This is a genomic window from Mesorhizobium sp. M0106 (assembly GCF_040322715.1).
GTDB lineage: Bacteria > Pseudomonadota > Alphaproteobacteria > Rhizobiales > Rhizobiaceae > Mesorhizobium.
Map to the genome: position 1 here is coordinate 1 of NZ_JAMYUA010000007.1, position 57,671 is coordinate 57,671.

Here is a 57,671-nt window from a genome sequence, read left to right on the forward strand (position 1 = left end):
GTCCGCCCGTCTGTTTGGCTGTCTCCCTGAAACCCAATTGGGGGGGGGCCCTGTTCTTGGGGGGGGGGGGGGATTTTTTTGTTCTGTGGTTTTTGTTTTTGGCCCGCCCGCCCCCCGGGGGGGGCCGGGAGTTCTCAGTCAGGGGAGGTAAACCTAGTTCATCGGGCCCTTGTCTCCGGGCTTGCCGGGAAGCTCTTCGGGGAACAGCTCGTACTTGGCCTGCTTGTCGGCAGCGACAAAGACCCGCTCGCGGACGATCGAATCCTCGGCCCAGTTGAACATGAAGATCGGCGTGCCCTGCGGGATGTTGGAGAAGCGTTTGTTGATGATCAGCGCGCCGGGATATTCCGTCAGGCCGACATTGTAGACGTGCTCGGTCGAGATCTTCTGGAACTCTCTCATCAGGCTGGCGCGCTCGTCATTGTCCGCGGACGAGACAAATTTGTTGACGATGTCGACGAGGTCCTTCTCGAAAGGCATCATATCGACCTCGCCGTTTTCCGGCGCACGATGGTCCCAGCTGGTTCGTGGACCGACCGGGGCCAGTTGATCGGTATTCTGGACGACGGAAGTCAGCTCCTGATCGTTGCGCCGTACCAGCCAGTCGAAGCGGCCGGAGTATTGCGAGGCATCGCGCTGGGTGCCGTTGAGTCCGTTCAGCACGATCCGCAGCCCTAGCTTTTCCATCTGGGCGACTATACCTTCGGCAAGGCTCTTGTCGGTGGTGTAGTCGTTGTTGACGAGCATCACGATCTCGACATTTTTGCCGCCGGCGGTACCTGCAGGAAAATTGACGAAGCCGTCGCCGTCCGTGTCCTTCAGGCCTGCCTTGGCGAGTTCCGCCTTGGCGCCTTCGAGATCGAAGGGGTAGTAGACCGTCGACTTCCGGTCGTAGAAGCTCGTGCCCGAGGATAAGCCGCCCGGATAGATGGCAGTGAACGGACCCTTGACCAGCGAGTCGCCGAGCGCCTTGCGGTTGAGCGCCATGGTGACGCCCTTGCGGAAGTCCTCGTTGCGGTTCAGCTCGCGTATCGCCTGTCCGCGCTCGTCGGGGTTGCCCCAGCCATTGGCTGAGAAATTCATGCGCAGATTATAGCCGATCAGCCGCGCGCCGAACGCAAGCCGTGCCGGTGCGTCCTTTTGCGCCGCGCGCTTCAGCGAGGCGACGAAGTTCTCCGGCTGCTCCAGATTGGAGAAGTCGCCGGCTCCCGCGACGGCCTGAACGTCGCGGTCGGCCCAGGTCGACAATTTGTAGTGCAGTTCATTGAGATACGGCAGCTGGTTGCCCTTCTCGTCGACCTTCCAATAGTACGGATTGCGACGCATGACGATGATGTCGTCGGGGCGGTATGCCACCGGCACCCAGGCACCCATCACCGGCATGTTCATATATTCCGGCGGGAACGCGTTCTTGAACTGCTCGTAGGTGTTCTTCGAATATTTCGGATGCTGTGGCTTGAGGATGTGCGACGGGCCCGGACAGAAGGTGCCGTAAGCCATGGCGTAAAGATATTGTTTCGGAAAGGCGTCCTTGAACGTCCACTCGACGGTGTAGTCGTCGATTTTCTTCAACGTCGTGCCGACGCCGAAGGTCTCCTGCGTCGCGCCGTTCAGCGGCGACACATTGGGGTCGATCACCTCGTCGTCCCAGTAGAACATCACATCGTCGGCGTTGAACGGAACGCCGTCCGACCATTTCGCGCCCTCGACCAGATGCATCGCCAGCGCGTGGCCGTCCTTGGACCAGTCCCAGCTCCTGGCGAGGTTCGGCAGCGGCTCCGTGTCCTTGGCCTCGACCTGGAACAGCGGCGCCGTGCGCGTCAGGCATTCGGAAAGGCCGATGTCGATGCCGCCCCAGCCTTGCGTCTGGCCGGCGCCATAGTTCCAACCCTCCGGCCGGCCGCCGATGACATGACGCATCGTATCGCCGTAAACGCCGATGCCATCCGGCATATTGCCGGTCTTGAAGACCAGCGGCTCCTTAGGCAAACGGTCCTTGACCGGCGGCAGCTTGCCCGCCTTGACGTATTTCTCGGTGACCCAATCCGGTTCGTGATATTCCGGCAGTGCCTTGAATTCCAGGATGGAGTCGCGCGCGACGTATTTGATCTTTCCCTCGGCGGGGAATTGCGCGGGCACCGGCGGCACGGTCGGCTCGGATGCATACGCGTTCAGCGCCGAGGCCGAGACGCTAAGCGCCAGCCCGGCGAGAATGCCAATGTTTCGAAAATTCCTCATCGTCTCTCCTCCCTGTTGTTCAGGAGCGCGTTGACGCCGCTCCATTTCTCCTCGAACGAATGTACAGACGGGTGCGGAAAATCCTCCCGAAAGCTCGCCGCGATCCGTCCTGGCGAAATTCAGACGGCCTGCTTGAGAGCCGTTTTTTCCGCACGCAATTCCTCGATCGAACGGACGTCGCGCCTTGCCGCACCGGCCCATTCGCGGGTCTTGATCCTGGATTTCGAAAGCCGTTCCTTCGCGGCCGGCACCGCATCGGCATATTGCGGCAGCCAGCGAGCCTGGGCGACGACCATTTCGTCCACCATCTGCCAAACCTCTTCCGGCGTCGAAACCGCGCCGACCAGCGGGTCGTGCAGGACCGCGAGCTTCAGCAGGTCGATATCGCCGGAGATCGCCGCATGAACCGACATGCGCTGGACGTTGATGGAGGAAATGCAAGTGGCGGCGCAGGCCTCCGGCAGCGTGATGCCGGAGGCCATGTTGATACCGAAGCGGTCGACGAAGCCGGGCGACTCGACGATCGCGTCCTGCGGCAGGTTGGTGATGATGCCGTTGTTCTTGACGTTGAAATGGCCGCGATAAACGCGGTTCGTCTCCAGCGCCTCGAGAATGTGGCTGGCATGCTCGTTGGAGCGCTTGGCGGGGTCGATCGGCCTCGCGGCGGACTCCAGAAATTGCGGGAATTCTGTTTCGAACCAGTTGCGCGTTTCGGTCGAATAGCGAAGGTAGCCGCCGGTCTCGCCGTGGATCCAGTCGGACATGTCGATCCAGCGGGTGATTTCGTCCGGCCGCTTGCGATACCAGGGCAGGTATTCGGAAAGATGGCCGTTGCTTTCGGTCGAATAGACGCCGAAGCGCTTCAGGACATCGATGCGCAGCTTTTCCTGCTGCGAATAGACCGGATGCGCCTCGAAGGCGGCAACCAGCTCGTCCTTACCGATCTTGCGGCCGTTGAGACGCAGGTCGATGAACCAGGTCTGGTGATTGATGCCGGAGCAGACGTAGTCGAGCTCGGTGCGCGACTTGGCGCCGAGCACTTCGGCGATCTGGTCGGCGCCATGCTGGACGCCGTGGCAGAGGCCGACGGTATCGACCCTGCCATATTCGATCGCCGCCCAGGTGTTCATAGCCATCGGATTGGCGTAGTTCAGGAATTTCGCCCCAGGCTCGGCGACTTCGAGAATATCCTTGCAGAAATCGAGGATTACCGGAATGTTGCGCTGGCCATAGAGGATGCCGCCGGCGCAGATCGTGTCGCCGACGCACTGGTCGATGCCATACTTCAAGGGAATTCGGATGTCGTCCGCATAGGCTTCGAGACCGCCGACGCGAACGCAGCTGATGATGTAGCGGGCGCCCTCGAGGGCAGCACGGCGGTCTGTCGTTGCCGTAACCTTGGTCGGCAGCCTGTTGAATTCGACGACCCTGTCGAGGATCGACTTGATCATCTGGAGGTTGCGCTCGCTGAGATCGGTCAATGCGAATTCGACATCCCTGAATTCAGGAACGCACAAAATGTCGGTGAAGAGCTTCTTGGTGAACCCGACGCTTCCCGCACCGATGATAGCGATCTTGAAACTCATCAGCCTCACCTCGACCTGATCGAACGCTAGGGCAAAGGCGGCGAAAAGAGGCCTGGCCCGCCTGCCACGCTATGCAGGCTGGAATCCAGCACTTCCTCCCATCCGCTCTTTGACCGCGGTTTCTTTTGCTTTTCTCGAGGGATTATGCGCCTTATTCGGCACGCGACCAGAGAAGGATTATGCTTTTAGGGGTAATTTTGTGCTGCGGAACTTGATCGACATCGGGCCGGCGGGCAGGACGGTATCGCTGCCGCGCGGGCGCCAGCGCCTACACACCATGCCGACAAGCACCGGCTATGAAGTGCGCGAGAACGAGGTCTACGACTGGGATGGGCGCAAGCGCGGCCTGACGCCGTTTACCGTGCTCCAGCATACGATCAGCGGCACTGGCCGATTGCGCTACGAGAACCGGAACTACCGCCTGCAAAAGGGCGACACTTTGCTGGTTCTCGTGCCGCACAACCACCGTTACTGGCTGGCCAAGGGCGAACGCTGGGAGTTCTTCTGGATATCGATGAACGGCGAGGAGGCACTGCGCATCCACAAGTCGATCCTTGCCGCCGTCGGTCCGGTGCTGCGGCTGCAGCCCTCGACGATCGATCATCTGGCTGATTGCAGTGTGCGCCTGATCACGGGCGCGGTCTCGCCGGGAGCCGCCTCGGCCGTCGCCTATGAAGCAGCCATGGCGCTCTACGACGATGTCTTCGGCTCGCATGCCGTCACCGACGACAAGAGCGCCATGCAGCCGGTCATCGATCACATCAGGGCCAATCTCGACAGGCCGCTCCGCGTTGCCGATCTCGCTGAGATCAGCGGCCTGAGCCGCGCGCATTTCTCGCGCTGCTTCGCCGAGAGTGAAGGTCTTCCGCCCGCCGAATTCGTGCTGCAGCAGCGACTGCAGCGCGCGGCGAAGTTGCTGACGAAGGCCGATTTCCTGCCGGTCAAGGAAGTCGCCATCATGTGCGGCTTTGAGGATGCCAATTATTTTTCGAAGGTCTTCCGCCGCCTCTACGGCATCAACCCGACGCAGTTCCGCACCAACGGGATGTATGCCAGCCTTGGAACCGCCCGATAGCCCGATAGATTGCACCGCGCTTGGCATCGGGTGCGGGAACGCTTTTGCTTCCCCTCGGTTTAGGACAAGAGAGCCTGCTCGCCGCTCCCGCACCCCCGCTCCGGCGGAGATCAGGCCACAAATGTTAGGGGAGTGATCGATGAACAACCCCGATCCGAACAACCCGAATCCACTGCCGGACAATCCCAATCCGGAGCCGGCCCGGCCGCCTGCCCCGCCGGAGACTCCGCCGGGAGAACCTCCAGGCGTACCCCCGCCCTCGCCGGATCCAATTCCGACGCCGGACCAGGAGCCGATCGGAGTTCCTCCCGGCACGCCTTCCGAAATTCCTTCGGAACCGACCTTTCCCGGGCCGACCGCCTGAAGGCGGTCGGGTGGAGGATGGCAAGGGTGATTTCGGCGAAGCGCTCGAAACGGGTCTTGCCATGGAACGTTTTGCGCTGGCGCTCATTCACCCTTCCATCATGGAACCGGCGGCGGGCCCTGCAACCAAGGGAGGTTAAAATGAAAGTTGGCAACTGCATGACAAAGGACGTCGAGATCGCCAGTCCGCAGCAAACCCTGCGCGATGCGGCAGAAATGATGGGTCGCCTCGACGCCGGCGCAATGCCGGTGGGCGAGAACGATCGGCTTGTCGGCATGGTAACCGATCGCGACATCGCAATCCGCGGCGTCGCCCAAGGCAAGACACCTGACGCCAAGGTACGGGAAGTGATGAGCACCGAGGTCAGGTATTGCTTCGAAGACGAAGACGCGGAGGATGTTCTGCGCAACCTGGCTGACCTGAAAGTGCGCCGCTTGCCGGTGCTGAACCGCGACAAGCGCCTGGTCGGCATCGTTTCGCTGGGCGACCTCGCCACCAACAGCGAGACGGCGACAGCAGGTGAAGCGCTGAGCGGCATCTCGCAACCCGGCGGCGAGCATTCGCAAACGATACACTGACGGCGCACCACCGGCCGGCCTTTGCTACGACCGAACCGCCGGCTGGATAGACGCCGGCCTGCCGGCGAAACTGTTCAGAGCGAACTGGACTGCAACCCGACGAGGAGCAAGCCATGATTACGATGAAGGCCGTCCGTATCCACGATTTTGGTGGACCGGAGGTTCTTTCGCTGGACGCGGTTCCGTTGCCTCAGCCGCATGACGACGAGGTCACGCTCAAGGTCTACGCGGCAAGCGTCAATCCCGTCGACTACAAGGTTCGCGAGGGCTCTTCGGGCGCGGATCTGCCCGTCACGCTCGGCCGCGACGTATCCGGCGTGGTGGAACTGTGCGGCACGCGGGCCCATACGCTGAAGAAGGGCGATCCGCTATATGCCATGCTCGGCAACGACCGCGGCGGCAACGCCGAATATGTCGTCGTCAAGGCAACGGAGGCGGCGGCGAAGCCGCAACGCTTAAGCCACGCCGAAGCCGCCGCCGTGCCACTTGCGGGCCTTACCGCGTGGCAAGGCCTTTTCGATCACGGCGGCCTCAAATCCGGGCAGCGGGTCCTTATCCATGGCGGCGCCGGCGGCGTCGGTCATCTGGCGGTGCAGTTCGCAAAGGCCGCGGGCGCGTTTGTCGCGACGACCGTGTCCGCGCAGGATTTCGATTTCGTCCGCGCGCTTGGCGCCGACCAGGCGGTCGATTACAAGAACCAGCGCTTCGAGGAGCTTGTCGAGGACGTCGACCTCGTCTTCGACCTGGTAGCGGGTGAAACACAGGACCGCTCGTGGGACGTGCTCAAGCCCGGCGGGACGCTCGTCTCAACGCTTTCCGAACCGTCGGCGGAGAAGGCCCGCCTGCATCGGGCTCGCGGCGTTTCCTATTTGACCAAGCCGAACGCGGCGCAGCTTGCCGAGATCAGCCGCCTCATCGACGCCGGGAAGGTCAGGCCATTCGTGCAGGCAATCTATCCTCTTGAGGAAGTCGCCAGGGCCGAGGAACAGCTCGAGAAGCAGCACACGCGCGGCAAGATTGTGCTTCAGGTAGCTGCCTGAGCACCCGCCGAACAACAGGCCGCAGGGCAGTTTGCGGAGTGCTCGGACACAGGCCGTTTTCTGCTATCCAGAAGCCCGGCGGCCGAGAGATTGACACAGGACGGCCCGCCGGGCCTGGCCGGCCTAGACAGGTGCCGGCTGAAGCAGCATGCGCCGGGTTTGCCGGGATGCGCAAATCAAACAAATCAAGGAGATGCAACGGATTGTGAGGCACGTCGCGACGACACCGTCGCACCGCCGCCGTCAGTTAACTGCGAAGCGAAGGACACAGCGTTTACCGACAGGCGAGCCAGGTTCCTACCGGCCGCAAGCCGCAAAAACCGCTTCAAACTGTCGGAAACCGGCGATAGGTTCGAACCATGTCCCAACCCGCCAATCCGATCTCCATTGCCCGTCGCGATCAGATGTTTCCAGTGCTGGCTGAGGCGGACCTGGACCGCATGGGCCGTTTCGGCGAAGCCGTGTCCTATGCTGCAGGCGAACAGATCGTCAAAGCCGGCGAGCTGGCGCCCGGTCTGATCGTGGTCCTGTCCGGCAAGGTGGATATCATCCAGGGCGGCAGCTTCGGCCGGCGCGAAACAATCGTCACGCACGGTGCAGGCAATTTCGTCGGCGAGTTGGCGCAGCTTTCAGCCCGACCCTCACTGGTGGATGTGGAGGCGGTCGAGCCGGTCGAGGCGCTCGTCATCCCCTCGCAAAGGCTGAGGGACCTGATGGTGCAGGAAGCAAACCTCGGCGAGCGCATCATGCGGGCGCTGATCCTGCGCCGTGTCGGCCTGCTCGAGAGCGGCACAGCGGGCCCGATCATTGTCGGACCGGTCGACAGCGGCGACGTTTTGAGGCTGCAAGGTTTTCTGGCCCGCAGCGGTCAGCCGCACCGGGTTCTCGATTCTGCTACCGATCCCTGCGCCAGGACGCTGATCGAACGCTTCCATGTCGATATCCACCATTTGCCGATTGTGCTCTGTCCGAACGGCAAGCTGCTGCTCAATCCCGGAGAGAACGAGCTTGCCCGCTGCATCGGCCTGGTGAGGCCGATCGACTCCGGCAAGCTGTACGACGTGGCCATTGTCGGCGCCGGACCGGCCGGCCTCGCGGCGGCCGTCTATGCGGCTTCCGAAGGGTTGTCGACGATCGTGCTCGATTGCCGTGCCTTCGGCGGACAGGCGGGTGCCTCCTCGCGCATCGAGAACTACCTCGGTTTTCCGACCGGCATTTCGGGAATGGCGCTGATGGCGCGCGCTTACAACCAGGCGCAGAAATTCGGCGTCGAGATGGTGATACCGGACGAGGCGAAGCTGCTGGGCAGCGCAAGCGACGCGTCCGGTGCCCACTACACGCTCGCCGTCGGCGGCGGGGAGACCGTGCGGGCACGGTCGGTGGTGATCGCCAGCGGAGCGCGCTATCGCCGCCTCGACATGGCAAACCTGGCGCAATTCGAGGGAACCTCCGTGCATTACTGGGCTTCGCCGATCGAAGCGCGGCTTTGCGCCGGGCAAGAGGTAGCCCTGGTCGGCGCCGGCAATTCGGCTGGTCAGGCTGCCGTCTACCTGGCGGCGCATGTGAAGAAGGTATGGCTGCTGGCGCGCGGCAGCAGCCTCGATGCGAGCATGTCGCGCTATCTGGTGGAGCGCGTCAGGGCACAGCCGAACATCGAAGTGCTGGCTGAGACGCAGATTGCGGCACTGGAAGGCGACGACGGCAATCTTGGCAAAGTGCGCTGGCGCAACCGCGACACCGAGACAGCACGTCCGATCCGCCACCTCTTCCTGTTCATCGGCGCCGATCCGAACACCGACTGGCTGGCGCAATGCGGCGTGGCGTTGGACGCGAAGGGCTTCGTTCGCACCGGGCCTGACATTGGCCAGGAACGTGGTGCGCTGGAGACGAACCGCGGCGGGGTGTTCGCCATCGGCGACGTGCGCTCCGGCTCGATCAAGCGCGTCGCCGCTGCCGTCGGCGAAGGCGCCCAGGTGGTTGCAGCGCTGCATGCATATCTCGCGCGAAACGGCAGTCTCGCCGTGGCGCCACAACTGGTCAGGAGCGTATGATGGCAGACGAATGCAGGCACGCCGGGGACATTCGCGACGTGACACCGAGCGCGCTCGGCTGCGAGGAATGCCTGAAGAGCGGTTCGCAGTGGGTGCATCTGCGGCTCTGCCGCACATGCGGCCATGTCGGCTGCTGCGACGACTCGCCCAACCGACATGCCACCAAGCATTTTCGGGCAACCGGCCATCCTGTCATCGAAGGCTACGATCCGCCGGAAGGTTGGGGATGGTGCTACATCGACGAAATCTTCCTCGACCTCGGCGACCGCACCACGCCGCAAAACGGTCCGATACCGCGCTTCATTTGAGCTTTTTGCGAGCGGGCCGCTACAGCAATTCCAGGAAAAGTGTGAACGGTTTTCGTCCGGAATTGCGTCAAAACAAAAGATGGAGCTGTTCCGCGTTTCCGTGAAACGATGAACCGTTCTAAAGCATGTCGCGCAAAAGTGTGCAGCGATTTTGCGATAACGACATGTATAAAACAAGAATCTAAAGCGCGTCGCATGAGGCCGATCGAATGCGACGCGCTTTAGTCCAAGGCTGCTTCGGCTTGAGCGGGCGTATCGCGTCCCTCTGGTGGTGCCGATGACCGCTCGCGCATATGCCTGACGGTCTGGAGGACACGATCGGCAAGAGATGCAAGCGCGCCCTGTGCCGTGCGCGTCCCGATGACGGATTCCAGCGTAACCGCCTGCGTTGAGAATTTGTGTTTGAACGACTCTGCGCCACAGAGGAAATCGACCGTGCTCAAGCCGTGATCGATCGACCACTGCACGTAATCCATCAACAGGATCACACCCGGCGACGCCCGGCCGAAATCCGGATCGAACGTCGTCACGAAGGCCATCATCACGTCGTGCTGGACGAAGTTGATCGACACCGCGATCATCACGCCATTGCATTCGAGGACGAAGATATGCAGCACGCCGGCGCGCGCCAACGCATCGACGAGCGCGGCGAGTACCGGCACGCCCTCTTCGAAGAGGTCTGATTCACGCATGCGCTCGGTCAGCCATTTCCGCTTCAAGGCCGCGAGGCGCTCCAGTACCGGTTGCAGCGGCTCGTCGGGCGCAAGCAGGCGAAATCTCACCTCTCCGGTTTCTCCCAGCGCCTTGATGCCGCGCCGATAGTTCTGGCGCGTCTTTTTCGACTGGTCCGCCAACCATGCCGCTCCGCTTTCCCATTGTCCGGCAACGCGATAGCTGACTTCCGTTCGGTGAAAGTGACGAAGCCTGATGCCGCCGGAAGCTCCCGGCGTGAAAATTTTGCGGGCCGCCGCATCCGGCGAGAGACGACTGATCAAGGCAAGATCGAAGCCGCCTGCATCGCAGAGTTGGGTCCATAGCTCCTGCAACGCCGACAACGAGCATTCCGGAGCAACGAGAATATCCCCATAGTCGGTATAGCTGCCGGCCGCCCATTCGAGAAACCGCAGCCCCCTGCGCCTGCCGATCGCCAGCGGAACGACAGCAACGAGTCTCTCGCCCTTCCAGACCAGGCCGATCCGCAACGCGCGCTGGTCACGGCGTTGTACGGTACTCCACCATGCCGAAATCCAGGCATGGCTTTGAAAGATCAGCCCGTCGGTACGATGCCAAAGCTCCATCCAAGCGGCTTCGACCGCAGCCAGGCGATCCGCCGAACGGACGATTTCCAGGCGCTCCGCGCCTAGGACGTCGATGGAAACAGCGGTGTTCATGAAGGAGAACTGTCCTGTGGCTGCGCGACCACATTGGGCCGTCTGTGAAACAGTCGCATGACATGCCTTGCCATCTTCTTGAGCGGCAGGATGTAGAGCCCAAAGAGCGACTGGTAATCGCGCACATCGCGATCGACCAGGCCAAATTTCAGGTCTTCATCCGGCTCCGGGACAAATTGCGTTCCGAACAGACGATCCCAGAACGAAAAAAGCAGGCCGAAATTCTTATCGTAGTGACGCGGGTCGATGCTGTGATGCACCTGGTGCCAGTGCGGACACAGGATGATGTTGTTCAACGAGCCGAACGATATCTTGAGATGCGTATGGCGAACAAAGTCCATCATCAGGATGTTGCGGATGACGTAGACGTTGATGCCGAAGATAGCGACCTCTACCGGATCGAGTGCGATCAGGCTCCAGACACCGAAGCAGATGCCCGGGATGACGCCATCCCACATACGGTTGATCAGATCGTCCAGCGGATGAACCCGGTCCTTGGTGATCCCCACCATCACTTCGGCCGAATGATGTACCTTGTGCAATTCCCACAGGAACGGGAAACGGTGCTGGGCGACGTGGTAGAGGTAGTATGAAATATCATAGGCGACCAGCATGGTTGCGGTGAAGATGACGATCGTCACCGGTCCCGCCGGGCCGCCGAGAAGCGGCGCGTGGATGTTAAGGAGCCAGCCAATTGCCTCGCGTGTGCCATAGCCCACCGCGACGACGAAGGTGACGCCGGCAGGAATAAGCAGGAAAGGCATCATCGCCCGTTTCGTGATCCAGAACAGGGCGTCGGCTCGCGCCGACGGGTGCAGGATGACTTCCTGTGGGAAGGCGAAGTCGAAAAAGTCCCTGAGGGACTTATGTTCGGCAGTTCGCCAGTAGGCGATCACCGCGCTGCCCAGTGCGGTGAGGAGAAGCAGGCCGAGCGTGGTCAGATTGACGTTCGAAAGCTTTTCCACAATCGCTCTGGCAAATTCGGAAAACATTGATGCAGCGGCTCCTGGTCGTAAGAAGGCAGTCTGGGGTCGTAACAAGGCGATCTGGCGAATAGCAAAGCACAAAATTCCCGCCAAACTCGCTACGCCGCCTGCAACCAGTGGCTGTTGCGGGGCGCAGCGGGCAAAGCAGGCTGGATGGTGCGAGACTAGCAGATCAACGGTAACGAAACCGCTAAATGTCCAAACGTAATTAATGTCGAATACGGCTGGAACTCGCCCGGCAACTCTACGTTGGCACCGGTTTTTGCTGTTGCGGCGGGTGAATTGGGGCAAGATGGATATCGATCCCGGCTTCGCCCACTTCACCGTGCCAGGCGAGGCGTTCGGCTTGCTGCCTGGTGCCAAAACGCAGTGAAACCCAACCGCCTTGGCCCGGCATGTCACCGCCGGCGCCGATATCGAGCGCAGCATCAGGAAAGCGGATGGCCAACAGTACCTCGTCGCCGCGCAATACCGTGACCGTCTCTTCGTGCCGATCGGCATGGAGGCCGGCGGCCAGTTGGAAGACGATCTCGGACTGGCGCCTGCCGCCGAGCAGTTGGTCGGTGATGAGGATGCCATCGGCCTGGCGCGCCAAAGTGCGCTGATGCACGACGCCGAAGCGGCTTCTATAGCCGTCATGCCGGGCGCTCAGCCTCCAGTGCGGTCCCGGCTCGCTCTCCACCAGCGCTGCGACTGCCTTGTGCGACCAGTTGAAATTTCCAGCGATGGTGCTTTGGCTTTTACCCTCGATATTCAGCGTGTTGTGCGCCGCCGTGGAGCGGAACCAGTCGCGCCATGCGCCTCCCGAACCGTAGAGCCAGGTGCCTGGATCGACCAGCACCGGCTCACCGTCGATGCACAGGGTGAGCGACAGCGCGTCGGCATGGCCGTGCGCCGCTATCGAGAGATAGCCGAGCGGTCCATGGTCGAACGTCAGTTCGACATTGCGGCCATTCATTGCTCCGCGCCAGACGGAGAGCCCGCCTTGCGTGAATGTCTGCAAGCCATGCACCGCGGGCGCCGGGCCTGACGGCGCACCAAAGAAAAGCGAACGAAAATCGTCAGGCTCCGGCGCGTTGCCCGGCGTCCCCAGTAAGCCGTGGATGGCGGCCGCCACGGATAGGATATAGTTCGGCTCGTCGCCCAGCTTCAGCACATGGCCCTCATCGTCGTCGCCGAAGCGGGCGGCTTTCTGTGGCAGCCAGCCGACGAAATTGGCGAAGGCGCCCAGACGCGCTTCGACGGCCGAGGGAAACGGCGTTCCCGCCTGGCGTGCCGCGGCGGCGCACAGCAAGATGAGTTCGGCGCTGAAGGCTGCATAGGTCGGCGTTTGCTCAGCACCGGCGCCGTCGGCAAGAATCTGCTTGTGCGTCTCATGTAAGAGGGCGCTGCGGGCAATTTCGGATTCGGCCCCGAGCGCCAGGCCAACCAGATATTCGCCAGCCAACTCTGCGACGAGATGGTTGTTGGCGGAGGAATATCGCGACGGAAACCGCGGCAGCCAATAGGCGCTTGCCGCGAGTATCTCACCAGCTTTCCGCAGCGTCGCCGGGTCAAGCCGGTCACCGATGAGGTCCAGGGTGACGATCAGGCTGATGGCTCGCAGCGCTACTTCGATGCCGGAAGCCCAGCCAATGCCTCGGAACGGCGGATTGGCGGAATGCCAACTGCCGATTGCCGCCTCAATGGCACTCCGGGATCGATTGTCCTCGCTGAGGAGCAGGTGTGCAGCCAGTACTGGCAATTGCTGCAGCCGGTTGATCTCCCAGACATATTTTATATCGCCAAGATCGCCGCCATCGCGAAAATCGATATCGAAAGTATGAGCCTCGGCGCCAGGCCAAAGCCTGCCGGTTACCGGATCAAGACGCCAAAGCTCAGCAGGAAACAAAAGATCGGGCTCACGCTTTGGCCATGTCCGCCCGAGTGCCGAAAACCGGCCATGAAGCATCTCTTGCGCGGCCGCCGCTATGGCCTGCCGTTGAGCGTCGGTCGCTGCCAGCGCAGCATGGCGAAATCCGGGCAGCACTGGGTGCAACTGCGGCGATGGATAGCGCTCCCACCCATCATCGCGGCGGCGCGACGCGGTCCTTCGACGTTGCTCGCCCAGCCGGTGCAACACCTCGGCCGGTCCCATGCTGCGCAATCGGTTGATGTACCAGCCGATTCTCATGCACGCCCCGTCAACGTTTCGGTCCTTGTATACCATGCCGTCGAAAAGCTGCGGGCCGGCAATCTTCTTTCCCGTTCGTTGCGGCTAATATCTCCCGCGAGCATGCGGAGGGAGCGATGCGAAAAGCGTTGTATGTTGTTGCCTGGGTGCTCGCCTTGCTTGTGGCGGCCGACGCAGAGCCCATCCATCTCAAGCGCGGCGTTGGCGTCCATCAGTGGCTCAACTGGTCGCCGGTGGAGAAAGACGGAACCTACGTTTGGCCGCCCTATCGCAGCGAAAAGGAGTGGCTTGCGGAAAGCAGGCCGCTCACCGACTGGCCGGCCGGGGAGGTGTTTGCCCACATCCGATCGATGGGCTTCGACTTCGTCCGGTTGAGCGTCGATCCCGGCCCGCTGCTTGCCAGCGGGGACGCCAAGCGGCAGCAGGCGCTGGACATACTTGCCGCCGCCGTCGAGCGGATCACGGCGACCGGCCTCAAGGTGGTTTTCGACCTGCATGGCGTCACTCAGATTCCCGACTACAGCATGGAGATGATCTATGGCGGCGCCGACAGCGAGGGCGTTGCCCGCTATCGTCAAATGGTTGTGGCGGTCGCCGCCATGCTGGTCAAGATAGGCACCGACAAAGTCGCCCTCGAACCTTACAACGAGCCCGCATACTACCCTTGCGATGCGAGCGGCAGCGATCACTGGCAGCGGATCATGGCAGGGACCGTCCACGACATTCGAGCGGTCAGCAGCGAACTTACCATCGTTGCAACCGGCGCCTGCGGCGGCAGCATTGCCGGATTGGTCAACCTCAGCCCCAGCTTTGATGACCCAAACCTCTATTACAGCTTCCATATGTATGAGCCGCACAGCTTCACCCACCAGCGGCCCGATGACACGATCAGCTTTGCTTCGGGACTTCCCTGGCCGGCCGACAGCAGTACACCCGAAGTGGTGACCGAAACCCTTAGAGCGCGGATGGAAGCTGCCGGCTTGAGCAGGGTCGAGCAGGTCATGAACATGGCCACCGCGCGCCAAGCAATCGCGAACTATTTCGAGCAGAACTGGGGCCAGAGCCAACTGGAGGCGAGCTTTCGCCAGGCTGTCGACTGGGCTGAAGGCCATGGCATTCCCAGCCGGCGGCTCTTCATGGGCGAATTCGGCGCTATCCTCATGTCCGCGGACGGCCGCATGGGCGCCTTTGAGGCCGACCGTTCGCGCTATCTCAAGGCAGTGCGCCGAGAGGCCGAACGCTTCGCGATCCCATGGTCTGTCTGGGAGTTCTCCAATCCCTATGGGATGAGCCTCATCCCGCCCGATGGTCCCCCGGTTCCCGACCCGGAGATGCTGCAGGCATTGGGCCTGCCATAGGTGCCGTCACTCGCCCTCACCAGCGAACAACCGGTGGCAACCCCTGACCGCCAGGCTCGATCGAGGAACGGCCCGTGGCAGCTTTCTCCCGGTTGGGTTGTATTGGCACGAAGTGTTTAACACATTTGTTGTACTGAAGTGAGGAATGCGCGCGCCTAGGGGGAACAATGTGTGGAATTGCCGGATGGATCGGTCGAAGGGCCAAAAATCCACAAGAGCGGGCCGCCAGAATGTCAAACGCATTGCGGCATCGCGGTCCCGATGCCGAAGGCACCGAGATATTGGACCTGAATACCGGCGAGCAACAATTGGCATTGGTCCATCGCCGCCTGGCGATCATTGACTTGGCGCCTGAGTCAAATCAGCCGATGCAGATTGAGGACGGCCGTCTCAAAATAATTTTCAACGGAGAGATATATAACTACATCGAGTTGCGCCAGGAACTGATCGGCCTTGGCCATCATTTTCGAACGCGCTCCGACACCGAGGTGCTGCTCCGAGCCTACGATCAGTGGCGCTTGTCCATGTTCGACCGGCTGAGCGGCATGTTCGCCTTTGCACTCTGGGATGCTCAGAGGCAAGAATTGATCCTCGGCCGGGATCCCTTCGGGGAAAAGCCGCTTTACCTCATGCAAAGCGAAAGATTGCTGCTGTTTGCCTCGGAGATCAACGCATTGTTGTCGGCGCAGCAAGATGCGCAGCAACTCGATCTGGATGCCGTGCACGAGTATCTGAACTGGCGTTATGTGCCGGGACCGCGCACGCTCTTCAAACAGATCCGCAAACTCAATCCCGGAAGCTATGCTGTCTGGTCGCAAGGGGTAGTCAAGGAAACGCGCTACTATACGCCTCCGGACCAGGCGGCCGTAACCGAGCGGATCGACGGAAAAACCGCCAAGCGGCGATTTCTGGAATTGCTCGACCATTCCGTCGAGATCAGGATGCGCAGCGATGCACCTTTTGGGGCCTTTCTCTCCGGAGGACTCGACTCCTCGGCTATCGTCGCCCTGATGGCCAGGCACAGCGCCACGCCCATTCGCACGTTTTCCGTCGGGTTCGACGACGCAGCCTATAGCGAACTTGCATTCGCCCGGCGCGTTGCCGATCATTTCAAGACCGATCATTGCGAACTTGTCATCCAGCCAGGCGATCTGATGGATCACCTGCCCGCGATGGTTCGCCAACGCGGGGGACCTGTTTCGCAAAGCAGCGATATTCCAATTTACCTGATGTCGGAGCGCGCCTCGCAGGACGTCAAGATGGTGCTCACCGGAGAAGGAGCCGACGAGATTCTCGGCGGCTATCCCAAGCATCGCGCGGAATCACTGGCCGGGATCTACCAGTCGCTTGTTCCAGCCTCGCTGCACGATAACGTCCTTTCCCCTTTGGTACGCGCCATGCCGGGCGCGTCGGCCAAGGTCGATACGTTTGCCCGCACCGCGGGCGAAAGGGACTTTGCCGCCCGGATGGTCTCCTGGTTTGGAGCCGTTTCGGCACAGCAGCGCGCTTGCCTGATCGGCGCGTCCGCAAATCGCCGTTATGAGCGCAACGACTTTCCGTTCTCGTCAAGCGCTGCGGCCTCCCATCTTCGCCGCGTGCTGTTTTTCGATCAGACATCGTGGCTGCCTGACAATCTCCTGGAACGAGGCGACCACATGATGATGGCCGGTTCAATCGAAGGAAGAATGCCGTTCCTCGATCGCGACCTGGTTTCATTCGTCAGCAAATTGCCCGATCGCTACAGGCTGGGTTGGTTGCACAGCAAGCAGATCCTGCGCGACAGCATGGCCAATATCCTCCCGGAGGAAATTCTCAGCCGCCGCAAGGTCGGGTTCAAGGTACCTGTCGCCGAATGGTTTCGCGGATCGATGAGGAACTACGTGCATGACCATCTTTGCTCGCCTCACTCCGTCATCCGCAGCTATTTGAGCCCGAAACAGCTTGATCAAATCGTCTCGGAACACACCACGCGTGCCGCAGACCACGAAAAGCTGATATGGGCGCTGTTGAATTTGGAGATATTCCACCGCGAATTCAGGCTTGAAGCGCCGCCGTCATTATCGGCGTCAGCGCTTGACCGGTTGACGGCTTGACGCCGCCGACCGCCAGACATCGCAGATTGCGCCGACAAACGGGGCGAGCTCAAGCCGTTCCCGATGCACGGCCATGGCACCGGCACCAAGCTTTGCCCGCAGTGCCGGGTTCTCCACGAGGCGGCTCAGCGCCTCGGTCAACGCTGTAACATCGCCTGGCGGCACCAGCAGCCCGGATTGCCCGTCGGTGATTATGTCTTCGACGGCGCCAACCGGGGTCGCCACCACCGCCAAACCGGCTGCCATGCCTTCGATCACCGACATCGGCAGATTTTCGGCGAAGGATGGAAGAACTAGAATATCGGCCGAAAAAATCAGCGATGCGACATCGTCCGGTCCCACCCAACCCGGAAAGGCGATCCGGTCTGCAATCCGCAGCGCGGCTGACTTTGCCCGTGCCGCCTCGACTTCGCCATCGCCGGCAATCGTGGCGCGCCAATTCTTGACGGGGTTCATGCGGTGCAGTGCCTCGAGCAATTGCGGTACGCCCTTGCGGTCGCCGATGCGGCCCAGGAACAGGATATGCACATGGTCGCCGCCGCCGACATGCGCCAGCGACGGGACTTCGGTCGCATTGGGCACGATCACGATATTGCCGGCTGCGCCCGGCGCCCGGCTGGCGACGAAATCGCGCCAAAGCCTGCCCAAAACGATCACCCGATCGGCATGCTCGAACAGAGCTTTGATACGGCGGCTTATGAACCCGCGATCGGCTTTCCAGAATGTCTGATACTGCGCCCCGTGCAAATGCAGGACGTAGGGTATCGACAGCAGCCGTGCGCAGGCGGCGATCACCATCTTGCGGTAGGTGCTGCCGGAAACTGAGATGTTGATATGAATGACATCGGCGCGTCCAGCCAGACGCGCTTTAAGCATCCGTAAGCAAAAACCGAGCATATAGAAGATCGAAAGTCCGACATGCCCCGGGCCACGACTGGCAAGGAAGCACACATCGATGTCGGCGATTTCTTGCCGTTCGAACTCCTGCTTCAGCGCCCCCATGATGCGGTCGATGCCGCCCTGCCCCGAAACGCCCGAGGGCGTCGCGACCAGGACATGTATTTTTCGATCGGATATCAGGCGCTGCAACATGATGGTACTCTAAATAACACAGACCGGGTAACTGCAAAGCAAACGTTCCCGATAAGGTTTACGGCAAATCTTTTAGTTCAAACTGAATCTGTTCACCCTTCGGCGTCATCGGGCTGGATTTTCCGCCAGTCGGCGGCTAGTCGAAGGTGAGTTTTCCAGGGACACGCCCTTGCTGCTCCGTTCCACGCTCATTTATGCTCCGGCGATCCTGCTGACGCGAATTTCGGCGCTGCTCCTGCTGGTCGTCGTGACGCGTTTGATCGACCAGACCGAGTATGGCCTGCTCACCCTGGTGGTGACCGTCGGCGAAATGACCGACATTGCCGTCACCAACTGGCTGCGCATCGCCTTGCTCAGGCTTGGCGGCAAGGGCGAAGTCAGCCGCGGCAGCCTGATGCTGGCCGGGCAGGTGTTGCTTGCCACCACGGCACTGGCGCTGGTCATATCGGTCGGCGCGTCGGCGGTGATCGTGCCTGAACGCTGGGTCGAGTTCGCGATCGCAGTCTGCGGCTATCTGGTCGCCGGGTCCATCAGCCGCTTCGCCTTGACGGTGCTGCAGATGCAGCAGCGCCATTCGGTCTATTCGATGCTCGAAGCCCTGCGTGCCCTGCTGCAACTCGCGCTGCCGATCGGCGCCATCCTTATCTTCCAGGATAGCTTTCTGACGGTATCGCTCGGCTCGAGCTTCGGCGCCTTGATTGCCGGCATCGTGGCCGGCATCATGGCATCGCGACGGCTCGTTGCCGGTCCGCCGCGTTTCACCCACAGGGACTTCTTTGCGCTCGGTGTGCCGCTGATCATCATGGCGCTGGTTGGCTTCGGGCTCAACAGCGCGGAGCGTCTGTTCCTCAAGTTCTATTACGATGCCAGCGCCGTGGCGATCTTCGCGGCAGCCTATGCGCTGGCCCGCCAGCCGATCGATATGGTCGCCAACGCCATCAACATGGGCGCCTTTCCCGAGGTGGTTAGCCGGTTCGACGAGGATGGGCCCGCGGCATCGGGTCGGTTGCTGTCGCAGTTAATGTCCTTGATGATGCGGCTTTGCCTGCCGATTGCAGCGATGCTGGTCGCGCTCAGCAGCGATATCACCGAGCTCATGCTGCCCTCGCAATATCACGGCCGCTTCGGCCTGCTGTTTCCGATCATTGCCTTCAGCGTGCTGTGCGCCAACCTCACCAGCTTCGTCTATGGCGTCGTGGTGCACGCGCACAAGCGGCCGTGGCTGCTGATCATCGCCAATCTCTTCGGCTCGGTGGCAACAATCGCATTGTCCCTGCTGTTGATCCCCCCGATGGCGGAGATCGGCGCCGCTTTGGCGCTGGCGGGGGGCTCGGTGGTGGGCTCCATAACCTGCATCATCATCAGCGAGCGGCTCACACCGGTGCCGGTGCCGTGGCGCGACATCGGTGTTTCGGTAATCATCTCGCTCAGCACGGGGGTGGCCGCCAAGCTTGCCAGCATGGTGGCCGGCGACGTGCCGGCGATCTTCTCGCTTGTCGCCGGCTGCACCACCGGCGCCGCGGTTTTCTTCGGGCTGACCTCGTTGTTCCACCCCGTGGCAGCGACGCAATTCGTCGCCCAGCTGCGAGCGCGGCTACGGATCGCGTAAAGCGAAGTCCAGGGGCAACGCCTGTTTTGTGGGGGGAACGCGAAACTATAAACCGGCGTTTCGGCGCCAGCGACGCTCCCAGAACTCCCGGCACAGCAGTCCCGCATAGGCAGTGTTGGTGTCGTAGTAGCGGCGCCACAAGCGTCGCGGCTCCTGGACGACGCGGAACAGCCACTCCAGGCCGGCCGCTTGTATCAGCTTCGGCGCACGGGCAACCTTGCCCCCATAGACGTCGAAACTGCCGCCTACGCCCATCACGAAGCTTGAGGCGAGTTCATCGCGGTAGCGTTTGAGAAAGCGTTCCTTGCGCGGTGTCGGCATGGCCACCAGCAGGCAGTCGGCGCCCGAGGCGTTGATCGCCGCGACGATCCCGGCCTCGTCCTCCGGCTTGAAATAGCCGTTGCGCATTCCCGCTATGACGAGGCTCGGATGGTCCTTGGCAAGTCTCACTACAACCGCGTCGAGAACGTGCTGTTCGGCCCCCAGCAGATACGGCCTGAATCCACGCTTCGCGCAGAGGCTCAGCAGATTGATCATGATGTCGACGCCCGCCACCCGCTCGGGCAGCGCGACGCCGCACAGACGTGCACCCCAAAGCACGCCGATGCCGTCGACATTGACCACGTCCGCCCCGGCCACGTCCTCGCGCAGCTCGGCATTCTGGCGCATGGTCACCAGCTTGGCGACGTTCACGACCACATGATGCAGCGGCCGCCCCAGGGTCATCGCCTCGTCGGCGATGGCCAGTGTCTCGGCCATGGTCAGCGCATGGATCGGTGCACCAAGGAACTCCCGGCGCCGTGATGCCAACAGGGAATGCTGCGCCCATGCCGGGGCGTGCGCGTTCATGCGGCCTGCTCCCTTGCAAGCGTCACTTGTGCGACCTCTGGTTTCTTGCCTTCGATGCGGGCGTCGGGCTTGCGTGCCTTGCGCCACGTCCACAGACCCCTCGTATCGACGAGCTTCTTGTCCTTGAGCGCTTCGGGGTCGACCAGATTGAACTGCCGATGGTCGACCAGGAGGACGACGATATCGGACTTGTCGATGGCCGAAAGTGCGTCGGTGAACACGATGCCCCTGCCCTCGAGCTCATGCGGCAGCGCATTTGTGTTGGGTTCAGCCGCAATGATCTTCACATTGGGGTTATCGGACAGAAGCTTCACCACCTCGACGGCCGGGCTCTCGCGCAGATCGTCGATATTGGCTTTGAAGCTGAGGCCAAGACAGGCGATCGTTTGCTTGCGGGAGGGGTCGAGCAAGGCCTCGATATCCCTGACCACCGACATCGGCCGCTCGGAATTGATCCGGCGTGCCGAAGCCATCAGCCGCGTGCTGTTGGGTGCGGCGTCGATGATAAAATATGGATCGACCGCAATGCAGTGACCGCCGACGCCCGGGCTCGGCTGGAGGATGTTCACGCGAGGGTGCCGATTGGCGAGATCGATCACTTCCCATACATTGAGCGACAGATCCTGACACACGGCGGCAAGCTCGTTGGCAAAGGCGATGTTGACGTCGCGGAACGCGTTCTCCGTCAGTTTCACCAGCTCAGCACTTTCGGCCGTTGTCATGAACAGGTCGCCGGTGACGAAGGTCGAATAGAGTGCCGCGGTCCGCTCCGCCGATTTGCGGGACAATCCGCCGATCGAGCGATCGTTGTTGATCAGCTCGGTCAGCACCTTTCCCGGCAGCACACGCTCGGGCGAATAGGCGACCAGCACATCGGCGTCTTCGCCATGCTGGACAGGAAATTTGAGATCGGGCCGCAACTCGGCAAGCAGCCCGGTCATGATACGCGTGGTTCCAACCGGCGATGTCGATTCCAATACCACAAGGTCTCCCCGCTTCAGCACGGGGGCGATGCTTCGTGCCGCCGCGAGCACGTAGGTCACGTCCGGCTTATGATCGTGGGTCATCGGGGTCGGCACGGCGATGATATAGGCGTCCGCCGGCTGCGGCGTGCTGTAGGCCATGAGCTTGCCGTTCGCCACGACCTTCTGGATCAGACCGTCAAGGTCCGGCTCGACGATGTGGATTTCGCCGCGGTTGACCTTCTCGACCACCGCTCCGTTGACATCGACGCCAATGACGTTGAGCCCGCGGCTGGCGAAAATGGCGCAGGTCGGCAGGCCGATATAGCCCATGCCGATTACGGAAACGGTTTTGATTTCAGCCATGATGCAGCAGTTCCTCAACAATCCGGTTACTGGCCCGGCCATCGCCATATGGGTTGTGTCGTTCCGCCATGCCGCGATAGGCAGCCTGATCGTCGAGCAGGCGATTGGCGTTGAACAGGATTTTTTCGACATCGGTGCCGACAAGGCGGGCGGTGCCGGCCACGATCCCCTCGGGTCGCTCGGTATTCTCGCGCATCACCAGCACCGGCTTGCCGAGCGACGGCGCTTCTTCCTGAACGCCGCCGCTATCGGTAAGCACCAGATAGCTCTGCTTCTGCAGGTACAGAAACGGCAGATAGTCCTGCGGCTCGACCAGATGGATGTTCGGCACGCCTTCCAGCTCTGCGTTGACCACCGAGCGCACATTGGGGTTTGGATGGACAGGGTAGACGACCTGCACGTCTCCGCGCGCGGCCAATCCCTTCAACGCCGTACAGATGCGCTGGATGCCGCCGTCGAAATTCTCGCGGCGATGTCCGGTGACGAGGATCATCTTCTTGGAAGGATCGAGGAAGGGAAAGCTGGCAGCGAGCTTCGCGTTCATCAGCCTGTCGGCATCGATCGCGCTTGAAAAATGCAACAGCGTGTCGATCACCGTGTTGCCGGTCACGAAAATGGTGCTTTCGGCCTTTCCTTCGGCGATGAGATTGTCGCGCGCTTGAACGGTCGGCGCAAAATGCCAGGTGGCGATGTCGCCGGCAATCTTGCGGTTCAGTTCTTCAGGAAACGGCGAGTTGATGTTGTGGCTGCGCAATCCTGCTTCGACATGAGCGACGGGGATACGCTTGTAGAAGGCAGCAAGAGCCGCGGCCATTGCCGTGGTGGTGTCGCCCTGTACCATGACGATATCGGGCTTCGCCTTGTCCAACACCTCAGCCATGCCCAGGAGCACGCGCGAGGTCACATCGAACAGCGACTGGCCGGGTTGCATGATGTTGAGATCGTGGTGCACAGGCAAGCCGGTCAGCTCGACAACCTGGTCGACCATTTCACGATGCTGGGCGGTTATGCATATTTCGGTGATGAAGCCTGGATGAACGAGGGCGGCACGCGCCACTGGAAAGCATTTGAGTGCCTCCGGCCTAGTGCCGAACACGATCAGCAGTTTCTGCCTGGATGGCAGTTTTGGACGTGAAAGGACGTTCATCGCTGATCCTGGTCGCCTGCAGCCTTCGGGACATGCCGACTATTGCCCGCAAGAGTCATAATAGCGCCGGAAAGCGCCTTCGTGATCTCAATTCTTAATATATGATTAACAACCAAGGCCGCGTTCTCCCGGTTTAACTCTTGTGAAAGGTTGGGCTGACAAGTAGTCTATGGCAGTAGTCTTGAAAAAGAATATATTGGATTGACTAATATTTTAATCATCGGCCACGCCGACACATCCCGGCGCTGGGAAAATGAGCTTCTGGCGCGGTTGAGTGCGGCTGGACATGCGGTTTCGAGTTGCCGCGCGCCGACGCCTGAACCCAATGCGCGCACGATGGATAATGTGCTGGCGCTCGAGGGCCGGCGCTTCGGCCCCTCACTGGCAAGCCGTTCCCGGCCGTTGCCGTCCGGCGACACCGGCCCAGTCGATCTTATAGTCGATCTCACGGCTACCGCCGCACGACGCGGCACGCCTGTCCTGACGCTCGAATTTTGCGGCCAAAGCAGCTTTGCCGCAGGCATGACCGAGATGCTGGCGAGCGGGCGGCTGCCCGAACTCACCGCGCGCCTCGACGGCGTTGCCGTCGCCAGGGCGCGGCCGATGATCAGCGACCGGTTGTGGCTGTCCCGAACCAGCAACGACCTGCTCGCCGGCGCCATCTCCCTGATTGCCCAATGTGTCGCCCGCTTTTCCGCGGGCAAACTTGCGCCGATTGCCGAGAGCCCGGCGCCGCCCCTGCAGAAAGGCGGATTTATCGGGCACTATCTGCCCTTTTTCGGCAGGGGGTTAGTCGACCGCGCCGTGCAAAAACTGCGACGTGGTCGGCGTCCCTTCTATTGGCAGGTTGCTTATCGGCTGATCGACGGTCCAGGCGTCGCCGAAACCGGACTGCTGGATGGTAAGCCCTTCACCGTGCTTGCCGATGACGGGCAGCGCTTCTACGCCGATCCGTTCGTTCTCGAGCGCGACGGCCGTCATTTTCTGTTTGTCGAGGAGTTTCCCTACTCCACCGGCCGCGGGGTGATTTCCGTCGCTGAACTTGGCACCGACGGCACTTTCGGCGTACCGAAAGTGGTGCTGGACGAAGCGCATCATCTGTCATATCCGCAGGTGTTCGCTCACTCCGGCGAGATTTTCATGATCCCTGAAAGCGCTACGGCGCGCGAAGTGGTGCTCTACCGTGCCGTGCAGTTTCCGGATCGCTGGGTACGCGATACGGTGCTGATGACGGACAGGGATTTCAACGACGCCACGCTGCTCGAATCCGACGGCCGTTTCTGGCTGTTGGGGACGGAGCGGTTCGGTTACGGCAGCGCGTCCGACACGATGGCGGTCTATTCCGCCCCTGCGCTGCGTGGGCCTTGGGTCGCGCATGCGCTCAATCCCATCGCCGTCGATCACTCGGCCACTCGGCCGGGCGGCGCTTTCATCCGCCAGGGCGACGCTTTGCTGCTGCCGGTGCAAAACGGGTCTAGAGCCTATGGCGGCGGCCTGGGATTGATGCGGCTGGATCGGCTTGATGATTTCGACGTCCGTTTTGAACTGCCCCGCCCAATCGATCCCGGGCCGGCATGGGCTCGGTCCGGCATTCACACGCTCAATCGCGCGGGCGGTGTCGAGGTCGTGGACAGCGCCGGCTGACCGGACCCGAGGTCCGTGCTTAACGAGATCCAGCCGGGTTTGGGCTGGATGCAGCGGCCGAAGGCATGCTCTCGAGCGAGCCTCCATGGGGCTGCTTCCTGTAGGCAAGCAGCAACACCACGATGATCGTCATGTCCGGCGTTTTTGACGAAAGCGCGTTGTTTGACAGCGCGGCAAGCAAGAACGTTATGGTGCCGATCCATGCCGGCAGCGGCGCCCCGCGCAGCAGCCGGAAGACGAACCAGAATATCAGCGCTGTAAACAGCAGGGCTATGGGCAGGCCGAAGAGCAAGATAATTACCACCGGCGCGCTTTCGATGTAGGGCAGATGCAGCTTCTGCCGGACGATCGCCAGCAGGTCGTCAACGTTCATGCCGAACAGGATGTCGTTCCAGCTGACCAGTCCGAACACCTGATAAATGGTCACCCGGGCCATGAAGTTTTCGTCGAAGATGGTGTTGCTGAACCGATTCAGCAGACCGCCCGCAAACAGCATCGCAACAAGCACCGCGCCGCCTGTCACGGTGAACATCAGCACGACAAATTTGGCCTGCCGCTCATATTTGAGCGACAGGCCCGGCCAAGGCACGAACAGCAGCAGAATGAGGATTTCGCCGGTGGCGAGCATCAGCGCGGCGCGAGCGCCCGATGCAGCGCAACCGATGAACAACAGGAAGATCGCCATCACCCGCGCCCATATGCGCCAGTGCGTCAGCGGCACGAATCCGATGGTTGTGGCGCAGAGCGCGCCCAGTGCCAGCGGATGGGCCGACAGGCCAGTTGGCCTGAATTGCAGTTCGTTCAACCCATAGGGCAACAGCCGATGTTGAGTCACCGCCTCGATGGTGCCGATGACAGCGCTCAGGATCGCCATCCCGAGCACGACGTCCCCCAGCGCCCGCCGCACCTCTGCATTCAATGCCAGCATCAACAGGCCTGTGGCGCCGGCCACCAGATAGGTATCGATGATGAACCCGGAGGAGCCCGCACGGCCGGTAACGAACAGATAGGGCACCAGCGCGAACATCAGCACCGAATAGCGGATCAACGCCTTGAATATTCCAATTTCGTCGCCGTGCAGCAGAAACGGCCGGCTGAAAAGAACGATAGGAAGCAGCAGGATGATCGCATAGGTGCCGAAATGCAGCTTCTCGTAGAACGAGCCTCCCTGGGCCGTATAGTCGACGACCATGTTCATCACCTGCGGTGATACCGTAAAGCGAAGCAGGAGCGCGAACGCCGCGCATAGGAAAAACAGCAGCGACAGCGCGTTCTGACGGCGCGCTCGACTGGACGATAATCGTTCCGAAGCGGCAGCGGGATAGCTCATGGCCCATCCAAATGGCGATATTCGAACGGCATTCTGGGCAACGAAATCCCTTCAACGTCCGCCGGACGGACAGCGTGAGCGGTAAAATGGGCCAACTTGGAAAATAAGATGTTAACGATGTTTCTGTAGAGCAGGCCAAGCGTAATGATTTAACAAGGGTTGTCACCATGTCTGCCGGTTCCGGCACACCCCCTATCTCCGCGACGGCTTCCAATAACAGTGCATTCGAGCGTATCGCCAATGCACGGCGCAGGGCATTGCTGCAACAGCATGGCCCAGTCGCGGCGTTAAGCTCCGCGCCGGTGACGCCGCAACCTCCAGAGCCTGTCGCGACGGTGACCCTGGACAAGATCGGCGATTTCCTCGAGCTCGATTTTCGACGCCTGTTCGTCTGGCTGCGGGCCGGCCTCGCCCTGGCCTTCATGCTGGCGGTAATCGGCGGCATTGTCGGCGGCGCCTATGCATTGCTGAGCAAGCAGCGTTACACCGTCACGACCGAGGTCCTCATCAACCCATCCAATTTGCAGGTTGTGGAAAACGACCTCTACTCGCAACCGGGCCAGGTCGATAGCCAGTTGCTCAGCACGCGCAGCAAGCAGCGCATCCTGACCTCGGGCAATGTGCTTTCCCGTGTGGTGGACGAACTGAATCTGACTCACGATCCAGAATTCTTCGATCCGGACCGGAGCACATCCTCGTCCGGCGCTGTGGCGAAGCCCGACCCGAGGCTTATTGCCTTGAAGAACCTGGCGGACCGGGTAGACGCCATCGCGGACCCGACCTCGTTTGTCACAACCCTCTCGGTATCTGCGGAAACCACCGCCAAGGCGATCCTGATCTCGCAGGCCATAGTCAAAAACTTCCAGGAAGAACTGGCTAAGGCGGAAGCTGCCGGCGCCAGCCGTGCCGCGGCTGCCCTTGACAGCCGGCTTGGCCAACTCAAGAGCGACGTGCAGGCAGCCGAAGAGAAGGTCGAGAGCTACAGGCGCAGCCACAACCTGTCGTCCAGCAATGGCCAGCTCGTCAGTTCGCAGACGCTGACGCAGCTCAATGGCGAAATCGTCGATGCGCAATCGCGTGTCATCGCCGCGCAGGCAAGCTACGACGCCCTGGTTGCCTCCGGTATCAACGGGGCCAATCCCGACCCCACGGTTTCGGAAGCGCTCGCGGCGCTGCGCGACAGGTCAAACAGCCTGCGGCAGCAGATCGACTCACAGTCGATGACCTTCGGTCCGCGCCACCCGACGATTGTCAGGCTCAGGACGGAACTCGAGACCGTCAACTCGCAACTCCGGGCCGAGTTCTCCCGCACCATCGGCACGGCAAAGGCCAGCCTAGACAAGGCCAGGGCCTCGTTGGCTTCTCTCAACGCCAGGATGAACGATCTGAAGAGCAATGTATTCACCGACAGCGAATCCGAAGTCGCCCTGCGTGAACTTGAACGCGATGCCGCCTCGAAGAGAGCGGTCTATGAGAGCTTCCTGTCACGTGCGCGCCAAATCAGCGAGCGCGAGCAGATCGACACCACAAACGTACAGGTGATTTCGACCGCGGTGCCCCCGCCAGCGCGCTCATGGCCCCCGCGCACTGCCCTGGTGGCAGGCGCAGGAGCGTTCGCAGGCTTTGCCCTGGGCATGCTGCTGGCCATCGGCATGGGCATCATCCGCGACATGCGCCGGCCGCCGAACCGATCAGGCCTTGCCGCCAGCCGAGCCTGAAGCAAGGCATGGCGAAGCGCATCGTTTTCCACATCGCCAGCCTGAGGGGCGGCGGCGCCGAACGTGTTTTCGTCCTGATGGCAAATGAACTGGCGTCGCGTGGCCACGAGGTCACGCTTTTTACCTGGAACGCGGAAGGCCCTAACGCCGCGCTGCGTTCCGCTGCCGTGCATCTGGTCGACTTCGGCCTTCTCTTGCGCGGCGAGGGTTACGCCAAGTCGGCGACGCTGAAAGGCATCGTGCGAAGCGCAAATTTGTTCCGCCGCCTTGATCCTGATGCGGTCTATAGCGCCCCGGAATTCGCCAATCTGGTGATGGCGCTGTCACTCATGTTGGCCAGAAGCCGGGCAAAATTCTTTCCAAGCTTCCATGCCGCCGCATCGCTGCCTGCCAGCGGCCTCGGCGCGAGGCTGGCGATCTGGCTTTCCGCGCTGGTTGCAGCGCGCGCAACCAAAGCCATCGCCGTTTCAGCGGGTGTCGGCCGTGACATCATCGCCCGAGGCTTTCCCGAATCGAAGGTTGTCGTCATCAACAACCCGCTGCCGCCGGCTGAAGCACCGCAGGGGAATTCCTATGCCTGGCAGGCAGCGTTGGCGGCGATGGGCGATGGCCCGGTCATCGCCACCGCCGGACGCCTGGTGCCGGTCAAGGACCACCGGACTTTGCTGCGGGCCTTCGCTGCCCTGCGCGCCGGCCGCCCTGCCCGGCTTGTCATCTTCGGCGAAGGTCCGCTGGCTGCCGAATTGCACGCCTGTGCCGAAGAGACCGGCATAGACGGGGACGTGCTCTTTGCCGGCTATGTCAACGATCCCGCGGCTTGCTATGCCGCGGCCGATCTGTTCGTTCTGTCATCGACCAGCGAGGGCTTCGGCAATGTGCTGGTCGAGGCCATGGCCGCCGGTGTCCCCGTAATCTCCACCGATGCTCCGCATGGCCCGCGCGAAATACTCGGTGACGGCCGCTTCGGCACCTTGGTGCCGGTCGGTGACGCCGCGGCCCTGGCGAAGGCGATGGCCGAGATGCTGGACCACCCCACCCCTGCTGCCGTGCTGAAAAACAGGGCGGCGGATTTCACAATCGACAAGATTGGCGATCGCTATGAAGCGTTGCTCTAGTCGTTACGCACTGCCAGTGGATCGCGGTTGGATGCGGTCGACGTGGTCGGGCTTTGATTGCGATAATCTCTTCACGGGCTGGGGCGCAACGAATTTATCGTGAGGCATGCCCTCGTTCCTTGAGTTGTTGGGCGAGGAAACCCTTGACCGAATCGAGAACCGCATCCCGTTCATGAGATACGCCTGGCAGCAAATCGAAGCGCACGCGCGCCCCCGCCTCCTCGAACGATCGACACAATGCCATGAGGCGTTCCGGCCGTGTTCGCCCCGCATCGTTGGCGCCCGGCATCCAATGGGTGCTGCCTTGGACATGAGTGATTTCCCAAGTCTCCAGGTCAGCGTCGCCGACGATCATCTGGAAAGGCACTTTTGCCAGCGCTGCGGCATCGAAGGTGATGCCGAACTTCTCCGGCAGATCGCGAATGCCCACCCACCAGTCACGCGTCGGATCGAGCAAGGTCACCGAGCCTGGCGCGCCGATTGAGGCCGCCCAGAGCCTGTCGGGATGCAGGATAGCAAAACGATGCGTGAAATGCGCGCCGCCGGAAAATCCGAACATGGCAAAGCGGCTCCAATCCTGACTGTATTTGGCGCTGACCTCCTCAACCATGGCGAGCAGCACATCATCGTAGCGTATGTTGCCCTCAAGCAAATATTTGTATCCGCTGCGGGCATCATCCCCGAGAACGCCGATTGGAAACAGCGGACACAAAACGGCGCAGCCATTCCAGCGTCCGAACTCGGAAAACGCGTCGCGGAATCCAAGAAAAGAGGTGCGGCCGGTGCCATGGACAGCGACCATCAGGTCGACTTTGGCCCCTTCCCCAACCGCGGGAGGCACATACAGGCAATAGTGAAAGCGCGGGTCTGATTTGGAAGCAAAGATGGCGGTCGCGCCAAGGTCATAGGTAGCGCGACCGCGATCCGCGACAGGCCCCTTGGCAACGCTTGTCAAATCGATAACTCCTTAATAGGCCCGGCGTTCCGGCAACAATATACCGGTCGGCCGACCTCGTGAACTGGAGGCGCCTCCAGGCAGCCATGAGGAGGACCTCGTCGTGCACCGGAAGCAGGGCGCCGGCGGGGCGATCGGGGGCAAAAAGAATGCCTCCGCCAACGCCTCGGGAAGCCGCCATTAACTTTTCGTTAACCATGCCGGGCTAGCCTTAACCAATCAGTAAGGACTCGCCTCTGTGACCTGCGTCGCTCCCATCCAAAACAAGTCCATACGCTTTCGAGCGCGCTCGTTTGTAGCCTTCACCCTCACCCCTGAGGCCCCGCTAGGGGAATGGCTGCAAAGCCTCGATCACTGGACCGAAAACTCTCCCGGCTTCTTTGCCGGCCGCCCGGTCGTGCTCGATCTGAATATACTCAAGCCCGAGGTGGGCGAGATGCGGGATCTGGTCTTACAACTCGCGGAGCGCGGGATTCGCATTTACGCGATCGAGGCCGATGGCAATGTTGCTCTCGGTGCCGATCTGCCGCCGCTCCTCGTCGGCGCCAAGGAGGCCACCGCTGATGCGCTTTACGTGCAGCCGGACCCGAAGGCCGCCGCTGAGGCCAAGACGGAAGAACCGCAGGCGCCGAACTCATTGATGATCAAGGCACCGATCCGCTCCGGCCAGTCGATCTTTCACCCCGATGGCGATGTGGTCATTGTCGGCTCCGTCAGTTCCGGATCCGAGATCGTCGCCGGAGGATCGATCCACGTCTACGGCACGCTGCGTGGACGTGCGTTCGCCGGCGCCACGGGAAATTCCGCGGCCCGCATCTTTTGCCGGAAAAACGAAGCCGAACTTCTGGCGGTGGACGGCTGGTACCGCACCGCCGAGGAGATGGACGCCTCCTCGCGAGGAAGGCCGGTACAGGCCTTTCTCGAGGACGGCGCACTTTGCGTCGCACCGCTCAACTAACAACATTGGAGGCACAAATATGGGCAAGGTAGTGGTTGTCACATCCGGCAAAGGGGGTGTCGGCAAGACGACCTCGACGGCCGCTCTCGGCGCCGCGGTCGCGAAAACCGGCAAGCGGGTGGCTCTCGTCGATTTCGACGTCGGCCTGCGCAACCTCGATCTGATCATGGGTGCCGAGCGGCGCGTTGTTTTCGATATCGTCAACGTCATTCAGGGAACCGCCAAGCTTTCGCAGGCGCTGATCCGTGACAAGCGACTCGAAACGCTGTTCCTGCTGCCGGCCTCGCAAACGCGCGACAAGGATGCTCTCACCGAGGAAGGCGTCGCGGACGTCATCGACAAGCTGCGCTCCGTTTTCGACTACGTCTTCTGCGACAGCCCGGCCGGCATAGAGCGGGGCGCGCAACTTGCCATGCGCTTTGCCGACGAGGCGGTAATCGTCACCAACCCGGAAGTGAGCTCGGTCCGCGATTCCGATCGCATCATCGGCCTGCTCGACTCCAGAACGATGAAAGCCGAGCAAGGTGAATCGATTGTCAAACACGTCCTCGTCACACGCTACGATGCTGCGCGCGCTGCCCGCGGCGAGATGCTGAGCATCGATGACGTGCTCGAGATCCTGTCGACGCCCTTGCTGGGAATAATTCCCGAGAGCCAGGACGTGCTGCGCGCATCCAATGTGGGCGCGCCGGTTACGCTCAGCGAAAACACCAACCCCGCCGCACGCGCCTATATCGACGCGGCAAGAAGACTCGAGGGCGAGGACCTGCCGGTCATTCTGCCTTTCGAGCGGAGGGGCCTCCTCGACCGGCTGTTGGGAAGGAGGGCAGCATGAACCTGCTCGATATCTTCAAGCGCCGCGGCAGCGCGCCCGTGGCGCGCGAACGCTTGCAACTGCTGTTGGCTTACGAGCGTCGAAGCCGCAACCAGCCCGATCTCGTCTCCGTGTTGCGCGAGGAGATCATGGCGGTGATCGCCCGGCATGTTCAGGTCGACCAGGATTTCCTGCAGGTGAGCATGGATCACGGCGAAACGACGTCGAGATTGGAGATCGACATCCAGATCCCCAACAAGGTCGCAATGCCCATGGCCGCGGCGTTCTAACGGAATCCTCCGGCCAGGGCTTGCGTCGGCTGCTGCCGAGGTTGCGGCGCCGTGGTTGGCGTGTTTGACCCGGTCGCCACCGGCAAGTTCTCGCAATTCGAGGACAATAACCACTCCCTCACCAAAACCCCGCGGCCGTTTCCAGTCGCGGGGGGCCTTGGGAGGGCCTTTCGAAACCCGTGATCAAATGTTGGCGAGCAATTCGTTGACGCGGCTTTCCATGTCGGCAAGGGCGGTGTCGACGTCCTTCTGGCCACTGATTGCTGCACTCATCTCTTCGCCGATAATGTCTTGGATCGCAAACTGACGCTGTACGGCGGACGGCAGCGGCTTGCCGAGATCAGCGACCGCAGAGATCGTGTTGCGATGCGGCAGGGCCTTGAAGGCGTCCGAGGTGATGACGGCCTTATAGGCCGGCAGGTGACCGGTGCGTGACCATTCGAAGTCGTTGTCGGCGAAGAACTTCAGGAATTTACCGATGGCCGCGATCTGTTCAGGCGTGCGGTCTTTCTGCGAAACGGCCCAGGTGTGGCCGTCGGCATATTGCGCGTGGGCGCCGCCAAACAGCTGCGGATACGGATAGACCGCATAGCCGCCCTTGTTGAGCGCCGTACCCTTGGTCTCGGACTGGGCGTTGTAATCGCCGACCACCCAGGTGCCGTTAAGGTGGACGCCACCCTCGCCGGCAAGGAAGGCGTTGATCGAGCCGCCATAATCGAGATCCTTGGTGGTGTAGCCCTTCTCGAAGATCGCCTTGTACATCTCGACGACCTTCTTGGCTTCCGGCGTATTCAACTTCACATGCTTCGGATCGGCGAAGAAATCGGAATCCTGCTGGAAAAGATAGGTGTAGAGGTTGCGTGTGTAGAGTGCAGTCTCATTGGTCAGGTTCTGGACGAAATAAGGCTTGCCCGTCTTCTGCTTGAACTGTTCGGCCTGGGCGAGCAGTTCCTCGGGCGACTTTGGAAAAATCGGCGTGCCGTCGGCATTGACGAGGCCGGCTTGTTTGAAAAGATCCATGTTGACGTGATAGAGCATCGTCCAGCTGTCGATCGGCAGGCCATAGACCTTGCCGTCTTTGGTGGCGCCATTGCGTGCCGCGTCGGTGAAGGCGTCGGGTGTCACGCCGACCGACTTCAAGAGATCGTCGAGCGGCATCAACAGGCCCTTCGACTGATAATCCGACAGTACGGATTCATGGATCGTGACGATGTCCGGAGCGTCGCCTGAAGCGAACTGCGCGGTCAGCTGATCATAGCCGGGCCATTCCACGGTGGTGACGTTGACATGGACATCGGGATTGTCGGCGTTGAACTTGTTGATTAGCGAGGTGATGATGCCGCATTCGCCAACGGCCTTGGTGGCATCGGTGTTGGTGCCGAAATCGGCATCGCAGGCGCCGAAAAAGCGCTGTACGCTCAGCTCCGTGGCCGCGAAGCTTGGACTTGCGAGCATCATTGCGCCCGCAGAGACTGCGGCAAACAGTATTTTCTTCAGTTTCATATCAGTTCCTCCTACTGAGTTTCCGCCGCTCCACCCTGGATTGGCTTTCGTGCTTCAATTGCTGCGCATTCCCCCGGCCGTCAGGCAATCTTCGTTATCTCACCGCAGCGCCGGAGACCGCCGTGACGATGTATTTCTGGAAGAACAGGTAGACGATCAGGATCGGTGCACCGGCGAACACCGCCTGCGCCATCAGGAAGCCGATGCCTTCGGACTGGGCGAAGTTGGTCTGGGTCGAGGCCATGCCGACCGTCAGCGTGAACATGTCCTTCTTCGTCGCCGAAATCAGCGGCCAGAAGTAGTCGTTCCAGGCGCCGAGAAAGGTGAAGATGCCGAGCGTCGCCTGCGCAGGCAGCGTGAGCGGCAGAAGCACCTTCCAGAAAATTCTGAGCCGGCTGGCGTTATCGAGCATGGCGGCTTCGTCCAGCTCCTTCGGGATGGCCTTGAAATACTGGGTCATCAGGAAGACACCGAACGGAGCCGAAAGGCCCGGCAGAATGAGCCCTTGATAGGTGTTGTGGAACTTCAGCATGCTGAAGATCTGGTGACGGGCGACAAGCACGGCCTGTTCCGGGACCGCCAGACCGAACAGCACGATCACGAACAGCACGTCTCGGCCGGGGAAATTCAGCCGTGCAAAGCCGTAGCCGGCGAGCGACGACAGGATCAACGTGCCGAGCGTCAATCCGCCCGAGACGATGATGCTGTTGCGCACCCAGATGAACACCGACGAGGTGCCGACGGTGTTGATGTAGTTCTTCAGCGTATAGGGTGCGTGAAACACCGAGTTCGGATCGGCCATCAGCTCCGTATTGTCCTTGAGTGACAGGCCGATGACCCACAGAACCGGCGCGATCATGATGATCGAAAGCAGGATGACCAGGGCCAATAACAAATGGTCGCCAAATGCCCGGCCCTTGATGGAAGCTGCTGGGGCGCTCATGCCTGGTCTCCCCTGCTGCGTGTCACCAGGTACTGGGCCATGGCCGCGACTAGGATGAGGATGAACAGGATTTCCGATGCAGCGGCGCCCAGGCCGAGATCCCAGCGACGGAATGCGGTATCGTAGATGTAGAGCACGATCGGCTTGGTCAGATTGTTCGGACCGCCGCGCGTCATCAGCCAGGCCTGGCCGAACAGCTGGAATTGCAGCACGATCTGGATGATGATCACCAGGATGAAGGTCCGCTTGATCGACGGCAGCGTGATCGACCGCAGCGTCTGCCAGCGATTGGCATTGTCCAGCGCTGCCGCCTCGTAAATGTCCTGCGGGATCTGCTGGAGTGCTGAGAGAAAGAGCATCATCGGCAGGCCGATGCACCACCAGATGGTGGCAATGGCGATGCCGACCATCGCCAGGCTGGGATCGGAAATGAAGGCCGGAGCCGTTGCGCCGAACCATCCGTAGATCGTCGACAACAGGCCGACATTCGGAATGAAGACGATGCGCCAGATCAGCGTGACGATGGTGACCGACAGCACCGACGAGGAAAAGAACAGCGTCCGCAAAACCGCGGCAGTGCGCGTGCGGCGGTTGAGGCAAAGCGCCAGGAAAAGGCCGATCAGCGCCAGCGTCGGCACCGTCAGAAGCACGAAATAGAAGGTGGTCCAGATCGATTGCAGGAAGACCTTGTCGTGATACAGCCTGGCGTAATTGCCGAGACCGACAAAATTTCCGGACGAGAACGTGTCGGCCTTGTGGAAACTCAGCCACATCCCCCAGAGCAGCGGGAAGAGCAGCAGCGTGGTGAAGAAGAACAAGAATGGCGCAACGAAAATGACGTTTCGCCATTGCGGCGCATAGATGTCGGCGGTAGGGGCTCTGACGCCGACAGCAAGCGTCGCGGTCGGGGACATCGCCAGCCGGTCAGCCATCTCAGGCCTCCCTCGCATGCCAGGCGCGGCCGGTCTCGTTGAACAGATGCGATTTCTGGCCATCAAAGGCGAGCCCGATTCTGTCGCCGACGGCGACGCGGCTGTTGCCGGCATCCGAGCCGACGATCTGCTGGCCATCGCCCAGCCGCGCGTAGATCAGGGTGCGTTCGCCGAGCCGCTCGAGCACATCGACCACGCCGCCGGCATTGCCCTGTCCGGCCGCAACGATGCGCACGTCTTCAGAACGGATGCCGAAAGTGTACTTGCCATCGGTCAGTTGGCTGGAGGCGATCTCGGTCTGCACCGAGACGCCGTCCGCAAACCTGGCCGTGGCGTTCTCGCCGGATCTGTCAAGCGTCGCATCGACGAAGTTCATCGCCGGCGCGCCGACGAAACCCGCGACGAATTTGGTCGCCGGGCGCTCGTAGATCTCCATCGGGGTACCGATCTGGTCGATCTTGCGATTGTTCATGACGACGATGCGGTCGGCCAGCGTCATTGCCTCGACCTGGTCATGGGTGACGAAGATCATCGTCGATTGCAGCCGCTGGTGAAGCTGGGCAAGCTCGATGCGGGTGCGGGTGCGCAACGCCGCATCGAGATTGGAAAGCGGCTCGTCGAACAGAAAGGCCTTCGGCTCCTTGACGATCGCACGGCCGATGGCGACGCGCTGGCGCTGACCGCCGGAGAGCTGGCCCGGCTTGCGATCGAGCAGATGCGGCATTTCCAGGATGCGGGCGGCTTCATTGATGCGCGCCTCGATGACCTTGCCTGGTACGCCGATATTCGCAAGGCCGAAGGCCATGTTGTCGCGCACCGTCATATGCGGATAAAGCGCATAGGATTGGAACACCATGGCAATGCCGCGCTTGCCCGGTGGCAGATGATCGATGCGCTCGTTGTTGATGGCAATCTCGCCGCTATCGACAGCTTCGAGCCCGGCAATCATTCGAAGAAGCGTCGATTTTCCGCAGCCGGACGGGCCCAGGAACACGATGAATTCGCGTGCCCTTATGGAGAGCGACAGATGATCCAGCACCGTCATGGCACCGAACTGCTTGCTCACGTTCCTGATCTCGATATCGGCCGTCACGTCGACGCTCCTCCTCAGCGTTTGCGCTTTCTCGATGATCCGCCTGAACTCAGAGCCTCAGGCGTATGACCTGGTAGGAATAGGCCGGCAGTGACAGGCTCAGCTTGCCGCCGGCGAGCGAGGCGCCCTCACCCTTCCTGGGGCCGACATTGCCAGGGTTTTCGGCCGAATTGACGGCTTTCAGATCGGCGTGTGCCATCACCTGGTGATCGACGATCTCCGCCGCGCCGAAGCCGGTGAGGTCGACCACTGTTTCGATTGCCTCGCTCGAATGGCGGTTGACGGCGAAGAAGGTGACGTGGCCGGTTTGCCTGTCGTGCACGCCGGCAACATCGACATAGGCGACGTCGCCCGCAACGCTGGATTTGTAGGTCGGGCTTTCCACCTTGAGATCCAGCGCATTGCCGCGACCATAGTTAGAAGCAAACAGATAGGGATAAAAAATCGTCTGTCGCCATGCCGGGCCATTCGGAACGGTCATGATCGGCGCGATGACATTGACCAGTTGTGCCAGGCAGGCGATCTTGACGACATCGGAACGGCGGATGAAGGTGTTGAGGATCAGGCCGACCTGCAGCACATCCTCGAAATTATAGATGTCTTCGAGCAACGGCGGGGCGAACGGCCAGCCGTTGCTGCCGCCGAGTATCTTCCTGTCCTGCTCCTTGGAATGGTACCAGACGTTCCATTCGTCGAACGAGATGTAGACCTGCTTGTTGGAGCGCTTCTTGGCCTTGATATACTCGATGACGCCGGCGACCGAGACAATGTAGTCGTCGAGCTTTTCGCTCATGGCGAGATAGTTCGGAGCGTCGTTGGCTTCGTTGTCGAAATACATGTGCAGCGAGATGTAGTCGACCTCGTTGTAGGTATGGTCGAGAACCGTCGCTTCCCATTCAGGGTAGGTCGGCATCTTGGCATTCGAAGAGCCGCAGACCACCAGCTCGAGTGACTTGGAGAAGGCGCGCATGGCCTTGGCCGTCTCATGCGCCAGCCGGCCATACTCGTCCGCGGTCTTGTGGCCGATCTGCCAAGGGCCATCCATTTCATTGCCGAGGCACCAGAGCTTGACGTCGAACGGCTCCTTGCGGCCGTTGGCGATGCGCCTGTCGCTCCATTTGCTGCCGCCGGGATGGTTGGCGTACTCCAGCAGGTTGCGGGCTTCATCGAGGCCGCGCGAGCCGAGATTGACGGCAAGCATCATCTCGGTGTTGGCGGAGGTGCACCAATCGGCAAATTCATGCAGGCCGACTTCGTTGCTTTCCGATGTGTGCCAGGCGAGGTCGAGGCGCACTGGGCGCTGTTCCTTGGGGCCAATCCCGTCTTCCCAATTGTAGGCCGAGACGAAATTGCCGCCGGGATAGCGGACGATCGGAACATTGAGTTCCCTGACGAGATCGATGACGTCTTGACGCATGCCGTTGGCATCCGCTGTCGGATGGCCGGGCTCATAGATGCCGGTGTAAACTGCCCGCCCCAGATGCTCGATGAAGGATCCGTAGAGCCTCGGATCGATTTCCGAGACGACATAATGCGGATGAGCCGTAACGGCTGCCTTCATGCATTCCTCCCATCGATATCACAAACGATGATTTAAATCATCTTGCCCGATATCAAAGAGGAATTGGTAGCCCTTCGTCAAGCCAAAATACCCAAATGTAGGACAATTAGACGAACGCTTTGGCACAGCAGAAAGCCAGATAGTTGAAATTGCTGCGTTATCTTCAGAACCCGGTTTCATGATATCAACCAGTTTTGATCCTGAGCAGGATGTCCTGATCGTAATTTCCAAAGCCCTTGCCGAAAATATTGATCCCGCCGGGGCGCTTGGCGTCGTCCTTGACGCCGATACGGACGCGGATTGAATGATGGCTCTTCAGATCGAGTGCGGCGAGGCCGGTTTCGGAAATCCTGAGGCCGTCGACATGGGTGCCGTCATTGGCAATTCGCCAGTTCTTCAGCTTACCGTATTGCGAGCCCTTGAGCTTCCACCAGGAGGGCGTGAAGACGCCGCGCTTGTCGCCGAAATCCCCCGGCGACGTCCAGGTGCCGACATCGACGCCATTGATCGTCAGCGTGATGTCCGAGGGCCAATCGGCGCTGGTACCCGGCACTTCCGAAGACAGCTCTATCGCAACTTCGAGTCCGGTGATCTCGGCATTGGCGAGCTTGGCATTGTTGGGGAACTGGTATTCGACAAAACCGCGCGTGAACCATAGCAGACCAGCTTTCATGCGGTCCGGATCGAGGAAAGTGTTGGGAACATCGAGCAGACCGATGATGCCGTCCGGCGAACAAAGGCCGCAGGGCGCGGTAACCTCGAAGCCGGTATAAAGCCCGATCGGCATCGACACTTCGATCGCGTCGTTCTTGACCGCACGATATTCGCTCTTGAACACGACGAGCACTTCTTCGGCCATCGGATAACAGATTTTCTGACTGCCTTTCTTCGCCTTCAGGTTCTCGGTGCGGATCAACCCCGCATCCTCCAGCACCTGGATGTTGGTCGAGACGGTCGACTGCGGAAGCGACAGCACGGCGGCGATTTCGTTGACATTCATCGGCCCCTTCTCATGCAGCAGTTTCAGCATCGAGATCCGCGCCGAGGAGGCAAGCCCCTTGAGCACGGCAATTCCTTCCTCAGGTTCAATCACCAGAAAATTGCGACTCATGAAATTGTCCGGCCCATGTAAAATCTATATCCGAAATTACCCTGTATATCGGGATATCTGATTTAATCAACATGCAGGCGGAACGCCGGGCAATTTGTTGAATCCGGCAGGGCGAGGGTCGCGCGGTGGCCCTGCACAGAATTTGTGCAGGAGCCATATGCAGAGTGGACACCTGAACGCCGATCGCCCAATCTAGTCCGGAGCCGAGCCCGGTGATGGCGGCTTGCACATAAAGTGGTTGGACGGGTCGTGACCAAAGGGTGGAAATTATACGATCAGCGACTGGCCTGGGTCCTCGTCGCGCCTGTGCTTTTACTGCTTACCCTGCTTCTGCTGCTGCCGATCGCGATGATGACGGTCTACACGTTTTTCACCTTCGTCACCGCGGGGGTGGAGTCGGCGGTGCTGACCTTCGACAACTGGAAGGAATTCCTCACCGACAGCTACTATCACGGTTTTCTTTGGAAGACCGTTCGCGTCGGCGCCATCACCGCTGTGATCTGCGCGATCCTTGGCTATTTCCCCGCCTATTTCATCTGGGCCACGACCTTCAGGCACAAATGGCTGTTGTTGCTGCTGCTCATCGTGCCGTTCTGGATCAGCTTCACCATCCGGACATTCTCGTGGATCCATATTCTCGGCGAACAGGGGCTGATCAACGTCGTGCTCATCAGGCTGGGGGTTATCAACGAACCGTTGCCAATGCTCTACACCGAGGGCGCCGTCATCATGGGGCTGCTGCATTTTCTGCTGCCCTATATGATCCTGAACGTCTATGTCAGCCTGGAAAGCATCGACCGCACGCTGATCGCCGCCGCCCGCTCGATGGGCTGTACCAGCGCGCAGGCGTTTCGCGAAGTGACCCTGCCGCTATCGATGCCGGGGCTGGGCGCCGGGCTGCTGCTCTGCTTCGTGCTGGCGGCCGGCTCCTATGTGACGCCGCAGCTGCTCGGCGGCAGCCGCGATGCGCTGTTCGGCAACTTGATCTACGACACCATCATGGGGCAGCTCAATTGGCCGATGGGCGCCACGCTTTCCATCGTCCTGTTCGTTCTGCTCGGCGCGGCCGCGGCCGCCTACAGCCGCTATATGGGCCTATCGCAGATCATGAAGGGCCTCAGTGCATGAGAGCGGATCATCCCGATCGCGAAGGCAGATGGGCGTGGCGGCTGACCGGCGCGATCACGGTGTGCGTCTACGTCTTCATGTTTGCGCCGATCCTCGCCACGGTCGTGCTTTCCTTCAACGCCTCGATGTTCGGCGGCTTTCCCCTCACCGGCTTCAGCCTGCGATGGTACGAAAAGCTGCTCACCAACGAGCCGGTTCTCGACGCCTTCCGGACATCGATGTGGATTGCCCTGGTGACGGCAACGGTGACGACGCTGCTCGGCATCATGGCGGCATTGGCGCTGGTGCGCTTCGAGTTCCGTGGCAAGCAGGCGATCAACACGCTTGTCATTCTTCCCGCGCTGGTCCCCGAAACGATACTCGGCGTCGGCCTGCTGGTCATGATCAAAGCCGTCGACCAGCCGCGCAGCATGACGCTGCTGGTGCTCGGCCACATTCTGCTCACGCTCCCCTACGTGGTGCTGATCGTCCAGGCGCGCATGATCGGCATAAAGCGTTCCTATGAGGAGGCGGCGCTTTCGCTCGGGGCGCCGCGTGTGTCGACATTCCGCGAAATCACGCTGCCGCTGCTCATTCCCGCAGTGCTTGCCAGTGTTCTGCTCGCTTTCACCATTTCGTTCGACAACACCTCGGCCAGCCTGTTCTGGCGGCCGGCGGGCGTCGAGACCATGCCGACGCAAATCCTTTCGATGCTGAAGATCTCGATCAGCCCCGAGGTGAACGCGCTCGGAACCGTCATGATCCTTTTGACGGTCGGCATTCCCTTGGCTGGCGGGCTCGTCCTGCAAAGCCTCACCTGGTTCAAGGCAGGCAAGTGAAAATGAAAATGGGAGAATGGAAATGAAACTGACAACCACCAAACGACTGGAACGGCTCAACGAACGCTATGCCAATGGCGACATCAGCCGCCGATCGTTCCTGACGCTGACGGCCGCCGCTGCCGCCGCCACCGGGCTTTCCATGCCCTGGATGGGACGGGCGCTGGCCGCGGTTTCGGAAGTGCGCTTCGACGGATGGGGCGGCGTGGTGCAGGAGGCGATCGATAAGTACGCGTTCCAGCCTTACACCGCCAAGTCCAAGGTCAAGGTCGTCCAGGGCACCTTTGGCGACGAGAACGAGATCATCACCAAAATCAAGACGTCGAAACCAGGCGACTTCCAGATCGTCCATTCTTCCGGCGTCAACTACTACATCAAATACGTCAATGGCGGTTTCAATTCGGAGATCAACGAGGCGAACATTCCGAACATGGCGAATGTCCTGACCGCCATGATCGAGCCGTTCCGCAAGATCACGCCGAAGCTGTCGGCAGTGCCATATGATTACGGCACCACCGGCATCGCCTACAACAACAAGGTCATCTCGCCGGAGGAAGCCAAGGAAAAGGGCGCCAACCTGCTTACCGACAAGAAATATGCCGGCAAGATCGGCGGCTACGCCGATATGACGACGCGCGTCTGGTATGCGGCGCTGCAGACGAAACAGGACCCCAACAACATTCAGGACATGGACGTCGTCTGGGCCAAGGTTCGCGAGACCCGCGACCTGGCCAAGAAATTCTGGAGTTCCGGCGCGGAACTGATGGACCTCCTTTCGCGCAACGAGATCGTCGTCACCGATGCCTGGTCAGGACGTGTCGCCGCCCTGCAGCAGCAGGGCCAGCCGATCGGCTATCTCGACCCTGCCGGCTCATACGCGTGGATGGAGGATATGCTAGTGCTCAAGGGTTCGCCGATGGCCGAATGCGAGGAACTGATCAACTTCATGCTGGATCCGGCCACGTCGATCGCCGTCGCCGAGGGCCAGAACTATCCGCCGTCGCTTGACCCGACCAAGGTGAAGCTGACCGACAGGATCGCGGCGCTTCCGGCCTTCGACCCGACTGGATCGATGAAATCGCTGACCTTCGCCGATCCGCTCTACTGGGCGAAGAACGAAGACGCCTGGACCAAGCAATGGGACAGGGTGTCGAAAGGTGCATGACGACAACAGCCACGACCAGCAGCCCCGGCCGGCTTCGGCCGGGGCTGATGGCGACCCGCTCGCCCAGAGCGAGCGGCAGCCGACAGGAAAGCCTGCGGTCGAGTTTCGCGACATCGATATTTTCTACGGCAAGTTCGCCGCTGTGCGCGATTTTTCACTGGCAATCCGCAAAGGTAGTTTCGTCACCTTGCTGGGGCCGTCCGGGTGCGGCAAAACGACGATCCTGCGCTCGATCGCGGGCCTGGTCGACATCTCCAGTGGCCAGATCTCGATCGGCGGAAAGCGGGTCGACGACATCCCGATCTACAAACGCAACATTGGTCTGGTGTTCCAGAACTACGCGCTCTTTCCGCACAAGAACGTCTTCGACAACGTCGCATTCGGCCTGAAATACCGAAACGTGCCGAAACCGGAAATCGTGCGCCGGGTCAAGAAGGCGCTGGATATGGTGCGGCTGCCCGGCAGTGAGACAAAGCTGCCGTCGCAGCTCTCGGGCGGCCAGCAGCAACGCATCGCACTGGCCCGCGCCATCGTCTTCGAGCCGGAAGTGCTGCTGCTGGACGAGCCCTTGTCGGCGCTCGACGCCAATATGCGCGAGGACATGCGCGTCGAGATCAAGAAAATCCAGAGGGAGACGGGCATCACCGCTATCTTCGTGACGCACGACCAGGAAGAAGCCTTGTCGATGTCCGACCATATCGTCGTGATGAACGCCGGCCTGATCGAGCAGATCGGCTCCCCCGCGCAGGTCTATGACCAGCCGGCCACCGCATTCGTCGCCAATTTCCTTGGCAAGGCCAACATGCTGCCCGGCAGCGTGACAGTGATGGACGGCAAGATGGCGACGATCGCGCTGGCCAGCGGCCATGTCGTAAAGGCGGCCGCGCCGAAGGCGCTCGCGACCGGCAGCGCGGTCACCGTCGTCGTTCGCCCGCAGAAGCTTACCGTCGGTACCGCCGGTGCTGCCAACAGGCTGGCGGGACGGATCGTCTCGACCTCCTATCTCGGCGGCAATGCGGTCTACGAGATCGACATCGGCGCCGGCACGCTGGTGCGCGCTAACACGTTGATCGACGGCCAGCCGCTGCGTGAAGGCGAAGCGGTCGATGTCTGCTTCGACCCGCTGGGCTGCGTGCTTCTCGACGCGCAAGGCTTACGCATCGCCTAGCGAGGCGGAACTGAGCCGTTCAGTCTTTCGCGTCACCCTTTGGCCCGAGAAACCGCGCATAGACCTCACCGACAATACCGCGCCGGAAAACCAGCACGCAGACCATGAAGGTCAGGCCAGTGGCGATGGTCACCGGAAAGTTCGAGGTGGCGAGCGTGTTTTCCAGGCCGACGACCAGACTGGCGCCAATGATCGGCCCGGCCATGGTGCCGATGCCGCCGAGGAGCGTCATCAGGATCACCTCGCCCGACATCTGCCAGGTGACGTCGGTGAGCGTGGCAAGCTGAAAAACGATCGCCTTGAGCGCGCCGGCCAGCCCGGCCAATGTTGCCGACATGACGAAAGCCGCCAGCTTGTAGTTGGCGACGGAATAGCCGAGCGAAATGGCCCGGCTCTCGTTTTCCCGGATGGAACGCAGGATCATGCCGAAAGGCGAGTTGATGATGCGCCAGATGGCGAACACGCCGATCAGGAAGACCGCCAGCACGAAATAATAGATGTTCATCGAGACGTTCACGTCGAGCATTCCAAGCAGCCTGCCGCGCGGCACGCCCTGGATGCCGTCCTCACCTCCGGTGAACGGCGCCTGCACGCAGAAGAAGAAGAACATCTGCGACAGCGCCAGCGTGATCATGGCGAAATAGATGCCTTACCGGCGGATGGCAAAGAAGCCCATCACAAGGCCGAGCAGCGCAGCTCCCAGGACACCGAGCAGGATGCCCGCTTCCGGCGGGCAGCCCCAGACCTTGACCGCGTAATGCGGTGAAATAGGCCGCCCCGCCGAAGAATGTCGCATGGCCGAAGGACAACAGCCCAGTGTAGCCGAGCAGAAGGTTGAACGCGCAGGCAAACAGCGCAAAGCACAGCATCTTCATAAGGAAGATCGGATAGACGAAGAAAGGCGCCACCAGCGGCGCCAGGATGCCGAGCCCGACCAGCGCCCATTCAAGCCGTGCCGAATTCTTGGCACACGTCTCGCGAAGTGTCAGTTCGGCCATCTCAGGCATCCCTTCCGAACAGGCCGGCTGGCCGGACCAGAAGCACGATTGCCATGATGACGAAGACCACCAGATTGGAGGCTTCGGGATAGAAGACCTTGGTCAGGCCTTCGGCGAGGCCAAGCATGTAACCGGTGACGATCGCCCCGAGGATCGATCCCATGCCGCCGACCACGACGACGGCGAAGACGACGATGATGAGGTCAGATCCCATCAGCGGGCTCACCTGATAGATCGGCGCGGCGAGAACCCCCGCAAGCCCGGCAAGAGCGGCGCCGAGGCCGTAGGTGAGGGTCAGCAGCAACGGCACGTTGACGCCGAAAGCCTGCACCAGCCCGGGGTTCTCCGTCGCCGCCCGCAGATAGGAGCCCAGCCTGGTCTTCTCAATCAGCGCCCAGGTGCCAAAACAGACGATCATCGAGGCGACCACTACCCAGCCGCGGTAATTAGGCAGGAACATGAAGCCGAGATCGGTTCCTCCCGAGAGCAGCGGCGGCACGGAATAAGGGCTTCCCGATACGCCATAGTAGTAACGGAACACTCCTTCGAGCACGAGCGCGAGGCCAAAGGTGAAAAGCAACCCGTAGAGCGGGTCGATGTCGTAAAGCCTCGACAGCGCCAGGCGCTCGACCACGACGCCGAAGCCGCCGACGATCAGCGGCGACAGGATCAGGGTGAGAAGCAGGTACCCGACGAAGGCGCCGAGCATATAGAGCGCGCCGTGGGCAAAATTGATGACGCGCATCAGGCCGAATATGACAGCCAGGCCCAGGCTCAACATTGCGTAGAACGAGCCGTTGATGAGGCCGACCAGCAATTGGCCGAGGAATGCCTGAACGGGTATTCCGAAGATCATCGTCATAGCGTCGGATCGTGCGGCGTCCAGATCGGCCTCTATTCTCGCCGAAGCGACGATTACGGCTGAACGGTCCTGATCCGATATCGCTGAACGAGAATTCCCTCGTCAACCGCCGGCTGGATGATGGCAAGCAACCAGGCGGCCCTCGCCAATGCTTTGGAGAAGCGGACGGTCGCTGCGGCAGATCGGGGTGGCAGCTGGGCAACGGGTGTGGAACCGGCACCCTGAGGGTGGGCTCATCGGGCTGGGCAGGTCACCCTTGAGCACCAGTCGGCCGCGCCGCGCCCGGTCGATGCTGGGTATCGGCACGGCGGAACGCAGCGCCGCGGTGTAATGATGTCTGGGCGCCGCAAAGACCTCGTCGGTCGGCCCGCTCTCCACGATCGATCCCAGATACATCACCGCCACACGGCTCGAGATCTGACGCACCACGGAAAGGTCGTGAGCGATGAACACATAAGTCAGGTTGTACTCCTCGCGCAGGTCGGCGAGCAGATTGACGATCTGCGCCTGGATCGACACGTCGAGCGCCGAGACCGGCTCGTCGGCCACGATCAGCCGTGGCCGCAGCGCCAGCGCGCGGGCGATGCCGATACGCTGGCGCTGGCCGCCGGAGAATTCGTGCGGGTAGCGCGATGCGTGCTGGGGCGACAAGTCGACCCGGCGCAGGAGCTCGGCCACGCGGTCCGCCATTTCCGATGCCGAGAGGCGTTCATGGATGCGGAACGGATCGGCCAGCAGATCGCCGACCCGCCGGCGCGGATTGAGCGAAGCGCTGGGATCCTGAAAGACCATCTGCATCTGCCGCCGCAACGGACGAAGCTGGCGCTGGGAGGCGTCGCTGATGTCGCGGCCCTCGAATTCCAGCGACCCCGAGCTGATTTCGGTCAGACGCACCAGACACCGGCCAAGCGTGGATTTGCCGCAACCGGACTCGCCGACGATGCCGAGGGTCTCCCCGGGCCAGATGTCGAGCGACACCGTATCAACCGCATGCACGGTCCGGCGCTGCGCCGGGAAGATCGAGCGGCCGACGCTATAGCGCTTCGACAGGTCGCCGGCACGAAGCAGCGGACGTTCGCGTGGCATGGCATTCATCGTTGCATCTCCACCACGCCGCCAGGCCTCTGGGCAGCGAATTGTCTGCGCGTAGGCTCCGGCAACAGGCACGCGGCGCGATGCCTCTCGCCTTGCATGATCGGCAGTTGAACCAGACAGGCGTCATGGCGAAAGGCGCAGCGGGGGCTGAAGGCGCAGCCTTTCGGCAGGTTGGAGAGCGACGGCGGAATTCCCGGAATGGCAGCGAGCCGGGCTGAACGTGGTCCCTCCATCGGCGGGATCGAGCCGAACAAGCCCCATGTGTAGGGATGCAGCGGCGCCCGGAACACGCTGCTCTTGCCGCCCTCCTCGACAAAGCGTCCGCCATACATCACCAGTACCCGGTCCGCGACTTCGGCGACGACGCCAAGATCGTGCGTGACCAGGATCACAGCGGAACCGAACTGGTCGCGCAATCGTCCGATCAGTTCGAGGATCTGCGCCTGCACGGTAACATCGAGGGCTGTAGTCGGTTCATCCGCGACGAGCAGCGCCGGGTTGCACGAGAGCGCCATGGCAATCACCGCGCGCTGGCGCATACCGCCGGAAAGCTGGTGCGGGTAGCTGTCGATGACCCGATCCGGATTTGCGATGCCGACCGCATCCAGCAATTGCACGGCCCTCGCCCGTGCCGCTTTCGCCGACACTTTTTCATGCGCGCGGACCTGCTCGCCGATCTGGTTGCCGATCGTATGCACCGGGGTGAGCGCAGACATCGGATCCTGGAAGATCATCGCGATCTGGCGGCCGCGAATGGCATCGAGCGCACGCCGCTTGAGCCCGATCAGCTCCTGTCCCATGAAACGGATGGAACCGGAGACGATAGCGTTGGGGCTGTCGATCAACCCCATAATGGCGAGCAAGGTCTGGCTTTTGCCCGAACCGGATTCGCCGACCACACCGACGATCTCGCGCTGCTCGACGGAGAACGAAACACCTCCCACCGCGCGCACCAGGCCCTCGTCGCTGCGGAAGGAGACGGTGAGGTCCTTGACCACCAGAAGAGGAGCATCAGCCGACATCGCGAGCCCTCGGGTCGATGAAGACGAAGACCACGTCGACGACGAAGTTTGCCATCACCACGAAGAAGGCGGCGTAGATCACCGTGGCAAGGATCATCGGCAGATCGAGCGTCTGCAGCGCCTCGTAGGTCAGTTTTCCGACGCCCTGCAGTCCGAAGACCACTTCGGTCAGCAGCGCGCCGCCACCGACCAGGGCACCGAAGTCGAGGCCGAACATGGTAACAAATGCGACCAGCGAGGTCCTGAGGCCATGATGCAGCACCACCCGCCGCTCGCCGATCCCCTTGGCTCGGGCGGTGCGGATGAAATCCTCCTGCATCATCTCGATCAGGCTTGCCCGCAGCACCCGGCCGTAGAGGCCGACATAAAGGGTTGCCAGCGTGAACCACGGAATGACGAGCGCCTTGAACCAGCCCCAGGGATTCTCGGTCAGGGGGATGTAGCCGAGCGGAGGAACCCAGGAAAACAGCCAGCTGTCGTGCCAGCGGCTTTGCGTCAGCAGGTTGGCGACCTCGCCCAGCCAGAAGACCGGGATCGACACGCCTACCAGGCTCAGGATCATCAGCGCGCGATCAATGAATGTACCGCGCGTTGCGCCTGCGATCACACCGACGATCAATCCGCCGAGCACCCACAGCACTGCCGCGCCGCCGACCAGCGACAGCGTCACGGGAATGGCGCTTATCACGGTCGGGATGACGCGCTGCCCGCGATTGACGAAGGAGGTGAGATCGCGGCTGACGAAAAGCCGGTTCATCATCAGCCCATATTGCACCGGCAATGGCCGGTCGAGACCGAAATCGTGGCGCACCTGGATCAGCGTCTCTTGCGAAGCATTGCGGCCGGCAATGCGCGCCGATGGATCAGCGCCAGGCGTCGCAAAGAAGATCAGGAAAGCGACGACGCTGATACCGAACATAACCAGCACCATCTGGCCAAGCCGGAAGCCGAGCGCGGCAACCACTAGACGCCCCTCGGCGAGGATTTCGGATCGAGCGCGTCGCGCACGCCGTCGCCCAGAATGTTTAGGGCCAGCACCGTGATCACAATGGCTAGCCCCGGCGCCAGTGCCACGACCGGCCGCGAATAGAGCAGGCCCTGGCCGTCCTGGATGATCGTGCCCCAGCTGGCATCCGGCGGCTGCACGCCGATCGACAGGAACGACAGCGAGGATTCCGTCATCATGTTGAGCGCCAGGATCAACGGCACGAAAACGATGATGCGGGTCACCACATTGGGCATGATGTCGCGCAAAAGGATGCGCCAGGGCGATGCGCCAAGGCCGATCGCAGCGGTGACGAATTCGGCATGCATTAAGGTCAGGACATGGCCGCGGATCGGCCGCGCCACATAGGGCACATAGACGATGCCGATGATGAAGACCGGTAGCCACAGGCTGCCGGAGCGGATTTCGAACGGACCGATCTGGATACTCTGCGCAATCAGCACGATCGACAACGAAATCGCCAACAGGAAAATCGGAAAAGCCCAGAGCACGTCGAGAATGCGCGACAGGCCGATGTCGACGATGCCGCCGAAGAAGCCGGAAACGACCCCCAGGAATGTCGCGAGGACAAGGCACAGCACGGCTGCAGCACCCGAGATCAACAGCGAATCCCGTCCGCCGTAGAGCAGCCGCGCCGCGACGTCACGGCCCTGGTTGTCGGCACCGAGCATATAGGGGCCGATGCGCCAGGTCGGCCCGACCGGCGTCATGCCGAGGCCAAGGCCTTCGGTGGAGGGCTGCAGCACCGGCTGGGTCACCCCATCGACGACGATCTCGCCATTGAGATTGGTCACAAATGGATCGGTGCCGGAGACGTATCGCGCATAAAGCGGCGCCGCGAGCGAGGCGATCACGATGACGACGAGCACGGCGAAGGCAGATATTGCCGAACGATCGCCTTTCAGCTTGCGCCAAGCGGTGCGCCACGGGCCATCGGTGGCCCGGCGAACCGGGATGGCAGGCTGGTCCGCAATGACATTGACCATGAACAGGATTGCCTGGGAAAAATCGCGGCCTGGAAGATGCGCTGATCCGCCGGAAAAGGAAATGCGACGGAGAGCCAGCGGCACTCCGTCGCATTGGCTCCGGTCGGCTATTCCACCCAGGACTGGCTGACAATCCAGTAGAATTGCGGGCTGAAGGTGAAGTTCTTCAGCCTGGAAGAGATCACATCGACGCGCTTTGGCGTGAACAGGACAGCGACCGGAGCCTTGTCCGTCACAGCCTTGTCGATGGCGGTCCAGAGTGTCGCGCCCTTGGCCGGATCGGCGATGGTGGCTGCCTCTGCCTCGTCCATCGATGCGTCGATCGACTTGTCGCAGAGCCCCGAAATATTGACCGAGGCGTCGGAGCCCGGCGTAAACGAGGCACAGCTGAACAAGACCTGCAGGAAATTCGATGGCGCCGGGTAATCCTGGAACCATTGCGAGATCGAAATCTGCACCTTGTTATTGGTGTTCTGGATGTAGGTGAACTGTATGTTCTGCGAGATCGGCTTGACCGACGTCTTGTAGCCAAGCTGGTTGAGCACATCCTGCAGGTAGACGCCGATCGCCTTGGAAACCGTGGTGTCCTCGGTGATGATCGTCACCTCCTGACCTGCGGTTCCCGATTCCGCGACCAATTGCTTGGCCTTGTCCATATCCGGCGCCGACCACTTCTCACCTGGATTGGCCGTGAACGGGCAATAGGCCGCGAATGACGGGAAGCCCGGCGGCAGGATCTGACAGGCCGGCTGCGCCAGATTGCTGCCGCCGAACAGCTTGACGATCGCGGCGCGGTCGATCGCGAAGTTCACGGCTTGGCGAACGCGGATGTCGTTGAACGGCGCCAGATTGGTGTTCATCGGCGCATACCACATTGCCGTCAGCGGGTGAACCGTGACCTGCGCGGCATATTTGGTGCCGAGTTCGGCGAGACGGTCGGACGGCGGTGGGTCGAACATCCAGTCCGCCTGGCCATTCTCGACCGCCGTCACCGCCGCCTCGTCGGTAAGGCCGAATTCATAGTCGATCTCATCCGGATACCCGGCCGGCTGCGCTGCCTTGCTCCATTCCTTGAAGTGAGGATTGCGCACAATCTTCATTAGCTTGTTGGGGTCGTAGCTGGCGATCATGTACGGTCCGGTACCCGGGATCGGATCGGTGCCGGCGTCCTTCAGCGGCGCGCTCGCCGGCAGGATCGACGCGTGTGGAACGGCCAGCTTCTGCAGGAACTCGGCATCCGGCTGGACCAGGTTGAAGGTAATGCTTCCGGCCGCATCGTCGACCGACAGGCCACCTTCGAGGGTGCATGCAGCGGGGGCCTTCAAGCACGCATCCGCGCCGACGACGCCTTTGTAGAAGGTCCCGGCCGTCGGCCCGCTGATCTTGAAGATGCGTTGGAACGAAGCCACCACGTCCTTCGTGGTGACATCCGAGCCATCCGCGAATTTGATGCCCTTGCGCAGCTTGAAGACGTAGGTCTTGCCGCCGTTCTCGACCTGCGGGAGGCTTTCCGCCAGGTCCGCGACGACTTCGAAGCCGGTCTTGTCCCCGGCCTTCTTGTAGGTCACCAGGCCATCGTAAAGGACATAATTGATCTGGAAATACTGCAGCGTGTAGTTGATGTGCGGATCGGCGGTGCCTGCCGCGGCATTGGCCAGCAGTCGGAGTGTGCCGCCTGGCTTGCCCTCGGTGGCCAAGGCACTGCTTGCCGGCGACATCATGGTCACGCCGAGCAGAGCCAGGCAGGGTATCAACGCTGCAAATGCTTTTTGGGGTCGCATATTTGTTCCCTCATGGAGGCGTGTCGGCTTTTGCCGCGCTGAACCCGGTCGATCGACCATTGCGCGGCTGAAACAGTCTGGGTTTGTGAACGGTGTCCGCTACTTGGCCCAATCGCAAAAGACTACGGCGAGCGAAGCCGGACGGGATAGCTATTAAGATAGATAGGGTCGGACAGGCTTATCCCCGCCTATTTGTTGAGCAGCCGGCCGACATGGCTATTTGACAAGCAATCATCAGCGGGTAAGCTTGCCCGATGCAAAGCCTTCCAGGCGATCTAGAGAGCCGGTTCCAAACCGGAATGAGCATCGACGCTGCCATGGCGGTGGCAACGGAGGTGCTGGAGCCCATCGGTTTCACCGCATTCATCTACGACTATACGCCCGTGCCGGTCAGTCACAAGGGCGAGCTTATCACGCCCTCGTTGATGGCTCTGCGCAACGTGCCGCGCGACATGCAGGATCTCTGGTGCAAGGGCGGATATTATCAGCTTGACCCGGTGCAGGAGGCCGCGCTCACCGTATCGAGACCGTTTCTCTGGTCGCACAGCGGCGTTCAGAGCACCGTCATGCAGCGCGTGCTCCAGTCCAAGCACGATCCTGTGGTCAGCTATTTGCTTGACACCAGGATGACCTGCGGCGTCACCGTACCCATTCGCCTTGCCGGCGGCGATCTCGCCACCTTCACCGCGATCCGTGCCGATCCGGAGGCCGGGTTCGAGCTCGAAGCCAGACCCTTGATCGCCGCGATCGGAGATCTGGGTCATCTGCTGCATGACTCCGCCTACGCCGGTTTCGACGCCGGAATCCGCACCTGCCAACATGTCCATCTGACGTCGCGCGAACGTCAGTGCCTGCGCCTGGCCGCTGCCGGACTGACGGCCAAGCAGGTCGCGCGTGAGATTGGCCGCGCGGTGCCTACCGCAACGCTGCACCTCAACGCGGCGACGCGAAAGCTTGGCGCGCGCAACCGCTTCCATGCCATCGCGCTCGCCGCCCATTACCGGCTGCTCGAACCGGAGCATTGAGGCTCGCGACCTGCGGGCGATCGGCCTTGCCTCGGGCAAACCTATAACCGGCGAACCTATAAATAGTGCTAGCTGTAAATGCGCCGAGCCGCTTAGTACCGTCGGCCGCAAACAAGGCTTGGGAGGGGTGCACCAAAGTGGCTCCTGCCGCGCCATGATGCGGAGCTTGGACTGTGACGGCACATGCGATCACCGAAGGATTTAGCGACTACAAGGGCTATCGCACCTGGTACCGTGTGACCGGGGACCTCGGGTCGGGCAAGCTGCCCCTGGTCGTCGCTCATGGTGGACCGGGCTGCACCCACGACTATGTGGACTCATTCAAGGAGCTTGCCGGAACCGGGCGAGCCGTCATCCACTACGATCAGATCGGCAACGGCAAATCGACCCATCTGCCGGACAAGGGCGGCGACTTCTGGACCGTCGATTTCTTCCTGGGCGAACTCGATGCGTTGCTCGCCCATCTCAGCATTGCCGGCCATTATGCCCTGCTCGGCCAGTCCTGGGGCGGCATACTCTCGGCCGAGCACGCCGTGCGCCGCCCTGAGGGGCTCAAGGCATTGATCCTGGCCAATTCGCTGGCCTCGATGGCGCTGTGGGTGGAAGGAGCCCGGCAATTGCGCGCCGAGTTGCCAGCCGATGTGCAAAGTGCGCTCGACCGGCACGAAGCGGCGGGAACCACCGATCACCCCGAATATGTTGCGGCGACGAAGGCTTTCTACGACCGTCATGTCTGTCGCGTCGTTCCGATGCCGCCAGAGGTCGCCCGGACATTTGCGGCAATCGAGGAAGATCCGACCGTCTATCACACCATGAACGGTCCCAATGAGTTCCACGTCATCGGCACGATGCGGAACTGGACCATCGTCGACCGCCTGCATCGGATCGAGGCGCCGACCCTGGTTTTCCGCGGCTTCTACGACGAAGCGACCGAGGCCTGCGTCCAGCCCTTTCTGGATCTTATCCCGTACGTTGAAGGCCTGGTCTTCCCGAATTCCAGCCACATGCCGCATGTGGAGGAAAAGCACGACTGCCTCAGCGCCGTCGGGCGCTTCCTGGCCAAATACGATTGACGTTCCAGCACCAGGCCTTCTGTTCCAACGGATCGTCGACACGACGCAGTCGTCGTGAGGCAGGTTCAGAAAACCTCGAACCGTCCCATTTCTCCGCCGACGCACATTGCTATGCCTCGGTGATGGCGACGCCACGCTATGTGGATGTCCCGCAAAGGCCTGCAGGGTCGTCCTATGAGGCCAAATCACGGGCAGAATGCCAGATCACGGACAGCATAAAGGAGCCCATTCGAGCGCCTTTTCCATTGCCCGCGGAGGCGGAGGCCTAACGTTGCGGCGCAGATTGGCATGTCGCCGGCATGGCCGCAATTAGCCTGCCTCCCCCTGAACTGGCATCCCGTCGCTGAAAAACCTGACGGATACGGAGGACCAAGTTGCCTTTGGGTACGGAAAGTATCGGACCCAAAGTTTCGCCAAGCAGTTGCAACCGAATTCATTAGCCGGCGTTAAAGTGCGGGTGATCTAGCGGGGCATGGGGAGGCTTTCATGCAGACGTATCTCGTCGAGCGTATGGACGGCGACGATGTTATCTCGGTGCGCGTTGTCAACGCGCCGAGTCCGTTCAGAGCCGCAGCTATGATGACGGGCGGGCGTATTACCTTCCGAACGTGGGAAAAGGATTGGATCCGCGTGACCGACGAAAATCGGGGACAGATCTATGCCTATTGTTTCGTCCCCGGCAGCTATTCCGACACCGAAGCATCGCCGGTATCGTCCGGAAGAACCACCGAATAGGCAATATGCCTGAATAGCGGCAATTCCATCTTCGACCCCACCTTGGTCTTCGAGCCCGCCTTGGCATGTGTCCGTGTCATGCGCACCACAACAGCCAGCGAGCCCGGCATGATTGGCTCGGCCGGCGGCTTGCGAAACAGGCGAAGTGACTAACCAAGCGTCCTTGAGGGAAGATCAGGGCATCATCAGAATGATCGATGAAAAGATTGGGGCGGGGGGCGATAAGTGACCCTAATCTTAGCGTAGGCAACTCATGTCTTCGGCATATTTGGGATCAGAAGTCGCGGATCAGGATCTAGCGGTGGATTGTCAGACAACGACCTCCGATAATTGGTCAAGTGTCCCACAATACGCACTGGATCAGGGTGGTCCCGTACTGCGCCCATTTCAAAGATTGGGCGTCGATTTTACCAACATTGCGGCCTTCGATCACCTGAGAAATGTCGTCCGCCAGTACCCCGACAAGCTTGCAATCAGCGACGGCGCCAATCGTCTGACCTATTCCCAGCTCCTCCGGTCAGTCGAGACGCTGTCCCACCAGATCGCGGCGGCCGTCCCAGACGGACAGGCGATAGGGATTCTTCAGGCCAACTCGGCCTGGTATCCCATTGCCATGCTGGCAAGCATGACGGCTGGGCGGCCTTCGGTGCCACTCAACGCGCGAGATCCTAGCTCGCGTATCCTTGAAATCGTGGCCGGGGCGCGGCTCTCAGCTGTCCTGGGCGAGGGCAATGTCCGACCCGATGGTTTGCCTCACCTGGTCAGTTGGATCGATGTGTCGACCAGTGCGGCCTCGCAGGCTGGGCAAGTGCCTCGTTCTTATTCCGTCTCGGTCGATGCGCCCGCCATCGTGCTTTATACGTCAGGGAGTACGGGCCGGCCCAAAGGCATCGTTAACAGCCAGCGCAGCTTGCTGTGCCGGGTCCAGCAATATGTCGATGCGTGCCACATCAACTCGGATGATGTTTTCTTGCCATTGACCGGACCCGCCACAATCGCCGGGTGCCGGGAGATTCTTGCTGCTCTTCTCACCGGCGCCACCTTGCATCTGGTCGAAGTCGAAGCGGTCGGCTTGCGCGCCGTTCAACGCCTGGTGCGATCCGAAGACGTGACAATCACCTATCTGGTGCCGGCACTGCTTCGCGCGCTTATGGCAGACGGACCTGCAGAAGCGTTCCATTCACTCAGAGTCGCCCGGATCGGTGGCGAGAAGGTGCCCTGGACCGACATCGCCCTGCTGCGCAAGGCCGTCTCCGATACGTGCCTTATCCAGATCGGTTACTCGTCAACCGAGACCACCGGCTCGCAATGGTTCCTGCCGCGAGACTGGCCAGAGCATGGAGATTCGGTTCCAGTTGGCTGGCTGCTGCCTGGAATCACCTTCGCAATTATCGACGAAGCGGGCCGCCGCGTTCAACCGGGCCGCAGCGGAGAGCTTCTGATCAGGAGCCCGTATGTCTTGCTTGGCCATTGGGAGGACGGGGCGGTTGTGCCGGCAACATCAGACCCGCACGATCCAGGCCTTCGGATTTTCGCGACAGGTGACCTCGTTCGACTTGATGATCAAGGCCTACTGCACATCGTCGGTCGCAAGGGGCGCCAGGTAAAAATCAACGGTCGACGCGTCGAGCCAGCCGAACTCGAACGGGTGCTGCGTTGTGCACCCTCTGTCGCGGATGCCGTGGCAATCGTGACGGCCGCGAATGAGCTTGTCGCCTTTGCTGTTCCTCGGCGCTCGGCCGAAGCGACCTTTTCGGACGAGCTTCGCCAGCTTGTCAGGACCAATCTGCCGCCGCCGCTGCGTCCCTTGCGGTTGCACACGATCGCCGAGATTCCGCGTCTGCCGAGCGGCAAAGTCGACATCACGACACTTGCAGAGATGGATCTTTCAGCCAGAGAGACAGCGGCGACCGCGCGTCCGCTCGAGCCGCGAGGCAAGCTGACCGCGCAGCAGGTTGTCCAGCGGGCATGGACCAGCATTCTCAATACGCGCGTGGCGGCAGGACGCTGGGATGACGCGGGAGGAGATTCGCTGAAGCTGCTGCACTGCGTCATGGAAATCGAAAGCGCCATCGGGCAGGAACTCGGCCTTGAGGCCTTCACCGTCGGGATGAGCCTGGAGGAAATGGTCAAGGCGGTCGTGTCCGCCCAGGCAGGCGATCAAAGCGCGCGCGCCCAGAAGCACGACCCTCCCATTCTTTTTCTGTTCCCGGGGTCCGTCGGCTATGGCCCGAGCCTTGCGGCCTTTGCAGCAGCGATGGGCAAGGTGACCCGCGTTGCCCCGATCAGGTATCCGGCCCTGGCTATGATACTGCGCGGACAAGACAGCCTCGCCGATATGGCCGACGCCGCCGTCGACCAGATCCGCCGCGCCCAACCCTCGGGCCATGTACGACTTCTCGGCCATTCGCTCGGCGGCGCTGTTGCCTTCGAAGTTGCGGCGCGGCTGCTGGCAGCGGGGCGAACCGTAAAGTTCCTCGGCATCCTCGACACCAGCCTCGTCGGGGAGCGAAGCGCCCGCTGGGAGACGTTTACGCGCACATTCAATCGAATTCGAACCAACCGCGTGTCCGCTTACCGGATGGCTTGCCGCGCCCTCGCGAAAGTCGCCGTGGCAATGAAGCGCGAGGCACAACTGGTCCAGTTTCTCGACCGCTTCGCTCAAGGACAGTTCAACGCGACGAGCTTTAGAACCAAACTGGAACTGCAAGAGGTTTTGCGCGCGCAAGCCTTCTTCCAGTGGGTGGCCGAGCCAAAGCCGGCGCTGCCGATCACAGGCACCCTGTTCCGCTGTGCTCGACCCGGAATGCCTCTGGCAATCGGCTGGGATAGCGTCTTCGCCCATCTGGACGTGATTCCGATCGTCGGCAGCCACATCGATCTGGTTGTAGAGCCTCACCTCGCCACCAATCGTCCCCTTATCGAGAAAGCGGTGGCGAAAACCTATTCGCCAATCGAGTCTCGCAAACTGGAGTACAAGCCATCGACCTGATCTCAACATTCGGCAAAGACGCGCTGGTGCTCGACGCTGGCGCGGAAGTCGATCGCATCGTCCAGATCTTGCGCCAGCAGGTCTTCGGCACGCTGCGACGTCGAGGGGTGGTTGTCGGCCTCTCAGGTGGCATCGACAGCTCCGTCGTCGCGGCGTTGTGTGTTCGCGCCTTTGGGAAAGGCAAGGTCCTCGGGATATTCATGCCGGAGCGCCATTCCTCTGGCGACTCACTGAGGCTCGGCCGCATTGTCGCCGCACACCTTGGTATCGAAACGATCCTGGAGGATATAACGCCGGCCCTGGAAGCGATCGGCGCCTATAGACGGCAGACCGAAGCAATCCAGACCGTCGTTCCCGAATATGGGGACGGCTGGAAATGCAAGCTGGTGCTCGCCTCGGTTCTCGAGAGCAACGGTCTCAACATAACGCGCCTCACGGTTCAGGACCCCGAGGGCAGGACCGACACGGTGCGCCTGCCGTCGGCAGCCTATCTGCAGATCGTCGCTGCAACCAACTACAAGCAGCGCCTGCGCAAGATGACCGAATACTACCATGCCGACCGCCTCAACTACGCGGTAGCGGGC

At 61.3% G+C, this 57,671-nt stretch carries 46 protein-coding genes and 1 pseudogene (1 of these 47 running past the window's edge); 23 read left to right on the top strand and 24 right to left on the bottom strand.

All coding sequences use genetic code 11. The features are described from left to right. Positions 1-153 precede the first annotated feature (153 nt). Positions 154-2,238: an ABC transporter substrate-binding protein gene (locus NKJ55_RS09280; protein ID WP_352449636.1), complete on the bottom strand. Its 2,085-nt coding sequence runs from the start codon at positions 2,236-2,238 to the stop codon at positions 154-156. 119 nt (positions 2,239-2,357) lie between these two features. Beyond that, positions 2,358-3,824: an alpha-glucosidase/alpha-galactosidase gene (locus tag NKJ55_RS09285; RefSeq protein WP_352449637.1), complete on the bottom strand. Its 1,467-nt coding sequence runs from the start codon at positions 3,822-3,824 to the stop codon at positions 2,358-2,360. Positions 3,825-4,023: 199 nt separating this feature from the next. Between NKJ55_RS09285 and NKJ55_RS09290 the strand changes: the two genes are divergently transcribed. From NKJ55_RS09290 to NKJ55_RS09310, 5 genes are all read left to right on the top strand, one after another. Then, complete coding sequence (locus NKJ55_RS09290) at positions 4,024-4,899, top strand: AraC family transcriptional regulator (protein WP_031211896.1); 876 nt, start codon at positions 4,024-4,026, stop codon at positions 4,897-4,899. Positions 4,900-5,403: 504 nt separating this feature from the next. Continuing rightward, complete coding sequence (locus NKJ55_RS09295) at positions 5,404-5,841, top strand: CBS domain-containing protein (RefSeq protein WP_352449781.1); 438 nt, start codon at positions 5,404-5,406, stop codon at positions 5,839-5,841. A gap of 113 nt (positions 5,842-5,954) precedes the next feature. After that, on the top strand, positions 5,955-6,881 hold the full coding sequence (locus NKJ55_RS09300) for an NADP-dependent oxidoreductase (protein WP_352449638.1): 927 nt from the start codon (positions 5,955-5,957) through the stop codon (positions 6,879-6,881). A 359-nt stretch (positions 6,882-7,240) separates the two neighbouring features. Beyond that, entirely contained in the window at positions 7,241-8,932 is a 1,692-nt protein-coding gene (locus NKJ55_RS09305) for an FAD-dependent oxidoreductase (RefSeq protein WP_352449639.1), read from the top strand. Further along, entirely contained in the window at positions 8,929-9,240 is a 312-nt protein-coding gene (locus NKJ55_RS09310) for a UBP-type zinc finger domain-containing protein (protein WP_036238601.1), read from the top strand. The genes NKJ55_RS09305 and NKJ55_RS09310 overlap by 4 nt, the downstream gene beginning before the upstream one ends. Before the next feature lie 221 nt (positions 9,241-9,461). Here the strand turns inward: NKJ55_RS09310 and NKJ55_RS09315 are convergent, their stop codons facing one another. From NKJ55_RS09315 to NKJ55_RS09325, 3 genes are all read right to left on the bottom strand, one after another. After that, entirely contained in the window at positions 9,462-10,631 is a 1,170-nt protein-coding gene (locus NKJ55_RS09315) for a GNAT family N-acetyltransferase (protein WP_352449640.1), read from the bottom strand. After that, positions 10,628-11,623, bottom strand: coding sequence for a sterol desaturase family protein (locus NKJ55_RS09320; RefSeq protein ID WP_352449641.1), 996 nt, complete (start codon positions 11,621-11,623; stop codon positions 10,628-10,630). The genes NKJ55_RS09315 and NKJ55_RS09320 overlap by 4 nt, the downstream gene beginning before the upstream one ends. A gap of 238 nt (positions 11,624-11,861) precedes the next feature. Further along, complete coding sequence (locus NKJ55_RS09325) at positions 11,862-13,790, bottom strand: heparinase II/III family protein (protein ID WP_352449642.1); 1,929 nt, start codon at positions 13,788-13,790, stop codon at positions 11,862-11,864. 116 nt (positions 13,791-13,906) lie between these two features. Between NKJ55_RS09325 and NKJ55_RS09330 the strand changes: the two genes are divergently transcribed. Continuing rightward, complete coding sequence (locus NKJ55_RS09330) at positions 13,907-15,148, top strand: glycoside hydrolase family 5 protein (protein ID WP_352449643.1); 1,242 nt, start codon at positions 13,907-13,909, stop codon at positions 15,146-15,148. Positions 15,149-15,315: 167 nt separating this feature from the next. Then, entirely contained in the window at positions 15,316-17,241 is a 1,926-nt protein-coding gene (asnB, locus tag NKJ55_RS09335) for an asparagine synthase (glutamine-hydrolyzing) (protein WP_352449644.1), read from the top strand. Here the strand turns inward: asnB and NKJ55_RS09340 are convergent. Beyond that, on the bottom strand, positions 17,215-18,333 hold the full coding sequence (locus NKJ55_RS09340; RefSeq protein WP_352449645.1) for a glycosyltransferase family 4 protein: 1,119 nt from the start codon (positions 18,331-18,333) through the stop codon (positions 17,215-17,217). The two genes, asnB and NKJ55_RS09340, sit on opposite strands and share 27 nt — an antisense overlap. Positions 18,334-18,502: 169 nt before the next feature. Between NKJ55_RS09340 and NKJ55_RS09345 the strand changes: the two genes are divergently transcribed. Further along, positions 18,503-19,942, top strand: a complete 1,440-nt coding sequence (locus NKJ55_RS09345) for a lipopolysaccharide biosynthesis protein (RefSeq protein WP_352449646.1) — start codon at positions 18,503-18,505, stop codon at positions 19,940-19,942. Between the two features lie 45 nt (positions 19,943-19,987). On the opposite strand, the gene NKJ55_RS09350 is transcribed toward NKJ55_RS09345, so the two are convergent. Genes NKJ55_RS09350 through wecB form a run of 3 tightly spaced genes read right to left on the bottom strand, consistent with a single transcriptional unit; the run spans position 19,988 to position 23,266 of the window. After that, entirely contained in the window at positions 19,988-20,791 is an 804-nt protein-coding gene (locus tag NKJ55_RS09350) for a WecB/TagA/CpsF family glycosyltransferase (protein ID WP_031211886.1), read from the bottom strand. After that, positions 20,788-22,119 (bottom strand): UDP-N-acetyl-D-mannosamine dehydrogenase, encoded by a 1,332-nt coding sequence (wecC, locus tag NKJ55_RS09355; protein WP_352449647.1) that lies wholly within the window; start codon positions 22,117-22,119, stop codon positions 20,788-20,790. Before wecC ends, NKJ55_RS09350 begins: the two co-directional genes overlap by 4 nt. Continuing rightward, a complete protein-coding gene (gene wecB, locus NKJ55_RS09360; RefSeq protein WP_352449648.1) occupies positions 22,112-23,266 on the bottom strand; it encodes a non-hydrolyzing UDP-N-acetylglucosamine 2-epimerase in 1,155 nt (384 codons plus the stop codon). The genes wecC and wecB overlap by 8 nt, the downstream gene beginning before the upstream one ends. 201 nt (positions 23,267-23,467) lie before the next feature. On the opposite strand from wecB, the gene NKJ55_RS09365 reads away from it, so the two are divergent. Then, positions 23,468-24,910, top strand: a complete 1,443-nt coding sequence (locus NKJ55_RS09365) for a glucosamine inositolphosphorylceramide transferase family protein (RefSeq protein ID WP_352449649.1) — start codon at positions 23,468-23,470, stop codon at positions 24,908-24,910. A gap of 19 nt (positions 24,911-24,929) precedes the next feature. Here the strand turns inward: NKJ55_RS09365 and NKJ55_RS09370 are convergent, their stop codons facing one another. Further along, positions 24,930-26,240, bottom strand: a complete 1,311-nt coding sequence (locus NKJ55_RS09370; protein WP_352449650.1) for a VpsF family polysaccharide biosynthesis protein — start codon at positions 26,238-26,240, stop codon at positions 24,930-24,932. Between the two features lie 167 nt (positions 26,241-26,407). Between NKJ55_RS09370 and NKJ55_RS09375 the strand changes: the two genes are divergently transcribed. Both NKJ55_RS09375 and NKJ55_RS09380 read left to right on the top strand, forming a co-directional pair. Then, a complete protein-coding gene (locus NKJ55_RS09375) occupies positions 26,408-27,958 on the top strand; it encodes a GumC family protein (RefSeq protein ID WP_352449651.1) in 1,551 nt (516 codons plus the stop codon). A gap of 8 nt (positions 27,959-27,966) precedes the next feature. Continuing rightward, a complete protein-coding gene (locus tag NKJ55_RS09380; protein ID WP_352449652.1) occupies positions 27,967-29,073 on the top strand; it encodes a glycosyltransferase in 1,107 nt (368 codons plus the stop codon). A gap of 94 nt (positions 29,074-29,167) precedes the next feature. On the opposite strand, the gene NKJ55_RS09385 is transcribed toward NKJ55_RS09380, so the two are convergent. Continuing rightward, a complete protein-coding gene (locus tag NKJ55_RS09385) occupies positions 29,168-30,028 on the bottom strand; it encodes an alpha/beta hydrolase (protein ID WP_352449653.1) in 861 nt (286 codons plus the stop codon). A gap of 238 nt (positions 30,029-30,266) precedes the next feature. Between NKJ55_RS09385 and minC the strand changes: the two genes are divergently transcribed. Genes minC through minE form a run of 3 tightly spaced genes read left to right on the top strand, consistent with a single transcriptional unit; the run spans position 30,267 to position 32,090 of the window. Further along, complete coding sequence (gene minC / locus NKJ55_RS09390) at positions 30,267-30,986, top strand: septum site-determining protein MinC (RefSeq protein WP_352449654.1); 720 nt, start codon at positions 30,267-30,269, stop codon at positions 30,984-30,986. Positions 30,987-31,005: 19 nt separating this feature from the next. Further along, entirely contained in the window at positions 31,006-31,821 is an 816-nt protein-coding gene (minD, locus tag NKJ55_RS09395) for a septum site-determining protein MinD (RefSeq protein WP_023677152.1), read from the top strand. Next, a complete protein-coding gene (minE, locus tag NKJ55_RS09400) occupies positions 31,818-32,090 on the top strand; it encodes a cell division topological specificity factor MinE (RefSeq protein ID WP_023677151.1) in 273 nt (90 codons plus the stop codon). The genes minD and minE overlap by 4 nt, the downstream gene beginning before the upstream one ends. 183 nt (positions 32,091-32,273) lie before the next feature. Here minE and NKJ55_RS09405 read toward each other — a convergent pair whose 3' ends face one another. The 6 genes from NKJ55_RS09405 to NKJ55_RS09430 all read right to left on the bottom strand — a co-directional run bounded on the left by NKJ55_RS09405 (position 32,274) and on the right by NKJ55_RS09430 (position 39,233). Further along, positions 32,274-33,593, bottom strand: coding sequence for an ABC transporter substrate-binding protein (locus tag NKJ55_RS09405; RefSeq protein ID WP_352449655.1), 1,320 nt, complete (start codon positions 33,591-33,593; stop codon positions 32,274-32,276). Positions 33,594-33,687: 94 nt separating this feature from the next. Beyond that, the gene (locus tag NKJ55_RS09410; RefSeq protein ID WP_352449656.1) at positions 33,688-34,536 is read right to left on the bottom strand and encodes a carbohydrate ABC transporter permease; all 849 of its coding nucleotides are present in this window, start codon (positions 34,534-34,536) and stop codon (positions 33,688-33,690) included. After that, entirely contained in the window at positions 34,533-35,450 is a 918-nt protein-coding gene (locus NKJ55_RS09415; RefSeq protein ID WP_502904471.1) for a carbohydrate ABC transporter permease, read from the bottom strand. Before NKJ55_RS09415 ends, NKJ55_RS09410 begins: the two co-directional genes overlap by 4 nt. A gap of 19 nt (positions 35,451-35,469) precedes the next feature. After that, positions 35,470-36,561, bottom strand: coding sequence for an ABC transporter ATP-binding protein (locus tag NKJ55_RS09420; protein WP_352449658.1), 1,092 nt, complete (start codon positions 36,559-36,561; stop codon positions 35,470-35,472). 49 nt (positions 36,562-36,610) lie between these two features. Next, positions 36,611-38,122 carry an arabinosylfuranosidase ArfA gene (gene arfA, locus NKJ55_RS09425; RefSeq protein WP_352449659.1) on the bottom strand — a complete coding sequence of 504 codons (1,512 nt, stop codon included), beginning with the start codon at positions 38,120-38,122 and terminating at the stop codon, positions 36,611-36,613. Positions 38,123-38,306: 184 nt separating this feature from the next. Continuing rightward, complete coding sequence (locus NKJ55_RS09430; RefSeq protein ID WP_352449660.1) at positions 38,307-39,233, bottom strand: ArsR/SmtB family transcription factor; 927 nt, start codon at positions 39,231-39,233, stop codon at positions 38,307-38,309. 249 nt (positions 39,234-39,482) lie between these two features. Here NKJ55_RS09430 and NKJ55_RS09435 point away from each other — a divergent pair, with 249 nt between their 5' ends. From NKJ55_RS09435 to NKJ55_RS09450, 4 genes are read left to right on the top strand one after another with little or no spacing between them, the layout of a single operon-like run. Continuing rightward, the gene (locus NKJ55_RS09435; RefSeq protein ID WP_023675645.1) at positions 39,483-40,361 is read left to right on the top strand and encodes an ABC transporter permease; all 879 of its coding nucleotides are present in this window, start codon (positions 39,483-39,485) and stop codon (positions 40,359-40,361) included. Further along, positions 40,358-41,179, top strand: a complete 822-nt coding sequence (locus tag NKJ55_RS09440) for an ABC transporter permease (protein ID WP_352449661.1) — start codon at positions 40,358-40,360, stop codon at positions 41,177-41,179. The genes NKJ55_RS09435 and NKJ55_RS09440 overlap by 4 nt, the downstream gene beginning before the upstream one ends. 22 nt (positions 41,180-41,201) lie before the next feature. Beyond that, positions 41,202-42,344, top strand: coding sequence for an extracellular solute-binding protein (locus NKJ55_RS09445; RefSeq protein ID WP_352449662.1), 1,143 nt, complete (start codon positions 41,202-41,204; stop codon positions 42,342-42,344). After that, entirely contained in the window at positions 42,337-43,512 is a 1,176-nt protein-coding gene (locus NKJ55_RS09450) for an ABC transporter ATP-binding protein (RefSeq protein ID WP_352449663.1), read from the top strand. The genes NKJ55_RS09445 and NKJ55_RS09450 overlap by 8 nt, the downstream gene beginning before the upstream one ends. Positions 43,513-43,531: 19 nt before the next feature. Here NKJ55_RS09450 and NKJ55_RS09455 read toward each other — a convergent pair. From NKJ55_RS09455 to NKJ55_RS09485, 7 genes and pseudogenes are all read right to left on the bottom strand, one after another. Next, positions 43,532-44,510, bottom strand: a pseudogene (locus NKJ55_RS09455) (branched-chain amino acid ABC transporter permease). A 1-nt stretch (position 44,511) separates the two neighbouring features. Then, positions 44,512-45,372, bottom strand: coding sequence for a branched-chain amino acid ABC transporter permease (locus tag NKJ55_RS09460; RefSeq protein WP_352449664.1), 861 nt, complete (start codon positions 45,370-45,372; stop codon positions 44,512-44,514). 102 nt (positions 45,373-45,474) lie between these two features. After that, positions 45,475-46,467: an ABC transporter ATP-binding protein gene (locus NKJ55_RS09465; protein ID WP_352449665.1), complete on the bottom strand. Its 993-nt coding sequence runs from the start codon at positions 46,465-46,467 to the stop codon at positions 45,475-45,477. Continuing rightward, the gene (locus NKJ55_RS09470; protein ID WP_352449666.1) at positions 46,464-47,489 is read right to left on the bottom strand and encodes an ABC transporter ATP-binding protein; all 1,026 of its coding nucleotides are present in this window, start codon (positions 47,487-47,489) and stop codon (positions 46,464-46,466) included. The genes NKJ55_RS09465 and NKJ55_RS09470 overlap by 4 nt, the downstream gene beginning before the upstream one ends. Then, positions 47,479-48,453, bottom strand: a complete 975-nt coding sequence (locus NKJ55_RS09475) for an ABC transporter permease (protein ID WP_023675638.1) — start codon at positions 48,451-48,453, stop codon at positions 47,479-47,481. The genes NKJ55_RS09470 and NKJ55_RS09475 overlap by 11 nt, the downstream gene beginning before the upstream one ends. Further along, the gene (locus tag NKJ55_RS09480; protein WP_352449667.1) at positions 48,453-49,481 is read right to left on the bottom strand and encodes an ABC transporter permease; all 1,029 of its coding nucleotides are present in this window, start codon (positions 49,479-49,481) and stop codon (positions 48,453-48,455) included. Before NKJ55_RS09480 ends, NKJ55_RS09475 begins: the two co-directional genes overlap by 1 nt. Before the next feature lie 107 nt (positions 49,482-49,588). Beyond that, on the bottom strand, positions 49,589-51,262 hold the full coding sequence (locus tag NKJ55_RS09485; RefSeq protein ID WP_352449668.1) for an ABC transporter substrate-binding protein: 1,674 nt from the start codon (positions 51,260-51,262) through the stop codon (positions 49,589-49,591). 299 nt (positions 51,263-51,561) lie between these two features. Here NKJ55_RS09485 and NKJ55_RS09490 point away from each other — a divergent pair, with 299 nt between their 5' ends. The 5 genes from NKJ55_RS09490 to nadE form a co-directional block, all read left to right on the top strand. Beyond that, positions 51,562-52,287, top strand: coding sequence for a LuxR family transcriptional regulator (locus NKJ55_RS09490; protein WP_352449669.1), 726 nt, complete (start codon positions 51,562-51,564; stop codon positions 52,285-52,287). 173 nt (positions 52,288-52,460) lie between these two features. After that, positions 52,461-53,360, top strand: a complete 900-nt coding sequence (locus tag NKJ55_RS09495) for a proline iminopeptidase-family hydrolase (RefSeq protein WP_352449670.1) — start codon at positions 52,461-52,463, stop codon at positions 53,358-53,360. Positions 53,361-53,846: 486 nt separating this feature from the next. Continuing rightward, complete coding sequence (locus NKJ55_RS09500; protein WP_156937305.1) at positions 53,847-54,095, top strand: hypothetical protein; 249 nt, start codon at positions 53,847-53,849, stop codon at positions 54,093-54,095. Positions 54,096-54,348: 253 nt separating this feature from the next. Continuing rightward, positions 54,349-57,087, top strand: coding sequence for an AMP-binding protein (locus NKJ55_RS09505; RefSeq protein WP_502904469.1), 2,739 nt, complete (start codon positions 54,349-54,351; stop codon positions 57,085-57,087). Next, positions 57,084-57,671, top strand: partial view of an NAD(+) synthase gene (gene nadE / locus NKJ55_RS09510; protein ID WP_352449782.1) — the 5' portion only. Its footprint extends 396 nt past the window's final position; only the first 588 of its 984 coding nucleotides appear in the window; it begins with the start codon at positions 57,084-57,086; its stop codon lies beyond the right edge, outside the window. Before NKJ55_RS09505 ends, nadE begins: the two co-directional genes overlap by 4 nt.

Bases quoted from the DNA above. Each gene is read 5' to 3' on its own strand.
- NKJ55_RS09280 (WP_352449636.1), bottom strand. From the start codon at position 2,238: ATGAGGAATTTTCGAAACATTGGCATTCTCGCCGGGCTGGCGCTTAGC.
- NKJ55_RS09285 (WP_352449637.1), bottom strand. From the start codon at position 3,824: ATGAGTTTCAAGATCGCTATCATCGGTGCGGGAAGCGTCGGGTTCACC.
- NKJ55_RS09295 (WP_352449781.1), top strand. From the start codon at position 5,404: ATGAAAGTTGGCAACTGCATGACAAAGGACGTCGAGATCGCCAGTCCG.
- NKJ55_RS09300 (WP_352449638.1), top strand. From the start codon at position 5,955: ATGATTACGATGAAGGCCGTCCGTATCCACGATTTTGGTGGACCGGAG.
- NKJ55_RS09305 (WP_352449639.1), top strand. From the start codon at position 7,241: ATGTCCCAACCCGCCAATCCGATCTCCATTGCCCGTCGCGATCAGATG.
- NKJ55_RS09310 (WP_036238601.1), top strand. From the start codon at position 8,929: ATGATGGCAGACGAATGCAGGCACGCCGGGGACATTCGCGACGTGACA.
- NKJ55_RS09315 (WP_352449640.1), bottom strand. From the start codon at position 10,631: ATGAACACCGCTGTTTCCATCGACGTCCTAGGCGCGGAGCGCCTGGAA.
- NKJ55_RS09320 (WP_352449641.1), bottom strand. From the start codon at position 11,623: ATGTTTTCCGAATTTGCCAGAGCGATTGTGGAAAAGCTTTCGAACGTC.
- NKJ55_RS09325 (WP_352449642.1), bottom strand. From the start codon at position 13,790: ATGAGAATCGGCTGGTACATCAACCGATTGCGCAGCATGGGACCGGCC.
- NKJ55_RS09330 (WP_352449643.1), top strand. From the start codon at position 13,907: ATGCGAAAAGCGTTGTATGTTGTTGCCTGGGTGCTCGCCTTGCTTGTG.
- asnB (WP_352449644.1), top strand. From the start codon at position 15,316: ATGTGTGGAATTGCCGGATGGATCGGTCGAAGGGCCAAAAATCCACAA.
- NKJ55_RS09340 (WP_352449645.1), bottom strand. From the start codon at position 18,333: ATGTTGCAGCGCCTGATATCCGATCGAAAAATACATGTCCTGGTCGCG.
- NKJ55_RS09350 (WP_031211886.1), bottom strand. From the start codon at position 20,791: ATGAACGCGCACGCCCCGGCATGGGCGCAGCATTCCCTGTTGGCATCA.
- wecC (WP_352449647.1), bottom strand. From the start codon at position 22,119: ATGGCTGAAATCAAAACCGTTTCCGTAATCGGCATGGGCTATATCGGC.
- wecB (WP_352449648.1), bottom strand. From the start codon at position 23,266: ATGAACGTCCTTTCACGTCCAAAACTGCCATCCAGGCAGAAACTGCTG.
- NKJ55_RS09370 (WP_352449650.1), bottom strand. From the start codon at position 26,240: ATGAGCTATCCCGCTGCCGCTTCGGAACGATTATCGTCCAGTCGAGCG.
- NKJ55_RS09375 (WP_352449651.1), top strand. From the start codon at position 26,408: ATGTCTGCCGGTTCCGGCACACCCCCTATCTCCGCGACGGCTTCCAAT.
- NKJ55_RS09380 (WP_352449652.1), top strand. From the start codon at position 27,967: ATGGCGAAGCGCATCGTTTTCCACATCGCCAGCCTGAGGGGCGGCGGC.
- minD (WP_023677152.1), top strand. From the start codon at position 31,006: ATGGGCAAGGTAGTGGTTGTCACATCCGGCAAAGGGGGTGTCGGCAAG.
- minE (WP_023677151.1), top strand. From the start codon at position 31,818: ATGAACCTGCTCGATATCTTCAAGCGCCGCGGCAGCGCGCCCGTGGCG.
- NKJ55_RS09405 (WP_352449655.1), bottom strand. From the start codon at position 33,593: ATGAAACTGAAGAAAATACTGTTTGCCGCAGTCTCTGCGGGCGCAATG.
- NKJ55_RS09410 (WP_352449656.1), bottom strand. From the start codon at position 34,536: ATGAGCGCCCCAGCAGCTTCCATCAAGGGCCGGGCATTTGGCGACCAT.
- NKJ55_RS09415 (WP_502904471.1), bottom strand. From the start codon at position 35,450: ATGTCCCCGACCGCGACGCTTGCTGTCGGCGTCAGAGCCCCTACCGCC.
- arfA (WP_352449659.1), bottom strand. From the start codon at position 38,122: ATGAAGGCAGCCGTTACGGCTCATCCGCATTATGTCGTCTCGGAAATC.
- NKJ55_RS09430 (WP_352449660.1), bottom strand. From the start codon at position 39,233: ATGAGTCGCAATTTTCTGGTGATTGAACCTGAGGAAGGAATTGCCGTG.
- NKJ55_RS09440 (WP_352449661.1), top strand. From the start codon at position 40,358: ATGAGAGCGGATCATCCCGATCGCGAAGGCAGATGGGCGTGGCGGCTG.
- NKJ55_RS09445 (WP_352449662.1), top strand. From the start codon at position 41,202: ATGAAACTGACAACCACCAAACGACTGGAACGGCTCAACGAACGCTAT.
- NKJ55_RS09460 (WP_352449664.1), bottom strand. From the start codon at position 45,372: ATGACGATGATCTTCGGAATACCCGTTCAGGCATTCCTCGGCCAATTG.
- NKJ55_RS09465 (WP_352449665.1), bottom strand. From the start codon at position 46,467: ATGAATGCCATGCCACGCGAACGTCCGCTGCTTCGTGCCGGCGACCTG.
- NKJ55_RS09470 (WP_352449666.1), bottom strand. From the start codon at position 47,489: ATGTCGGCTGATGCTCCTCTTCTGGTGGTCAAGGACCTCACCGTCTCC.
- NKJ55_RS09480 (WP_352449667.1), bottom strand. From the start codon at position 49,481: ATGGTCAATGTCATTGCGGACCAGCCTGCCATCCCGGTTCGCCGGGCC.
- NKJ55_RS09485 (WP_352449668.1), bottom strand. From the start codon at position 51,262: ATGCGACCCCAAAAAGCATTTGCAGCGTTGATACCCTGCCTGGCTCTG.
- NKJ55_RS09490 (WP_352449669.1), top strand. From the start codon at position 51,562: ATGAGCATCGACGCTGCCATGGCGGTGGCAACGGAGGTGCTGGAGCCC.
- NKJ55_RS09500 (WP_156937305.1), top strand. From the start codon at position 53,847: ATGCAGACGTATCTCGTCGAGCGTATGGACGGCGACGATGTTATCTCG.
- NKJ55_RS09505 (WP_502904469.1), top strand. From the start codon at position 54,349: ATGTCTTCGGCATATTTGGGATCAGAAGTCGCGGATCAGGATCTAGCG.